At 57.9% G+C, this 47,556-nt stretch carries 52 protein-coding genes and 3 pseudogenes; 28 read left to right on the forward strand and 27 right to left on the reverse strand.

The window, feature by feature from the left end; translation table 11 throughout:
* Positions 1–824: AMP-binding protein (locus tag ACIP1X_RS15700; RefSeq protein ID WP_400753371.1), on the forward strand; the 824-nt coding region annotated here is incomplete at its 5' end.
* A 196-nt stretch (positions 825–1,020) separates the two neighbouring features.
* Here ACIP1X_RS15700 and ACIP1X_RS15705 read toward each other — a convergent pair.
* The gene (locus ACIP1X_RS15705; protein ID WP_008082340.1) at positions 1,021–1,398 is read right to left on the reverse strand and encodes a hypothetical protein; all 378 of its coding nucleotides are present in this window, start codon (positions 1,396–1,398) and stop codon (positions 1,021–1,023) included.
* Positions 1,399–1,596: 198 nt separating this feature from the next.
* On the opposite strand from ACIP1X_RS15705, the gene ACIP1X_RS15710 reads away from it, so the two are divergent.
* The 3 genes from ACIP1X_RS15710 to def all read left to right on the forward strand — a co-directional run bounded on the left by ACIP1X_RS15710 (position 1,597) and on the right by def (position 3,446).
* Positions 1,597–1,788: a CsbD family protein gene (locus tag ACIP1X_RS15710; protein WP_053122994.1), complete on the forward strand. Its 192-nt coding sequence runs from the start codon at positions 1,597–1,599 to the stop codon at positions 1,786–1,788.
* 165 nt (positions 1,789–1,953) lie between these two features.
* Positions 1,954–2,910, forward strand: a complete 957-nt coding sequence (locus ACIP1X_RS15715) for a YihY/virulence factor BrkB family protein (RefSeq protein ID WP_053122992.1) — start codon at positions 1,954–1,956, stop codon at positions 2,908–2,910.
* Positions 2,907–3,446 carry a peptide deformylase gene (gene def / locus ACIP1X_RS15720; RefSeq protein ID WP_053122989.1) on the forward strand — a complete coding sequence of 180 codons (540 nt, stop codon included), beginning with the start codon at positions 2,907–2,909 and terminating at the stop codon, positions 3,444–3,446. The genes ACIP1X_RS15715 and def overlap by 4 nt, the downstream gene beginning before the upstream one ends.
* 92 nt (positions 3,447–3,538) lie before the next feature.
* Here the strand turns inward: def and ACIP1X_RS15725 are convergent, their stop codons facing one another.
* A complete protein-coding gene (locus tag ACIP1X_RS15725) occupies positions 3,539–3,961 on the reverse strand; it encodes a GNAT family N-acetyltransferase (RefSeq protein ID WP_400753374.1) in 423 nt (140 codons plus the stop codon).
* Positions 3,962–4,285: 324 nt separating this feature from the next.
* Here ACIP1X_RS15725 and ACIP1X_RS15730 point away from each other — a divergent pair, with 324 nt between their 5' ends.
* The 6 genes and pseudogenes from ACIP1X_RS15730 to ACIP1X_RS15755 all read left to right on the forward strand — a co-directional run.
* Positions 4,286–5,227, forward strand: a complete 942-nt coding sequence (locus ACIP1X_RS15730) for a fatty acid desaturase (RefSeq protein ID WP_400753376.1) — start codon at positions 4,286–4,288, stop codon at positions 5,225–5,227.
* 142 nt (positions 5,228–5,369) lie between these two features.
* On the forward strand, positions 5,370–6,161 hold the full coding sequence (locus ACIP1X_RS15735) for a phosphate/phosphite/phosphonate ABC transporter substrate-binding protein (RefSeq protein ID WP_400753379.1): 792 nt from the start codon (positions 5,370–5,372) through the stop codon (positions 6,159–6,161).
* 187 nt (positions 6,162–6,348) lie between these two features.
* Positions 6,349–6,876, forward strand: coding sequence for a sigma-70 family RNA polymerase sigma factor (locus ACIP1X_RS15740; RefSeq protein ID WP_400753382.1), 528 nt, complete (start codon positions 6,349–6,351; stop codon positions 6,874–6,876).
* Positions 6,873–7,886 carry an ABC transporter substrate-binding protein gene (locus ACIP1X_RS15745; RefSeq protein ID WP_400753384.1) on the forward strand — a complete coding sequence of 338 codons (1,014 nt, stop codon included), beginning with the start codon at positions 6,873–6,875 and terminating at the stop codon, positions 7,884–7,886. Before ACIP1X_RS15740 ends, ACIP1X_RS15745 begins: the two co-directional genes overlap by 4 nt.
* A 545-nt stretch (positions 7,887–8,431) precedes the next feature.
* A pseudogene (locus tag ACIP1X_RS15750) lies at positions 8,432–9,208 on the forward strand (PAS domain-containing protein); the annotation flags it as partial.
* Between the two features lie 114 nt (positions 9,209–9,322).
* Positions 9,323–9,751 (forward strand): annotated as a pseudogene (locus ACIP1X_RS15755) (methyl-accepting chemotaxis protein); the annotation flags it as partial.
* Positions 9,752–9,886: 135 nt separating this feature from the next.
* Here ACIP1X_RS15755 and ACIP1X_RS15760 read toward each other — a convergent pair.
* The 3 genes from ACIP1X_RS15760 to ACIP1X_RS15770 form a co-directional block, all read right to left on the reverse strand.
* The gene (locus tag ACIP1X_RS15760) at positions 9,887–10,018 is read right to left on the reverse strand and encodes a hypothetical protein (RefSeq protein ID WP_400753386.1); all 132 of its coding nucleotides are present in this window, start codon (positions 10,016–10,018) and stop codon (positions 9,887–9,889) included.
* Positions 10,005–11,429: an MFS transporter gene (locus ACIP1X_RS15765; RefSeq protein WP_400753388.1), complete on the reverse strand. Its 1,425-nt coding sequence runs from the start codon at positions 11,427–11,429 to the stop codon at positions 10,005–10,007. Before ACIP1X_RS15765 ends, ACIP1X_RS15760 begins: the two co-directional genes overlap by 14 nt.
* A 125-nt stretch (positions 11,430–11,554) precedes the next feature.
* Positions 11,555–11,995, reverse strand: a complete 441-nt coding sequence (locus ACIP1X_RS15770) for a PACE efflux transporter (RefSeq protein WP_053122973.1) — start codon at positions 11,993–11,995, stop codon at positions 11,555–11,557.
* A gap of 121 nt (positions 11,996–12,116) precedes the next feature.
* On the opposite strand from ACIP1X_RS15770, the gene ACIP1X_RS15775 reads away from it, so the two are divergent.
* Complete coding sequence (locus tag ACIP1X_RS15775) at positions 12,117–12,989, forward strand: LysR family transcriptional regulator (RefSeq protein ID WP_053122971.1); 873 nt, start codon at positions 12,117–12,119, stop codon at positions 12,987–12,989.
* A gap of 278 nt (positions 12,990–13,267) precedes the next feature.
* On the opposite strand, the gene ACIP1X_RS15780 is transcribed toward ACIP1X_RS15775, so the two are convergent.
* Positions 13,268–14,299: a LacI family DNA-binding transcriptional regulator gene (locus tag ACIP1X_RS15780; protein ID WP_053122969.1), complete on the reverse strand. Its 1,032-nt coding sequence runs from the start codon at positions 14,297–14,299 to the stop codon at positions 13,268–13,270.
* A 215-nt stretch (positions 14,300–14,514) separates the two neighbouring features.
* Between ACIP1X_RS15780 and ACIP1X_RS15785 the strand changes: the two genes are divergently transcribed.
* Complete coding sequence (locus ACIP1X_RS15785) at positions 14,515–15,048, forward strand: gluconokinase (protein WP_212543865.1); 534 nt, start codon at positions 14,515–14,517, stop codon at positions 15,046–15,048.
* A gap of 82 nt (positions 15,049–15,130) precedes the next feature.
* Positions 15,131–16,486, forward strand: coding sequence for a GntP family permease (locus tag ACIP1X_RS15790; RefSeq protein WP_159812783.1), 1,356 nt, complete (start codon positions 15,131–15,133; stop codon positions 16,484–16,486).
* Positions 16,487–16,649: 163 nt separating this feature from the next.
* Here the strand turns inward: ACIP1X_RS15790 and ACIP1X_RS15795 are convergent.
* A pseudogene (locus ACIP1X_RS15795) lies at positions 16,650–16,766 on the reverse strand (hypothetical protein); the annotation flags it as partial.
* A 207-nt stretch (positions 16,767–16,973) separates the two neighbouring features.
* Positions 16,974–18,191 (reverse strand): alanine transaminase, encoded by a 1,218-nt coding sequence (gene alaC / locus ACIP1X_RS15800; protein WP_159812781.1) that lies wholly within the window; start codon positions 18,189–18,191, stop codon positions 16,974–16,976.
* A 138-nt stretch (positions 18,192–18,329) separates the two neighbouring features.
* On the opposite strand from alaC, the gene ACIP1X_RS15805 reads away from it, so the two are divergent.
* The 3 genes from ACIP1X_RS15805 to ACIP1X_RS15815 all read left to right on the forward strand — a co-directional run bounded on the left by ACIP1X_RS15805 (position 18,330) and on the right by ACIP1X_RS15815 (position 20,163).
* On the forward strand, positions 18,330–18,992 hold the full coding sequence (locus tag ACIP1X_RS15805) for a LysE family translocator (protein WP_400753393.1): 663 nt from the start codon (positions 18,330–18,332) through the stop codon (positions 18,990–18,992).
* Positions 18,993–19,059: 67 nt separating this feature from the next.
* The gene (locus ACIP1X_RS15810) at positions 19,060–19,554 is read left to right on the forward strand and encodes a GyrI-like domain-containing protein (RefSeq protein WP_053122959.1); all 495 of its coding nucleotides are present in this window, start codon (positions 19,060–19,062) and stop codon (positions 19,552–19,554) included.
* Between the two features lie 120 nt (positions 19,555–19,674).
* On the forward strand, positions 19,675–20,163 hold the full coding sequence (locus tag ACIP1X_RS15815) for a GNAT family N-acetyltransferase (protein ID WP_053122958.1): 489 nt from the start codon (positions 19,675–19,677) through the stop codon (positions 20,161–20,163).
* 193 nt (positions 20,164–20,356) lie between these two features.
* Here ACIP1X_RS15815 and ACIP1X_RS15820 read toward each other — a convergent pair whose 3' ends face one another.
* Positions 20,357–20,842, reverse strand: a complete 486-nt coding sequence (locus tag ACIP1X_RS15820; RefSeq protein ID WP_400753395.1) for a GNAT family N-acetyltransferase — start codon at positions 20,840–20,842, stop codon at positions 20,357–20,359.
* A gap of 141 nt (positions 20,843–20,983) precedes the next feature.
* On the opposite strand from ACIP1X_RS15820, the gene ACIP1X_RS15825 reads away from it, so the two are divergent.
* Genes ACIP1X_RS15825 through ACIP1X_RS15835 form a run of 3 tightly spaced genes read left to right on the forward strand, consistent with a single transcriptional unit; the run spans position 20,984 to position 23,016 of the window.
* Positions 20,984–21,409, forward strand: coding sequence for a YybH family protein (locus ACIP1X_RS15825; RefSeq protein WP_400753398.1), 426 nt, complete (start codon positions 20,984–20,986; stop codon positions 21,407–21,409).
* A 40-nt stretch (positions 21,410–21,449) separates the two neighbouring features.
* Entirely contained in the window at positions 21,450–21,794 is a 345-nt protein-coding gene (locus tag ACIP1X_RS15830) for a YciI family protein (protein WP_400753401.1), read from the forward strand.
* Complete coding sequence (locus tag ACIP1X_RS15835; protein WP_400753404.1) at positions 21,787–23,016, forward strand: RNA polymerase sigma factor; 1,230 nt, start codon at positions 21,787–21,789, stop codon at positions 23,014–23,016. Before ACIP1X_RS15830 ends, ACIP1X_RS15835 begins: the two co-directional genes overlap by 8 nt.
* Positions 23,017–23,136: 120 nt before the next feature.
* On the opposite strand, the gene ACIP1X_RS15840 is transcribed toward ACIP1X_RS15835, so the two are convergent.
* Positions 23,137–23,862, reverse strand: coding sequence for an SDR family oxidoreductase (locus tag ACIP1X_RS15840; protein ID WP_400753407.1), 726 nt, complete (start codon positions 23,860–23,862; stop codon positions 23,137–23,139).
* A gap of 111 nt (positions 23,863–23,973) precedes the next feature.
* On the opposite strand from ACIP1X_RS15840, the gene ACIP1X_RS15845 reads away from it, so the two are divergent.
* Positions 23,974–24,810, forward strand: coding sequence for a LysR family transcriptional regulator (locus tag ACIP1X_RS15845; RefSeq protein WP_400753410.1), 837 nt, complete (start codon positions 23,974–23,976; stop codon positions 24,808–24,810).
* A gap of 227 nt (positions 24,811–25,037) precedes the next feature.
* Here the strand turns inward: ACIP1X_RS15845 and ACIP1X_RS15850 are convergent, their stop codons facing one another.
* On the reverse strand, positions 25,038–25,892 hold the full coding sequence (locus tag ACIP1X_RS15850) for a LysR family transcriptional regulator (RefSeq protein ID WP_159812766.1): 855 nt from the start codon (positions 25,890–25,892) through the stop codon (positions 25,038–25,040).
* An 89-nt stretch (positions 25,893–25,981) separates the two neighbouring features.
* On the opposite strand from ACIP1X_RS15850, the gene ACIP1X_RS15855 reads away from it, so the two are divergent.
* Entirely contained in the window at positions 25,982–26,419 is a 438-nt protein-coding gene (locus ACIP1X_RS15855) for a multidrug/biocide efflux PACE transporter (RefSeq protein ID WP_212543856.1), read from the forward strand.
* A 131-nt stretch (positions 26,420–26,550) separates the two neighbouring features.
* Here ACIP1X_RS15855 and ACIP1X_RS15860 read toward each other — a convergent pair whose 3' ends face one another.
* Positions 26,551–27,309 carry an SDR family NAD(P)-dependent oxidoreductase gene (locus ACIP1X_RS15860; protein WP_400753414.1) on the reverse strand — a complete coding sequence of 253 codons (759 nt, stop codon included), beginning with the start codon at positions 27,307–27,309 and terminating at the stop codon, positions 26,551–26,553.
* 120 nt (positions 27,310–27,429) lie between these two features.
* Between ACIP1X_RS15860 and ACIP1X_RS15865 the strand changes: the two genes are divergently transcribed.
* Positions 27,430–28,326 (forward strand): LysR family transcriptional regulator, encoded by an 897-nt coding sequence (locus ACIP1X_RS15865; RefSeq protein ID WP_400753416.1) that lies wholly within the window; start codon positions 27,430–27,432, stop codon positions 28,324–28,326.
* Between the two features lie 144 nt (positions 28,327–28,470).
* Here the strand turns inward: ACIP1X_RS15865 and ACIP1X_RS15870 are convergent, their stop codons facing one another.
* Positions 28,471–30,084, reverse strand: a complete 1,614-nt coding sequence (locus ACIP1X_RS15870; protein WP_400753419.1) for an inorganic phosphate transporter — start codon at positions 30,082–30,084, stop codon at positions 28,471–28,473.
* A 342-nt stretch (positions 30,085–30,426) separates the two neighbouring features.
* The gene (locus ACIP1X_RS15875; protein ID WP_212543852.1) at positions 30,427–31,449 is read right to left on the reverse strand and encodes a transporter; all 1,023 of its coding nucleotides are present in this window, start codon (positions 31,447–31,449) and stop codon (positions 30,427–30,429) included.
* 207 nt (positions 31,450–31,656) lie between these two features.
* Between ACIP1X_RS15875 and ACIP1X_RS15880 the strand changes: the two genes are divergently transcribed.
* On the forward strand, positions 31,657–32,097 hold the full coding sequence (locus tag ACIP1X_RS15880; RefSeq protein ID WP_400753421.1) for a hypothetical protein: 441 nt from the start codon (positions 31,657–31,659) through the stop codon (positions 32,095–32,097).
* 204 nt (positions 32,098–32,301) lie between these two features.
* Here the strand turns inward: ACIP1X_RS15880 and ACIP1X_RS15885 are convergent, their stop codons facing one another.
* Together ACIP1X_RS15885 and ACIP1X_RS15890 are read right to left on the reverse strand one after the other, a co-directional pair.
* The gene (locus ACIP1X_RS15885) at positions 32,302–32,607 is read right to left on the reverse strand and encodes a PepSY domain-containing protein (RefSeq protein ID WP_282357912.1); all 306 of its coding nucleotides are present in this window, start codon (positions 32,605–32,607) and stop codon (positions 32,302–32,304) included.
* 156 nt (positions 32,608–32,763) lie between these two features.
* The gene (locus ACIP1X_RS15890; RefSeq protein WP_400753423.1) at positions 32,764–33,891 is read right to left on the reverse strand and encodes a glycerophosphodiester phosphodiesterase; all 1,128 of its coding nucleotides are present in this window, start codon (positions 33,889–33,891) and stop codon (positions 32,764–32,766) included.
* 220 nt (positions 33,892–34,111) lie between these two features.
* Here ACIP1X_RS15890 and ACIP1X_RS15895 point away from each other — a divergent pair, with 220 nt between their 5' ends.
* Entirely contained in the window at positions 34,112–34,438 is a 327-nt protein-coding gene (locus ACIP1X_RS15895; protein WP_400753425.1) for a DUF2025 family protein, read from the forward strand.
* Positions 34,439–34,565: 127 nt separating this feature from the next.
* Here the strand turns inward: ACIP1X_RS15895 and ACIP1X_RS15900 are convergent, their stop codons facing one another.
* Both ACIP1X_RS15900 and ACIP1X_RS15905 read right to left on the reverse strand, forming a co-directional pair.
* A complete protein-coding gene (locus tag ACIP1X_RS15900) occupies positions 34,566–34,871 on the reverse strand; it encodes an antibiotic biosynthesis monooxygenase (RefSeq protein ID WP_159812747.1) in 306 nt (101 codons plus the stop codon).
* On the reverse strand, positions 34,868–35,569 hold the full coding sequence (locus ACIP1X_RS15905; RefSeq protein ID WP_400753428.1) for a CTP synthase: 702 nt from the start codon (positions 35,567–35,569) through the stop codon (positions 34,868–34,870). The genes ACIP1X_RS15900 and ACIP1X_RS15905 overlap by 4 nt, the downstream gene beginning before the upstream one ends.
* 233 nt (positions 35,570–35,802) lie before the next feature.
* Between ACIP1X_RS15905 and ACIP1X_RS15910 the strand changes: the two genes are divergently transcribed.
* Positions 35,803–36,681, forward strand: a complete 879-nt coding sequence (locus tag ACIP1X_RS15910; RefSeq protein ID WP_400753450.1) for a LysR family transcriptional regulator — start codon at positions 35,803–35,805, stop codon at positions 36,679–36,681.
* Here ACIP1X_RS15910 and ACIP1X_RS15915 read toward each other — a convergent pair whose 3' ends face one another.
* The 3 genes from ACIP1X_RS15915 to ACIP1X_RS15925 all read right to left on the reverse strand — a co-directional run bounded on the left by ACIP1X_RS15915 (position 36,682) and on the right by ACIP1X_RS15925 (position 39,199).
* Positions 36,682–37,215 carry a DUF1003 domain-containing protein gene (locus tag ACIP1X_RS15915; RefSeq protein WP_053122919.1) on the reverse strand — a complete coding sequence of 178 codons (534 nt, stop codon included), beginning with the start codon at positions 37,213–37,215 and terminating at the stop codon, positions 36,682–36,684. It lies immediately after the preceding gene.
* Positions 37,216–37,377: 162 nt separating this feature from the next.
* Positions 37,378–38,433 carry a diguanylate cyclase gene (locus tag ACIP1X_RS15920; protein ID WP_400753430.1) on the reverse strand — a complete coding sequence of 352 codons (1,056 nt, stop codon included), beginning with the start codon at positions 38,431–38,433 and terminating at the stop codon, positions 37,378–37,380.
* A gap of 157 nt (positions 38,434–38,590) precedes the next feature.
* Positions 38,591–39,199, reverse strand: coding sequence for a TetR/AcrR family transcriptional regulator (locus tag ACIP1X_RS15925; RefSeq protein WP_159812741.1), 609 nt, complete (start codon positions 39,197–39,199; stop codon positions 38,591–38,593).
* 215 nt (positions 39,200–39,414) lie between these two features.
* On the opposite strand from ACIP1X_RS15925, the gene ACIP1X_RS15930 reads away from it, so the two are divergent.
* The gene (locus ACIP1X_RS15930; protein WP_400753433.1) at positions 39,415–40,458 is read left to right on the forward strand and encodes an MBL fold metallo-hydrolase; all 1,044 of its coding nucleotides are present in this window, start codon (positions 39,415–39,417) and stop codon (positions 40,456–40,458) included.
* A gap of 12 nt (positions 40,459–40,470) precedes the next feature.
* On the opposite strand, the gene ACIP1X_RS15935 is transcribed toward ACIP1X_RS15930, so the two are convergent.
* Positions 40,471–40,791 (reverse strand): helix-turn-helix domain-containing protein, encoded by a 321-nt coding sequence (locus tag ACIP1X_RS15935; protein ID WP_400753436.1) that lies wholly within the window; start codon positions 40,789–40,791, stop codon positions 40,471–40,473.
* Positions 40,792–41,115: 324 nt separating this feature from the next.
* Between ACIP1X_RS15935 and ACIP1X_RS15940 the strand changes: the two genes are divergently transcribed.
* Positions 41,116–42,633 (forward strand): amidase family protein, encoded by a 1,518-nt coding sequence (locus tag ACIP1X_RS15940; RefSeq protein WP_400753439.1) that lies wholly within the window; start codon positions 41,116–41,118, stop codon positions 42,631–42,633.
* Here the strand turns inward: ACIP1X_RS15940 and ACIP1X_RS15945 are convergent, their stop codons facing one another.
* A complete protein-coding gene (locus ACIP1X_RS15945; protein WP_053122904.1) occupies positions 42,634–42,951 on the reverse strand; it encodes an XRE family transcriptional regulator in 318 nt (105 codons plus the stop codon). It lies immediately after the preceding gene.
* Positions 42,952–43,325: 374 nt separating this feature from the next.
* Here ACIP1X_RS15945 and ACIP1X_RS15950 point away from each other — a divergent pair, with 374 nt between their 5' ends.
* Complete coding sequence (locus tag ACIP1X_RS15950; protein WP_400649945.1) at positions 43,326–44,006, forward strand: DUF6933 domain-containing protein; 681 nt, start codon at positions 43,326–43,328, stop codon at positions 44,004–44,006.
* A gap of 166 nt (positions 44,007–44,172) precedes the next feature.
* Here the strand turns inward: ACIP1X_RS15950 and ACIP1X_RS15955 are convergent, their stop codons facing one another.
* The 4 genes from ACIP1X_RS15955 to ACIP1X_RS15970 form a co-directional block, all read right to left on the reverse strand.
* Complete coding sequence (locus tag ACIP1X_RS15955) at positions 44,173–45,159, reverse strand: hypothetical protein (RefSeq protein ID WP_400753440.1); 987 nt, start codon at positions 45,157–45,159, stop codon at positions 44,173–44,175.
* A gap of 251 nt (positions 45,160–45,410) precedes the next feature.
* Positions 45,411–46,124: an HNH endonuclease gene (locus ACIP1X_RS15960; RefSeq protein WP_400753443.1), complete on the reverse strand. Its 714-nt coding sequence runs from the start codon at positions 46,122–46,124 to the stop codon at positions 45,411–45,413.
* A 113-nt stretch (positions 46,125–46,237) separates the two neighbouring features.
* Complete coding sequence (locus ACIP1X_RS15965) at positions 46,238–46,771, reverse strand: Bro-N domain-containing protein (RefSeq protein WP_400753445.1); 534 nt, start codon at positions 46,769–46,771, stop codon at positions 46,238–46,240.
* Between the two features lie 348 nt (positions 46,772–47,119).
* Positions 47,120–47,556 (reverse strand): ribonucleotide-diphosphate reductase subunit beta (locus ACIP1X_RS15970; RefSeq protein WP_400753448.1); only part of this gene is annotated, 437 nt, incomplete at its 5' end.

Consider the following 47,556-nt stretch of genomic DNA (forward strand, 5'->3'; position numbering starts at 1 on the left):
TGGTCAAGGAACTGTCGAAGTGGAAGTTCAGCGGTTTCGTCGGCCTCAACACGCTGTTCGTGGCGCTGTGCAACAACGAAGGTTTTCGCAAGCTGGACTTCTCGGCGCTGAAAGTGACTTTGTCGGGCGGCATGGCCCTGCAACTGGCCGCGGCTGAGCGCTGGAAAGCGGTGACCGGTTGCTCGATCTGCGAAGGTTACGGCATGACCGAAACCAGCCCGGTCGCCACGGTGAACCCGATCCAGCATATTCAGATCGGCACCATCGGCATCCCAGTGCCATCGACCCTGTGCAAAGTCATCGACGATGCCGGTGTCGAACAGCCAATGGGCGAAATCGGCGAACTGTGCGTCAAGGGCCCGCAAGTGATGAAGGGCTACTGGCAGCGTCAGGAAGCCACCGACGAAATGCTCGACAGCGACGGTTGGCTGAAAACCGGCGACATCGCGCTGATCCAGCCGGACGGCTACATGCGTATTGTCGATCGCAAGAAAGACATGATTCTGGTTTCCGGTTTCAACGTTTATCCGAATGAACTGGAAGACGTACTGGCGACCCTGCCGGGCGTGTTGCAGTGCGCGGCCATTGGCATCCCGGACGAGAAGTCGGGCGAAGCGATCAAGATTTTCATCGTCGCCAAACCGGGAGTGACGCTGACCAAGGAAACGGTGATGGAACACATGCGCGCCAACGTCACCGGTTACAAGGTGCCGCGTTCGGTCGAGTTCCGCGATGCACTGCCGACCACCAACGTCGGCAAGATCCTGCGCCGCGAACTGCGCGATGAAGAGCTGAAGAAGATCAAGGCCAAGTCCGCCGCCTAAAACACCAAGCCCCGCAGATGCGGGGCTTTTTGTTGGTGCGGAGCATGGCTTTGCTCGTTCCCACGCTCCGCGTGGGAATGCCGCCCCGGACGCTCTGCGTCCAGAACTGCTGGGACGCAGAGCGTCCCTAGATGCATTCCCACGCAGAGCGTGGGAACGATCATGTAGGAGCTGCCGCAGGCTGCGATCTTTTGATTTACTGACGGAACGGCGCGAAATTCACATTAGTCCCCGCCGGACGCATGTCCTGCAGATACGAATCCTTGTCTGCACTCAATTCCAGGCTCAGCGCCGCTTTGCGCTTGCCTTCGTTGCGAATCACCAGCCCTTCGAGCTTTTCACGCAGAAACACCGTCGGCACTTTCAAGTGCAGCAGTTCGTCGGTGGCCGGCGTGTGCATCAGCAGGTGAATCCACTCGTACTGACCAATCGCCAGGCGCGACACTGGCAGGTCGAACCACCAGATGTTGCGGTTGCGGTTCAGTTCGGCGAAGTGGCAATTGTTGGTGCCGAGCACGGCGCCGCCCAGTTCCTTGTTTCTACGGGCGATGGCGAGCGTTTTATCGAGTTTCATAACATTCCTGCAGGATCGGTTCCTGGCGCGTGGCGCCCTTATGTTGCGCATTCTCGGGGCATTGCACGCAAACATAAAGCCCAACCTGTTCGTCGCGACGAAATGATCCGGCGAAAAATAAATGAAACTTGGCGCAAACCCGGCCAGTCAATCATTACGTACTGACTTTTCCCCCTAATTGCACCAAGGAGAAACACCATGAGTAGCACAGGCGATAAAGTAAAAGGCATGGCCAACGAAGCGGTCGGCAACGTCAAGCAAGGCGTCGGTAAAGCCACCGACAACACCAAGCTGCAGGCCGAAGGTAAAGTCCAAGAGAAAAAAGGCGAAGCCCAGCAAGCGGTCGGCAAAGCCAAGGACGCTGTCAAAAAAGGCGTCGACAAGGCGTAATTCAGCCTTGAACGAAAGACACGAGCGGCCATCCAAGGATGGCCGTTTTTGTGTCGAAATCCTGCTGACACCCACCAAGGTTCGCCAAACAAGCTACCTTGATGTAAAAAACGGCCCCTGAGTCGCCACGACTTCAAACCTGTATTGCGGCGAAAGGAGACGCGAATGATATTTCCAGACATGAAAGGTCTGCCCCTGCACCGAGTGATGGTGCGCACGGTCACTGAATTCGTCGATGACGAAATGTCGACCTACGCCTCGGCACTGGCCTACCAGATGCTGTTCTCGCTGTTCCCGTTCATCCTGTTTCTGATCGCCCTGATCGGTTTCCTGCACCTGCCGGACTTCTTCTCCTGGCTGCGCCTGCAATCGGAACTGGTGCTGCCACCGCAGGCGCTGGAATCAGTCAACCCGGTGATCGACCAGTTGCAGCAGTCCAAGGGCGGCTTGCTCTCGGTCGGTATCGTCATCGCCCTTTACACCGCGTCTGCCGGCGTGCGCCTGATGATGAGCGCGATGAACGCGGCGTATGACGTGGTCGAAGGCCGACCGATCTGGAAGCGCTTTCCGCTGTCGGTGGTCTACACCGTCGGTATCGCCGGCATGCTGCTGATGGCCGCCGCGCTGATGGTGCTCGGCCCGCAAGTCATGGGCTGGATTGCCGCGCAAGTCGGGCTGGAAGAGGTCATCGTGACCATCTGGACGATCGCGCGCTGGCCGGTGATCGTGATTTTGATGATGGTCGCCGTGGCCCTCATCTACTACGTGATGCCGGACGTCAAACAGGAATTTCGCTTCATCACCCCGGGCTCGGTATTGGCCGTGGTGGTATGGATCATCGCCTCGTTGGGTTTCGCGTTCTACGTGAAAACCTTCGCCAACTACAACGCGATGTATGGCAGCATCGGGGCGATCATCGTGCTCTTGCTGTACTTCTACATTTCCGCTGCGGTGCTGCTGCTCGGCGCGGAGATGAATGCGGTGATCGAGCACATGTCCAGCGAGGGCAAAGACGAGGGCGAGAAAGTCCCCGGCGAACTCGATGAACAACCCAAACAACACGTCTCGGGCCTGGGCCGCGATCACTCGCTCAAGCCGGACACTGACGAAGCCACATCATGATCCGTGAAATCCTCAAAATGGGCGACGAGCGCCTGCTGCGCATCGCCCCGCCGGTGCCGCCGGAAATGTTCAACAGCCCTGAGTTGTGGCAACTGATCGACGACATGTTCCAGACCATGGAAAGCGTCGGCGGCGTCGGTCTGGCCGCGCCGCAGATCGGCGTCGATCTGCAATTGGTGATCTTTGGTTTCGAGCACAGCGAACGTTATCCGGACGCTGAAGCCGTGCCGCAGACGATCCTGATCAACCCGCTGATCACGCCGTTGAATCCGTTGATGGAGGAGGGGTTTGAAGGGTGTTTGTCGGTGCCGGGTTTGCGTGGCGCGGTGGATCGTTATCAGCAGATTCGCTACGAGGGTTTTGATCCGAAGGGCGAGCCGATCATGCGTGTGGCTTCAGGTTTTCATGCGCGGGTGGTGCAGCATGAGTGCGATCATCTGATTGGCCGGTTGTACCCGTCGCGGATTACTGATTTCAGCAAGTTTGGTTTTACCGAAGTGATGTTTCCGGATCTCGATCCCACAGCTGACGACTGATCCCTTGTAGGAGCAAGGCTTGCCCGCGAAGAGGCCTGCACATTCAACATCATGGTTGACTGACACACCGCCTTCGCGGGCAAGCCTTGCTCCTACAGGAATGTGTGCCGTTCCAGGCCCATCGCAATCATCGGCTTGCTCCGCGCATACCGGCTCAATCGCTCCGCCATCGCCTGCGGCAATTCAGGATCAAACCGGAACCCGCGTCGCTCGTAAAACCCGCGCAAATCCGGATGACAGAACAGCCACACCGGCTCCGTCACATACTGAACCGCCGCCGCTATCAACTGCGCCGCAATCCCCTGATCCCGACATCCCGGTTCAACAAACAATCCGGTCAACCAATACCCACCCGCCACCGGTCGCAAGCACAACGCTGCAACAATTTCCCCACGTCGCGCCACCCACAATTGCGCGTCACGCACGGCTTTCATCGAGGATTGGTGGCTGCGGTAAAACTTGTTCATCAACGGCCAGAGAGACGCGTCGAGCAGGCTGTATTGGGTATCGGGCATGGGTTCTGACTGTCGGTAGATTTCGCGGCGATTATAAAAGAACGCGCGCGTCTGGATAGGTGTATACCTGAGCTCACATCCCCTGTGAGTGGAGTACGCATCATGTCCAAAGGTATGGATTCAAAGAAAGCCGCGAAGAAGAAACCGGCCAAGACCGCGATTGAAAAACGCGCGGAGAAGAAGGCCAAGAAAACCGATATTTTCGGTCATTGATCACGCCTTTCGGAAGCCCGGTTCTCGGGCTTCCCTGTTGATCCAAAATAATCTGCAAGATTCTCGGTGGTCGTTGCACAGAAAGGGAAGGAACCCGCTGCGAGCAACGCCATGTCTCATTATTTCGACGCCGCCCACCGTCAACACATCGAAACCCTGCGCCAACGTTTTACCGCGCGCAGCGACTGGCCGACCTGGCTGTTGTTGATCGGCGTGTATGGCGGCTGGTTTGCAATCATGTTCAACAGCCACTGGCTGGGACGGGGTTTCAGTACCGTGCTGCTGATTCCGCTTCTGGTGCTGTGGCTGTCGGTGCAACACGAATTGCTCCACGGCCATCCGACGCGCTGGACTCGCTTCAATAAAATTCTCGGCTATGCGCCGTTTGCCGTGTGGTATCCGTACACGTTGTATCGCGACAGCCATCTACTGCATCACCGCGATGAAGATCTGACGGTGCCCGATGTCGATCCGGAAAGCCGTTACCTGACGCGGGGGCGCTGGCAGGGCAGTTCGCTGTTTGAACGCAGCTTGCACTGGCTGAATAAAACCGTGCTCGGGCGTTTCGCCATCGGTGCGCCGTTGGGCTTGCTGGCGTTGGCGAGTGAAGAATTGCAGCGGCTGAAAAACCGTGAGCGCCAAGCCTGGCTGATGTGGCTGACGCATGGCGCGTTCACGCTGCTGATGTTGTGGTTTATCGCGCGCTACAGCGTGTTGCCGGTGTGGCACTACTTGTTGTTGATCAGTGTGCCGGCGCTGTCGATTGCGATGATTCGCTCCTACTACGAACACCGACCGCACGCGCAACCGGAGCAGCGCACGGTGCTGAATGAAGCCGGATGGCCGTGGCGCTGGCTGTTTCTCAATCTGAATTTTCATCTGGTGCATCATGATTTGCCGGGGCTGGCATGGTACGACTTGCCCAAGGTCTATCGCGCGCATCGTGAGCAATGGGTGGCGAGGAGTGGCGGGTTTCTGGTGCAAGGGTATGGGCAGTTGTGGCGGGAGCATGGCGTCAGCCCGATCGACAGCCCCGAGCATCCTTATCACTAATTTCAAGCACTCCATATATCCCCTGTAGGAGCGAGCCTGCTCGCGAAGGCGGTGTGTCATTCAAAGCGGTTTTTACTGTTACACCGCATTCGCGAGCAGGCTCACTCCTACAGTTGGAAATTTGTTGTCAGGAAATATGTGTATGACTCAACACCACGCCGAACTCCTCATGTACACAGCCCCCGAGCCCATCCGTGTGGCCAACGAGCGCTGGCTCGCGCGCATCCTTGAACACCTCGGTCACACCCGTCTGAGCGCTGAAGACCTGTCACTGCGCGAACTCTGGCTATCCCCCAATCTGCTGCTCACACAAACCTGCGGCTACCCATTGATGACGGCATTAAAAGGCCAGGTTCGTGTGATCGGCCGCCCACGCTACGAACTCCCGGACGCCAGTGCCGGCAACCATTGCAGCCTGATCCTCAGCCGCGCCGATGACCCACGCAAAACCTTGCCAGCCTTTCGCGACAGTCGCGGCGTGATCAACAGCGACGATTCCAACAGCGGCATGAACCTGTTGCGCCAACGCCTCGCCCCGTTGCATCGCGATGGGCAATTCTTCTCCACGGTCGGCATCAGCGGCGGTCACCGTGAAAGCCTGCGCTGGTTGCGTGAGAAGCGCGCAGATCTGGCCGCCATCGACAGCGTCACCTACGCCTACCTCGCGCAGCATGCGCCTGAGGAAGTCAGGGGACTACGTGTTGTTGCGCGCAGTGCGTTCAGTCCGACGTTGCCTTTTATCACCGTCGCCAGTGCTACGGACGAACAGATCGAGCGGCTGCGACAAGTGATGAATCAGTCGTTGCACGAACTTCCGGATGTTGTGCAAACGTTGGGATTGCCTGAGGTGTTGGCGGCGGGAGAGGGTGATTATCAGGTGGTGCTCGACTATCTGCGTGAGGCGCATGAGTTGGGGTATGGCCGCTTGCGTTGAAAGATCGCAGCCTTCGGCAGCTCCTACATAATCCTGTAGGAGCTGCCGAAGGCTGCGATCTTTTGATCTTGTATTCCATAATCGAATATAAAAATGAAATTTAAATATTATTAATGCATAAGGCGCCTTGCTACGATCGCGCCACCGGAACACCGGACATTCAGCGACCCCTAACCCAGGAGCCCCTATGTCCGGCACCGACCTTTCCCATCGCCAACACCTGGCCGGCCTGTTCCGCGCCCATTACCACTGGCTTTGCACCTATCTGCGTCGGCATCTGCACGACGCGGCGGGCGTTGAAGACATCGCCGCCGAAACCTTCGCGCAACTGCTCGAATCATCATCACTGACCGCGATCCGCGAGCCCCGCGCCTTGCTCACCACCGTCGCCCGACGTCTGCTTTATCAGCACTGGCGCCGTGCGGATCTACAGCGTCGACATCAGCTACAGGGCGATGAGGAGGGCACCGCTTCGCCCGAACATCTCGCGCAACTGTCGCAAACCCTGAAACGCCTCGATCACAGCCTGCAACGCCTGCCCGGCAAAGTCCGTTCGACCTTTCTGCTCGCCCGCGTCGATGGCCTGACCTACCCGCAAATTGCTGCCGAACTGGGCATCTCCCAGCGCTCGGTCAGCGTGTACATGACCCGTTCCCAAGCCCTGTGCGATCGCCACAGCGCCAACCAATTCCTACAAGACAAGAGGTCTGCATGAGATCGATCAAAACCCTGCTCGGCGGTTCGCTGCTGGCGCTGAGCTTGAGCGTCTGGGCAGTTTCTGCAACGGAGAAAACCGCGCCGATTCACTTCGGTGACATCACTTGGGAGAGCGGCAGTTTTATCACCGAAGTGCTGCGCCTGATCGTCGAAAAAGGCTACGGCTACCCGACCGATACGCTGCCGGGCAGCACCGTCAGCCTCGAAGCGGCGTTGGCAAAAAACGATATTCAAGTGATCGGCGAAGAGTGGGCCGGGCGCAGTCCGGCGTGGGTGAAGGCTGCTGCCGAGGGCAAAGTATTTGGGCTCGGCGATACAGTGAAAGGCGCCACCGAAGGCTGGTGGGTGCCGGAGTACGTGATCAAGGGCGACCCTGAACGCGGCATCAAACCCTTGGCGCCGGAATTGAAATCGGTGGCGGATCTGCCGCGCTACAAAGACGTGTTCCGTGACCCCGAAGACCCGAGCCGCGGGCGTTTCCTCAACAGCCCGACGGGTTGGACATCGGAGATCGTCAACACTCAGAAGCTCAAGGCCTATGCGCTCAACGACAGCTTCGTCAACTTCCGCACCGGCTCCGGCGCGGCGCTGGATGCCGAGGTGGCATCGTCGATCAAACGTGGCAAACCGGTGCTGTTCTACTACTGGTCACCGACGCCGCTGCTAGGGCGTTTCAAACTGGTGAAACTCGAGGAACCACCGTTTGATGCCGAAGCCTGGAAGACCTTGGCCGATGCCAATAATCCGAATCCCAAAGGCACGCGGTCGATGCCGGCGAGTCTGGCGATTGGCGTGTCGGCGCCGTTCAAGGCGCAGTATCCGGAGCTGGTGACGTTTTTTGAGAAGGTCGACTTGCCGATAGATCTGTTGAACCAGACGCTGGCGGGGATGAGTGAAAAACGTTTGCAACCGAGGGTGGTGGCGCAGACGTTTTTGCGCGATCAGCCGCAGGTGTGGAAATCGTGGGTGCCCGCAGAAGTGGCGAGCAAAGTGAGTGCAGGTTTGTAAGTTTTTTCTGATGTTTTTGTAGTGCTACTTCTGGCGCCTTCGCGAGCAAGCCCGCTCCCACACTTGAAATGCATTCTCATGTGGGAGCGGGCTTGCTCGCGAAAGCGTCCGCCCCGCCAACACCTCCCTCCGCGCTGAACCGATTCTTGTGCAAAAAGTCCTCACTACTGGCCGACTAGTGGCCTTGCGCAAGGTTTTGCGCTAGCTATGCTGCTCTGTAACTAACTATGTCGACCGTGCACGGTTAGTCTGCAAATTCATGCTGCCAGAGTGCGCAACCCAAGGCACCGACACTGAACCAACAAGGAGCATTTTTTAAATGGAAGTTCTTCAACGCGTTAGGGCTGGCCCGCGAGCGGGCTATCAAGAGAAGGATGTCTTGATTAGAGCGTCGCTGCATGGACTCTCCGATTGACCATCATTTATCACCTGACAACTTCCTCCCGTGGAGGAATGCGTGTGCCTGTTCTTTGGAACGTAGTGGTGGATCGTGAAAGACCTGAACTTTCATCAAATCAAAAGTCCGCGCGGAAGGTGATACAACCATGTTTAACCTACATCACAAGGCTGACCTGCTGGAAATCGAACGATTCAGCTGTGCCTTGACCGAGGCCAATGCCAAGTTGGCCGCGATCAGCCGTTCGATGGCGATGATCGAATTCACCCCCGACGGCATCGTTCTGGATGCCAACGAAAACTTCTGTAAAACCATGGGCTATGGCGCCGAGGAAGTGCGCGGCAAACATCACCGGATCTTCTGTGAAGAAGCGTTTTATCGCAGCGAGGAATACGCCAAGTTGTGGCGCGACCTGGCCCGTGGTGAACCGATCAGCGGGACGTTTCTGCGTTTGAACAAAAGTGGCAAGGAAGTCTGGCTCGAAGCCAGTTACATGCCGGTGTATGGCCCGGACAAGCAAGTTAAAAGTGTCATCAAAGTGGCGTCCGACATTACCGCGCGGATCAACAAGGAGCATGAAGAAGAAGCCATGCTCGCGGCGATCGGTCGCTCGATGGCCGTGATCGAGTTCACCCCGGAAGGCAATGTCATCACCGCCAACGACAATTTTCTCAAGACCATGCAGTACTCGCACAACGAAGTCGTTGGCCATCACCACAGCATGTTCTGCCACCGCAGCGAATCCGAGTCGTCGCAATACAAAGCCTTCTGGGCTTCGCTCAATCGCGGCGAATATCACTCGCACCGTTTCGAGCGCAAGAACAAATCCGGGCACATGGTTTACCTCGAAGCCTCATACAACCCGCTGTTTGATGCCAAGGGCCGCTTGTACAAAGTGGTCAAGTTCGCCAGCGACATCACCCAACAAATGACCACGCTGCAGAACGCTGCGGAATCGGCCCACAGCACCTCGGTACAAAACGACGCCTGCGCGCAAAAAGGCTCACAAGTCGTGCAGCAAACGGTGCAGATCATTCAGGACATTTCCCGCGACCTCAACGAAGCGGCAGTCAGCATCGATGCGGTGAGCAAACAGTCAGACATCATCGGCACCATCGTCCAGACCATTCGCGGGATTGCCGATCAGACCAACCTGCTGGCGCTCAATGCCGCGATCGAAGCGGCGCGGGCGGGTGAGCACGGGCGCGGGTTTGCCGTGGTGGCGGATGAGGTGCGAAGTCTGGCGGCAAGAACGAGTCAGGCTACTTTAGAGATCGTCGACGTTGTGCGCCGCAACCACGACCTGTCGCTGAGCGCGGTGTCGAGCATGCAGTCGAGTCTCAGCCGTACCGGACTTGGTGTGGAGCTGGCGAACGAGGCGGGGGCAGTGATTCAGGAAATTCAGCAAGGCTCACGTCACGTCGTCGATGCCATCAGCCAGTTCAACGAAACCCTGCAACTGAACTGACATTTTCTAAACAACACAAAACCTGTGGGAGCGGGCTTGCTCGCGAAAGCGGTGTGTCAGTCGGTGGAAATTTCACTGATACACCGCTTTCGCGAGCAAGCCCGCTCCCACATTTGTTTTGTGCAAGTCTTCGGATTAGAGGGCAGCGAGGAATTTGTCCGCCGCTTTATCGCTGTCCTTCACGTCGTTGTTTTTCTCCGATTCCGCCAACTTCATCTTGTCCTGCAAGCGCTTGGAGATCTCCTTGCCGCTATCAGCGATGGGCAATGTTCTCCAACGCCAGATTACGCGTGCGCGGGCCGAAGTAGCTGATGGTCAGCATCACGATCAACATGCTGCTGGCAATGAACGCCAACACGCCCGGCGTGCCAAAACTGTCGAGAAAAAAGCCGATCAGCAGGCTGCTGAACACCGTCGACAAACGACTGAACGAATAGCAGAACCCCACCGCGCGGGCGCGAATATTGGTCGGGAACAACTCGCTCTGGTACGAGTGATAACTGAAGCTCAGCCAGGCGTTGCAGAAGGTGATCATCACCCCGCAAAAGATCAGCCCGAAGGCACTGGTCTGCAAGGCGAACAAGGTACCGAAGGTCATCGCACCGAGGGCCGAGCCGACGATCTGCCATTTGTTCTCGAAACGGTTGGCGAACTTGACGAACAGCAGCGGCCCGAGCGGGTAGGCGAGGGTGATGATGAACGCGTACATCAAACTGTGGGTGACGCTCACGCCCTGGCCGGACAGCAGCGCCGGCAACCAATTGCCGAAACCGAAAAAACCGATTGCTTGAAAGACGTGAAAGACGATCAGCATCAAGGCGCGGCGGCGATACGGTGGTTGCCAGATGTCGGCGAAACGACCCTTGCCTTCAACATCGACCGGCACGGTTTCCGGCATGTCCAATGGCTGGCCATGATCCTTCTCGCAGCGTGCCTCGATGTTATCGAGAATCCGGTTGGCTTCGTCGAATCGACCGTGCTGCGCCAACCAGCGGGGCGACTCCGGCAGACGCTTGCGCAGCCACCAGATAAACAGCGCAAACACCGCGCTGGCCAACACCACCCAACGCCAGCCGGACACACCGAACGGCGCTTGCGGCACCAGCCACCACGACATCAACGCCACCGCCGGCACCGAGAGAAATTGCACGAAAAACGCAAAAGCGAACGCTGAGCTGCGCATGCGTTTGGGCACCAGTTCCGAGAGGTAAGCGTCGATGGTCACCAATTCGATGCCCAAGCCGATGCCGACCAGAAAGCGCATGCAGATGATGCCCAGCGCCGAACTCTGAATACCCATCAACACCGTCGCCACGGTGTACCAAACCAGTGCGAAGGTGAAGATTGCGCGGCGACCGAAGCGATCCGCCAGCGGGCTGAGCAGACTGGCGCCGAGGAACAGGCCGAGAAACGTCGCCGAAGCGAACGCCGCTTGATCGGAGAAACCGAACACGCCCTGATTGCCGGTGGCGAAGATGCCGTCGCGGATGAGTCCGGGGCTGATGTAGGCGGTCTGGAATAAATCGTAGAGTTCGAAGAAACCACCGATCGACAGCAGCGCCACCAATCGCCAGATCGTCGCGACAGCGGGGAGACGGTCGATACGGGCGGAAACTTCGGCAGCGCGGATCGGATCGATGCCGTCGCTTTGCGCGGCGGCGGGGGCGTGTGCAGTCATGGGCAGATCCATTTTTTATTGATGGAAAAGCTTAGCCTGCTATCGGAAACCACGGATTGTGAAGATCAGCGATTTGCCCCGGGAAACCGCTGATTTCTTGCAATATCTGCTTACGAATTAACGATTTATGCCGCAGCCGCCGAATCCGGCAGCGCCGAGGCCGGCAAACCGAAAATCCGGTCGAACAGCCAGTTGAACGCGAACGTGTAGCACGGGATGAAAATGATCAGCGCCAGATCCAGCAGAAATGCCTGCACCAGGCTGATGTTCATCCACCAGGCAATCAACGGAATCAGGAACACGATCAAGGTCAACTGAAAACCGATGGCGTGGGCGATGCGGCGTTTCACCGTGCGCGTGCGCGACACCTGACGGCTTTCCCAGCGCTCGAACAATGAGGTGTAAATGAAGTTCCAGGTCACGGCGATGGTGGTGATGATCACCGCCAGCGGCCCGGTGCTGCCCGGGGATGTGCCGGACAACAGCGCCAGACCGAGGGCGGAGAAGGTCATGCCGATCACTTCGTAGAGCGACACGTAGACCAGTTTGCGTTTGACGCCTTGCATGGGAATTGCCTCTTTCTTGCCGTTTGTTGGCCAGCGGGACTGGCGAAGGCGACGAAAGATAGCTTCAATAGAGCTGACAGAAAAAGTCAGTAGCTTTCAGTTTTGGTGATAGGTAGATGAAGTGAATTTCAACAGCGACAGCATCGAGTTGTTTCTTGCGGTGATTGAGCGCGGCTCGTTTTCGGCGGCGGCTCGGGCATTGGGTCGGGTGCCATCGGCGGTGAGCATGAGTATTGGCAACCTTGAGGCCGAACTCGGTTATCTGCTGTTTGACCGCAGTCATCGCGAGCCACAACCCACGGCGATGGCGCTGTCACTGGTGCCGCACGCGCGACTGATCGCCGAACAACTCAAACAACTGCAAGTGCACGCGGTGGAGTTGTCGTTGGGGTTGGAGAGCAAGTTGTCGATTGGCGTGGTTGCGGACATTGATCGGCGGCGTTTGCTGGCGGCGATCAAGGTGATCGCCGAGCGTCATCCGTTGCTCGACATCGAAGTGCTGACCGCGCCGCAGGATGACGTGCTGGCGATGCTGCACAGTGGTCGTGTCAGTGTGTGCCTGGCGTTCGCCGGGTTGAGCATGAACGTGCTGGAGCGTTTTCAGTTTGTCGGCAGCGAACGGATGATCGCCACGCTGGCGGCGGACAGCCCGTTGTTGCGGGGGCAGGATCTGTTTCTGGAAGATCTGGTGCATGTGCGGCAGATCATCGTCGCCAGTCGCGACTTGCCGATCAGCGAGACGCGGCCGTTGGTGGCAGAGTCGTACTGGCGCACCGACAGTCTTGAGACGGCGATGGAAATGGTTGAGGCGGGATTGGGCTGGGGCAATTTTCCGTTGTCGGTGGTGCAATCGCGACTGGATAACGGCCGGCTGAAACGCCTGAATTTCCGCAATATCGAAAACGGTCTGGTGATGCCGGTGCACGCGGTGTGGCTCAAAAGCCAGCCGCTACAGAAAGGCGCACTGGCCCTCGTTGATCTGCTCAGTCACTAGAAACGGTGGAGATCCAATGTGGGAGCGAGCCTGCTCGCGAAAGCGCCGTGTCAGACGGCACAGGTTTATCTGAATAACCGCTTTCGCGAGCAGGCTCGCTCCCACAGGGTTTGTGTTTCAACGCCGTATTTGTGAGCTTCACCTAAAACTGTAGGAGCTGCCGAAGGCTGCGATCTTTTGATGTTGATTTTAAAAGATCAGATCAAAAGATCGCAGCCTGCGGCAGCTCCTACGGGAATCGTTTTTCACCCCGGGATTTGTGCCAGGGATTTCAGGCGTCAGGTACTTTCGCGAATCTTCAGTTCGAAGCCCATGTCTTCCACCGGGCGCGCGACCGAGTTGCCGGCCATCAACGTCAACATCTGCTCCGCCGCACGCCGGCCGATCGCCTCACGCGGGGTGTTGATGCTGCTCAAACGCGGCACCATGTGTTCGGACATCGGCAAGTCGTTAAAACCGAGAATCGCCACCTGCTCGGGAATCTTGATGCCGTTGCGCAGCGCTTCTAATAAAGCACCCTGCGCCAAATCGTCGTTACCAAAGAAGATCGCATCAACATCCGGATGCGCCGCGAGCAACTGCAAAAACAATTCCCCACCCAAGCCCACCGACGAAGCACGCGGCGTCAGCACTTCCAGATCCGGGTCGTAACGCCCGGCCTTCTGCAGTGCTTTGCGGAAACCCTCACCGCGCAACAACGTACGTTGATCGAGTTGCGCGCCAATGTAAGCAAGACGCTTGCGCCCACGAGAGAGCAAATGCTCAGCCGCCGTTTCCCCGGCACTCAGCTGTGAAAACCCGACGCAATTCACCCCGGCAGCGCTGTCGAGTTCCATCATGTACACGCAGGGAATGTTGCTCGCCTCAATCATCCGCCGCGAACTTTCCGTGCGATCAAACCCGGTCAACAGAAACCCGCGCGGCTGGTACGCCATGTAGTTGCGCAGGAGGTTTTCTTCTTCATCGCGGGAATAGTGGAAGTTGCCGATCAGTACTTCGAAGCCCTTGGGCGTGAGCACCCGATGAATGGCTTCCAGCGTGTCGATAAACAAAAGGTTGGACAACGATGGCACCAAAACCACCACCGAATGGCTCTGCGCCGAGGCCAGAGCGCGGGCGGCAGGGTTGACCACGTAGTTGAGTTCGAGGGCGGCTTTGCGGACTTTTTCTACCAGTTCGGTGGCCACGGTGCTGACCCCACGCAAGGCGCGGGAGGCGGTAATCGGACTGACACCGGCCAGGCGGGCAACTTCATTCAGGGTGGGACGGCCGGTGGTGCGGGTATTTTTATCGTTTTTAGGGGTGGTCATCGACGGCTTGCCAAACAAAAATCAAGGCACTAAGGTAGCGCTGTCCTGATGCAGCTGTAAATGCGTAAGCGAGGTCCTGCCTGATCTTCGCTTTTTGGCGTTGGGCGCAAACCTGCTGCAACCCAAAAAAACGACAAGAAGGCGTCGGCAACTTCTGCCTGTGCACTAGAGTCATAGCTAGCAAAGGTAGCGCTGTCTGCGCGCTGAGGTGTTATATGAGTCATCCCATCACCGCCCTGGTCATCATGGGCGTTGCCGGTTGCGGCAAGACGTGCGTCAGCGAGGCCCTGTGCCAATTGAGCGGCGCCACTGCCATTGAAGGCGATACTTTCCATCCGGCCGCGAACATCGAAAAGATGAGCGCGGGGATCCCCCTGAACGACGACGACCGCGCCGGCTGGCTCGACAGCCTGTGCGTCGAACTGCGTCGCGTCGATGCATCGGGCAAACGCCCGGTGCTGACCTGCTCGGCCCTCAAACACAGTTATCGCGAAGTGTTGCGCAGTGCCTTGCCGGGCCTGGGCTTCGTGTTTCTTGAATTGACCCCTGAAGTCGCCGCTGAACGTGTGTCCCACCGTCCGGGCCACTTCATGCCGGCTACGTTGATCGAAAGCCAGTTCGCCACCCTCGAATCGCCGAAGGGCGAGCCGTTGACTCTGGCGCTGAACGCTTCGATCCACAGCGTTGAAGAACTGGCGTCGCAGGCTCACGTCTGGTGGCAAGCCCACGGTCTGAAACAGGCGGTATGAGTGTGTTGAAAGAGATAGCGCTGTCCTCACGATTTCTGTTTAACCCGCTTTAATAACAACAACAATCCAGGAGACACCCCCAATGTTTGGCATGTCCCACGACGCGTTTCTGCTGCTTGATGCAGTGGTCACCGTGATCGGACTGATTGTCCTGATCACCAAGTTCAAGCTGCACCCGTTTATTTCCCTGACCATCGCTGCCGCGTTCCTCGGTCTGACCTCCGGCATGCCGATCGGCACCATCATCAAAGCGTTCCAGGACGGCTTCGGTGGCGTGCTCGGTTTCGTCGGCATCATCCTCGCGCTGGGCACCATGCTCGGCAAAATGATGGCTGAATCGGGCGGGGCGGATCAGATTGCCCAGACCCTGATTCGTGCGTTCGGCAAGGACAAAGTCCAGTGGGCGATGATGTTCGCCGCGTTTCTGGTCGGCATCCCGCTGTTCTTCGAAATCGGTTTTGTTCTGCTGATTCCACTGGTGTTCATCGTGGCGCGCCGCACTGGCGTGTCGATCATCAAGATCGGTATCCCGCTGCTCGCCGGTCTGTCCGCCGTGCACGGTCTGGTGCCACCGCACCCGGGCCCGTTGCTGGCCATCGGCGTGTTCGGCGCGGACATCGGCAAGACCATTCTTTATGGTCTGATCGTGGCGCTGCCAACCGCGATCATTGCCGGTCCGATCTTCGGTACCTTCATCGCCAAGCACATTCCGGGTCACCCGAATCAGGAACTGGTCGATCAACTGGCCCGTGAAAACGATGACTCGGCGAGCCTGCCGAGCTTCGGTATCACCCTGGTTACCGTGCTGCTGCCGGTGTTCCTGATGTTGCTGAAAACCTTCGCAGACGTCGCGCTGCCGGACGGTCACTTCTTCCGCACCTGGATGGACATGATCGGTCACCCGATCTCCGCACTGCTGCTGGCGTTGCTGTTGTCGCTGTACACCTTCGGTCACAAACAAGGCATCGGCTCGCAACAGATGCTCAAGTGGCTGGACGCGAGCCTGGCGCCAACCGCCGCGATCATTCTGATCATCGGTGCCGGCGGTGGCTTCAAGCAGATGCTGGTGACCAGCGGCGTGGGCGACGTGATCGGCCACATGGCGGTCAGCGCACAGATCTCGCCGATCCTGCTGGCATGGCTGGTGGCGGCGGTGATCCGTATCGCGACCGGTTCGGCAACTGTGGCGACCATCACCGGCGCGGGCATTGTGGTGCCGGTGGTGGGGATGATTCCGGGCGTTAACCGTGAGCTGCTGGTACTCGCGACCGGCGCCGGTTCGTTGATCCTGTCGCACGTGAACGACGCCGGTTTCTGGCTGGTGAAGCAGTACTTCAACATGACCGTGGCCGAGACGTTCAAGACCTGGACAGCGATGGAAACCATCCTGTCGGTGGTTGCGTTGGGCTTCATTCTGCTGCTGTCGCTGTTCGTTTAAGCGCTTCTTGCAGACACAAAAAAACCGCAGCGATGCGGTTTTTTTGTGGGTGATCGTTCCCACGCTCTGCGTGGGAATGCCTCAATGGACGCTCTGCGTCCGCTTTGGGACGCGGAGCGTCCCGGGCTGCATTCCCACGCGGAGCGTGGGAACGATCAGTGCGTCAGGCGGAGGTTTTCGGGGCCAGGCCATCGGCCCGGAACATCCCGCGAATGCCGCGCACCGCCTGACGAATGCGATCCTGGTTTTCGATCAGCGCAAAGCGCACGTGATAATCGCCAGGTTGCGTTGGGCTTTATTCTGCTGCTGTCGCTGTTCGTTTAAGCGCTTCTTGCAGACACAAAAAAACCGCAGCGATGCGGTTTTTTTGTGGGTGATCGTTCCCACGCTCTGCGTGGGAATGCCTCAATGGACGCTCTGCGTCCGCTTTGGGACGCGGAGCGCCCCGGGCTGCATTCCCACGCGGAGCGTGGGAACGATCAGTGCGTCAGGCAGAGGTTTTCGGGGCCAGGCCATCGGCCCGGAACATGCCGCGAATGCCGCGCACAGCCTGGCGAATGCGATCCTGGTTTTCGATCAGCGCAAAGCGCACGTGATCGTCGCCATACTCACCAAACCCCACCCCCGGCGAGACGCAAACCTTCGCTTCAGCTAGCAGCTTCTTGGCGAATTCCAGTGAACCCAGATGCGCATACGCCTCAGGAATCTTCGCCCAGACGTACATCGACGCCTTCGGATTTTCGACCATCCAGCCCAGTTCATGCAGCCCTTTCACCAACACATTACGACGCTGACGATACTGCTCGGCGATGTCGCGCACGCACTGCTGATCACCTTCCAGCGCCGCGATCGCCGCGACTTGCAGCGGGGTGAACGTACCGTAGTCGTGGTAGCTCTTGATCCGCGCCAAGGCGTTAACCAGTTCCGGATTGCCGACCATGAAACCGATGCGCCAGCCCGCCATGTTGTAGCTCTTGGACAGGGTGAAAAACTCCACCGCGATGTCCTTGGCGCCCGGCACTTGCATGATCGACGGGGCTTTCCAGCCGTCGTAGACGATGTCGGCGTAGGCCAGATCGTGAATCACCAGCACGTCGTATTGCTTGGCGAGGGCGATCACCCGTTCGAAGAAATCCAGTTCCACGCATTGTGCGGTAGGGTTCGACGGGAAGCCGAGGATCATCATTTTCGGTTTCGGAATCGAGCCGCGAATCGCCCGTTCCAGCTCATCGAAGAAATCCACACCCGGCACCAGCGGCACCGAACGCACCTGGGCACCGGCAATCACCGCACCGTAGATGTGAATCGGGTAGCTCGGGTTCGGCACCAGTACGGTGTCGCCCTGATCCAGGGTCGCCAGCATCAAATGCGCGAGGCCTTCCTTGGAACCGATGGTGACAATGGCTTCGCTTTCCGGGTCGATGTCGACCTCGTAGCGTTGCTTGTACCAGTTGGAAATCGCCCGGCGCAGACGCGGAATGCCCTTGGACGTCGAGTAACCGTGGGTGTCTTCGCGTTGGGCAACTTGTACAAGTTTTTCGACAATGTGCGGCGGTGTGGCCCCGTCCGGGTTGCCCATGCTCAAGTCGATGATGTCTTCACCACGACGACGCGCGGCCATCTTCAGCTCGGCGGTGATGTTGAAAACGTAAGGGGGGAGTCGATCTATGCGCGCAAAGCGGCGCGGCGAACCTTGTTCGGCCATTGTTGCCTCGGATAACGTAAGCGCCCGGAACCGTCCGAGCGACGCTGGTCACTGCGGTGACCTGTGGCGGAAGATAAGGTCAGTGATGGCATACTGTCCAGCCCGTTTGTTAACAAATTTTTCCAAGGAAAATGGTTGATGGAATTCACCAGCGGCTTCTTGCTGAGCCTTTCGCTGTGCCTGGATATCGGCGTGGCCAACATCGCAATGATCACATTGGCGATGCAGCGCGGTTACTTTCAAGGCTTCGCGCTGGGCCTTGGCACCTGCGTCGGCGACTTGATTTATGCGGTGCTGGCGCTGGCCGGGATGACAGTTCTGCTGCAATACGAAAGCGTGCGCTGGGTGCTGTGGATCGGCGGTTCGGCGCTGCTGATCTACTTTGCGGCGAAGATGATTTACTCGGCGATCCATCACGAAGCGCTGCTGGCCGAGACGGCGGAGGTGGGGCAGAACTCCCATCGCAAGGAATTCTTTCGTGGGATTTTTCTCGCCATGTCTTCGCCGAGCGCGATTCTTTGGTTCGCTGCGGTGGGCGGCACGCTGATCGCCCGCTCCGGTGGCGGTGGCCCGGTGAGTTCGGCGCTGTTCCTCGGTGGTTTCCTCTGCGCCGGGCTGCTCTGGTCGGCCGGTTTGTGCTTTGCTGCCAGCCACGGTGGCAAGTTGTTGGGTGATAAGCTTTTGCGCTATTCCTACTTGGCATCTGCAGCGATCTTCTGCTATTTCGCAGTCTACGTGATCGTATCCGGCTACAACGAATTCGTCGGTTCCGGTGCCGTCGAGCAGTTGCATTCGCTGTAACCGTGCGAAACGGGTTTGGCTTTCTATACTCCCAGCCGAACCCCTTTTTTGTGCCAGGAGTCGAGTCATGGATGAGCAAACACGCGTCGAAGTGGCTGAACCTCGCTTCGAACATGGACACTTCCTGCTGATTGCAGGATTTGGCGATCGATTTACCCAAGACACCGCCAAGGACATCCCGGCGCTGTGGGAGAAATTCCTGCCTCATCTGGGGCGAATTCCCGGGCAAAAAGGCGAAGTGACCTACGGCGTCTGCTGCAATTTCGACGGCAAGGGCGGCTTCGATTACATCGCCGGCGTGGAAATCACCAAGCTCGACGAACTGCCGCAGGACGTCTATCGCTGGGTCGAAGTGCTGCCCCGCCAGTACGCGGTGTTCGAACACAAAGGGCCGCTCGATCAGTTGCCGCAAACCCTGCAATACATCTACAAAACCTGGTTGCCGACCTCTCACTACGTCGAGCTGAACGCCCCGGAACTGGAGCGTTACAGCGCCGATTTCAACCCGCGCCTGCACACCGGCAAACTGGAAATCTGTGTGCCGGTCGATACCAAGGCCTGAGCCGACAGTGATGAGGCGGATCACTGATCCGCCTCATGCGTTTGCGCCGTGTGCGGATCGATATGCCCCCGCGATTCCTTTATGCTTTCAGCACTTTCTTCTGCTGATTTCCGAGCCGCCATGAACACCGTCATCCGCAACGTCACCGCCGCCGACCTGGATCGCTGCTACGCCATCGAAACCGTTGCTTACGAAGGCGACGAAGCCGCCACCCGCGAGAAAATCGCCACGCGTATCGCCACCTGGCCGGAAGGCTTTGTCGTGGCGGAAGTGGATGGCGTGGTGGCGGGTTTCGTCAATTCGGGCGCTGCGTTTGATGTGCAGATGTCGGACGAGGCGTTCAAGGAGCTGATCGGCCACGATCCAAAAGGCCCGAACGTGGTGATCATGTCGGTGGTGGTGCACCCGGATTATCAGGGGCAGGGGCTGGCGAAGCGCTTGATGGCTGAGTTTATCGAGCGCATGCGCGGGATGGATAAGGCGACGATTCATTTAATGTGCAAGGAGAAGCATATTCCGCTGTACGCCGGGTTTGGCTTTGCCTACATCAAACCGTCGGAGTCGGATCACGGCGGCATGGCGTGGCACGAGATGATCCTTACCCTCTAAAGCCAACCCGATCTCCACTGTAGGAGCTGCCGAAGGCTGCGATCTTTTGATCTTGCTGTTAAGAAGATCAAGATCAAAAGATCGCAGCCTTCGGCAGCTCCTACAATGGTTTGAGTTGTGTCAGTAAGGGGGTCGGTTATCCGTTTTGATGCATCAAGATCGTAGGTTTCGGCATCATGCATCCCTCGGTGTCTCAGAAAACCAGCCCCATGCGCCGTTCGTAACCGATCCGGCCCTTGTACGCTTCGCCGCTGTCGACATAGCCGTGCTTGGCGTACAGCGCAATCGCCGCGTCGTTATCCGCGTCCACCGACAACTCCAGCCCTTTGATTTCCGGCCACGCCTGACGCGCGACCTCGGGCAGCGCTTGCAGACACGCTTTGCCATAACCCTTGCCCTGCGCGCGGCGATCAACCTGCAACGCATGCAAGGTGGCGCTGTGTTCATCAGCCCAGGCCGGCAACACGGGCGGGCGCTTGAGCAGCAGAAACGCCACCGGCACGTCTTCCGCCAGCAGGGCAAAACCCTTTACGCCGGGGCCGGGTTTCGACAACAAGGTGTGCAACGCACCGTGAATATCGCCGGAGAACTTGATCTGCTCGGCATGAATTTCAATCGCCTCGACTTGCTGACGCTGCAAAGCATTCAGGCTGTCGTACGGCACGAGTTGGGCTGACACGGGAATTTCCTTTTTCCTACAAAGATAAGCCTCGGATTCTAGCGATTTTGCCCTCAGTGGAATTTTTTTGTTTCGCCTGTCGATCTGCCGATCCACCAAGCGACTAAGGGTGTCTTCACCACAAAAACCACGGAGAACACCATGAGCGCACAATCCGAAATCCAGACCCTGATCAACACCTACCGCGACGCCGTGATGAAAAAGGACGTAGAGAAAGTCATGGCGCTGTACGCCGACGACATCGTCTCGTTCGACGCGATCAAAGCCCTGCAATTCAAGGGCAAACCGGCGTACCGCGAACACTGGGTCGCGTGCATGGAAATGTGCCCCGGCCCGCACATTTTCGAATTCCATGAAATCGCCATCGAAAGCGCCGACAACATCGCCTTCGCGCACTGGGTGGCCAATTGCGGCGGCACCAATGAAAAAGGCGAAACCCAGAGCTGCTGGATGCGCGTCACCGCCTGCTATCGGCAGATCGGCGGGGCGTGGAAAATCGCCCATGAACACTGGTCGGCGCCATTCGATCCGATGAGCGGCGCGACCCTGTTCGATGTGCAACCTTGATCTTCAGCCATAGTTGATCCGTCCGCTTCAGGAGAACGCCATGAAGTATTTATGCTTGGTCTACAGCGATGAACGCTTGCTGCATTCATCGCCCGACAGCCCGGAAGACGCCGAGTGCTGGGCTTACGCCGAGTCGATTCAGGGCAGTGGGCGGATGGTTGCCGCCGAGGCGCTGGAGTCGGTGCAGACCGCCACCACGGTGCGTATGCGCAATGGCAAGTTGTCGATCACCGATGGCCCTTTCGCTGAAACCAAGGAGCAATTGGCCGGTTTCTATCTGATCGACGCCAAGGATCTCAACGAAGCGATCCAGCTCGCCGGCAACATTCCGGCGGCGCGGGTCGGCAGCGTTGAAGTGCGCCCGGTGCGGCAGTTGAATGTCTGAGGTTCGGTCGCGGGTCGAGCAGGTCTATCGCGAAGACTCGCGGCGGATTCTGGCGACGCTGATTCGCCTGCTGGGTGATTTCGACCTCGCCGAAGAAGCCTTGCACGAGGCGTTCTTCGTCGCCGTCGAACGCTGGCAGCGCGACGGCGTGCCGGAAAATCCGCGCACCTGGCTTGTCTCGACCGGGCGCTTCAAGGCGATTGACGTATTGCGCCGCCGCGCCCGGTTCAAGGCCTCGCAGCCGATGTTGCTGGCGCAACTGGAAGAACTCGAACAGGCCGACTGGAGTGGCGAAGACGTGGAAGACGATCGCCTGCGGCTGATCTTCACCTGTTGTCACCCGGCGCTGGCGGCGGATGCGCAAGTGCCGCTGACCTTGCGCGAAGTCTGCGACCTGACCACCGAAGAAATCGCCCGCGCGTTTCTCTCGGCGCCGGCGGCGATTGCCCAACGCATCGTGCGGGCGAAAGCCAAGATCCGTGACGCGAAAATCCCTTATCAGGTGCCGAGCCTGAGCGAATTGCCCGAGCGCCTCGATAGCGTGTTGCGGGTGATTTATCTGGTGTTCAACGAAGGCTATTCGGCGTCGGTCGGCGCTGAACTGACCCGCGAAGATCTGACGCGTGAGGCGATCAGGTTGGGGCGGTTGTTGATGGAATTGCTGCCGGAGCCGGAAGTGATGGGGCTGCTGGCGATGATGCTGTTGCACGAATCACGACGCTCGGCGCGCACCTCGCCGAGTGGTGAACTGGTGCTGCTGGATGATCAGGATCGTTCGTTGTGGGATGCCGGGTTGATCGCTGAAGGTTGCGCGCTGGTCGAGCGCGCGCTGACCACACGGCGATTTGGGCCGTATTGTTTGCAGGCAGCGATTGCGGCGGTGCATGCCGAAGCGCCGATGGCGGCCGAGACGGATTGGGAGCAGATCGTTGGTTTGTATGACGTGCTGTTGCGGGCGGTGCCTTCGCCGGTGATTGAGTTGAATCGAGCGGTGGCGGTGGCGAAGCGGGATGGGGCGTTGGCGGGGTTGCAGTTGATTGAAGGTATTTTGGCGCGGGGCGAGTTGCAGGATTATCACTTGGCGCATTCGGCGCGGGCGGAGTTTTGTCGGCAGTTGGGGCGGGTGGAAGAGGCGCGGGAGGCGTATTTGCGGGCGCTTGAATTGACGCGGCAGGAGCCGGAACGGCGGTTTATTGAGGGGCGGCTTGGTGAACTGGGTTGAGCTGAAATCTTCACTGGTACTGCCGGCCTCTTCGCGAGCAAGCCCGCTCCCACAGTTGATCGCGTTCCAAATGTGGGAGCGGGCTTGCTCGCGAAGGGGCCATTAAGACCAACCAATAAATCAGGCCTGCTGCCGGGTTGCAGCCATCACTATCTCGCGAATACACACCCCCTGCGGCTGCCCATACGCATATTCAATCGCCGTCGCCACATCTTCAGCACTCAACACCGTGCCGCCCATGTCCTGCTTCCACGCCTGATACCCGGTCTTGATCGCCTCATCCGTGGTGTGGCTCAGCAACTCAGTTTCAACCGCCCCCGGCGCAATCGTCGTCACACGCATATTGTGCGGCGCCAGCTCCTCGCGCAGATTCTCCGACAACCCATGCACCGCAAACTTGGTGCCGACATACGCGACATGGTTCGGGAACGTCTTGCGCCCGGCCACCGAACTGACGTTGATGATCGTCCCGTGCTTACGCGCGATCATCCCGGCCACCACCGCGTGCACACCGTTGAGCAAGCCCTTCACATTGACGTCGAGCATCTGATCCCACTGCGCCGGATCCTGCTCGCTCATCGCACCGAGCAACATGACGCCAGCGTTGTTGATCAGCGCATCCGCCGGGCCGAATTGCGCTTCGGCTTCCGCCACCGCCGCGAGCAATGCGTTGCGATCGGTGATGTCGACTTTACGACTCAGGCTGTGCGGCAGCGCCAACGCTTCAAGGCGTTCAACGCGACGCGCGAGCAACAGCAGCGGATGGCCGGCCGCGCTTAAACGACGGGCGGTGGCTTCGCCGATGCCCGAACTGGCGCCGGTGATGATGATCAATGGCTTGCTCATGGGTGAACTCCTGAAATAAGTATTTCAAATGACTGAACGATGGGCACAGTATATTTAGCGCCGTTGTGGCTGAAAAATGCCTTATTCCTCTGTCTGCTATCGGTATCTCCTATGGATGTCCGTCATCTCAAGGCCTTCCTCGCCGTGTTCGAGGAACGCAACATCACCGCCGCCGCGCAGCGCCTGTTCATCAGTCAGCCGACGCTATCGGTGACGATCAAACAGCTTGAAGAAGAACTCGGCGCGACGTTATTCGTGCGCCAGCCGCGCGGTGTCGAGGTCAGTGATGAAGCGCGGTTGCTGTATCCGCAAGCGCGGCGGATGGTCGCCGACGCCGAGGCGCTGAGCCGAATGTTTCGCGGCCGCGAAAACCGTGCGCCGCTGACCCTCGGCATCGAGGGCGACATCGCTGCCAGCCACATCGAAGCCTTTGTACGCATGGCGCATCTGGCATTGCCGAATCTGTTGCTGACGATGGAGGAGGGCTGTCAGGGTGATGGACGCTTGGCGGTCGAAGAGATGTGTTGCGAGGACGAATTGTTCCTGCCGCTGTGGGAAGAATCCTATGTGATGGCGCTGCCGGTGAATCATCCGATGGCGACGGTGCAAGCGAATTGGGCACCGATCGAGGATTGGATTACCTGTCCGCAGCATCCGTCGCATCAGCGCTTGATGGCGTTGTACGGGCGTTCGCCGGAAGCGGTGGCGGGGCATGCCGGCTCGTTGCAACAGGCGTTGCACATGGTCGCGGCGGGAGTTGGCGTGGCGATGTTGCCGCAGTCATTGGTGACCGGGCATGCGCGGGTGGTGGTGCGCGCGTTGCACCTGCCGGCGCCGACGCGAAGGGTAGGGTTATGTTATGCGGCGCAGGCGCTGGAGCTGCCGGCGATGCGAGGGTTGCATGAGTATTTTTTGTTGAATCGACCGGTGGTGATTGAGGCTGCTTGAGGATCAAAAGATCGCAGCCTTCGGTAGCTCCTACAGAGGTACGCATTCCCATGTAGGAGCTGCCGAAGGCTGCGATCTTTTGATCTACTCAAACATTTTGTTAAGCAACCAGTGTCTGTGATGACGCCTTCGCGAGCAAGCCCGCTCCCACAGTGTCCGAGTCGCATACAAAATCAATGAACACCTCGATACCTGTGGGAGCGGGCTTGCTCGCGAATGGGGCACCGCTATTCCAGCATCTTGTTCAACAACCAGCTCCCCGCCGGCCCCGGCGGATACAGCCGCGACCACAGTGCATCGACAAACACCGGTTTAGGCCAGCCACGCACTTTCAATTCCACCAACAAATCATTGCCAAACCGCTGCGCCAGCCAACGCGGCAACGGCGCCCAGCCGAAACCCTTTTCGGCCATTTCCAGCAACATCAAATAACTCGGCGCCGACCACACCCGGCCTTTGCCACGACTGTCATAGGGATTAACGATGGTCGCCAGGCGCAGCTCGCGATGCAGCTCCAAGGTGTGCTGATCAATGTGCTCAAGCGTCGCCAGCGGATGATCGCGATTGACGAACAGAGCTATTTCCGTGCGTTCGGCCACGGTCGAGGTCACCAGATCTGGCGGATAATTCTCCTGCATCTCCGCGAAGGCCAGATGTGCGCGACCGCGTTGCACCAGTTCAATCAAGTCATCGCATTCAGCGATCAAACATTCCAGCTCAAGATCCGGATAACGCTGCTCGAACCCGACCAATGCCGCTTCAAAACGGTACGACTGATACGTGTCGGAAATCGCCACGGTCAGCTTCGGCTCGACGCCTTGGGACAACTGCCGCGCGGTCATTTCCAGACGACTGGTCGCCGCCAGAATCGCCTCCGCTCGTTGCAACATCACATGCCCGGCGGGGGTGAGCGTCGGTTTTCGGCTGCTGCGATCGAACAGCACCAGATCCAGATCGATCTCAAGGCTGGCGACCGCCGCGCTGATGGTCGACTGACTGCGCCCGAGTTTGCGCGCCGCCGCCGAAAACGAACCTTGGGTCGCCGCTTGCACAAACGCCAACAGCACTTCTTGCGAGGCCATGAACTATCGCCTTGATCGATGGTTATTGGTTGTGAAGTATCGGTGTGAGGTTAGATCATGGCAACCATCTTCACTCAAGGAGTCAGGCAATGACTGCCCCTAAATCCATCACTGAACGTATTTTCCAGGCCGTTGGTTTCGAACTGCTGGCCATTCTGATCTGCACGCCGCTGCTGGCGTGGTTGATGAAAAAACCGATGCTTGAAATGGGCGCGGTGACGGTGTTGATCGCGATGCTGGCGCTGGGCTGGAACGTGGTGTTCAACCGCTACTTCGACCGGGTACTGGCGCGGATGAATGTTGCGCATAACGCCTGGGTGCGTGTGGTGCATGCGCTGCTGTTCGAGGGTGGTTTGATTGTGATGGGCGTGCCGCTGATTGCGTGGTGGTTGTCGGTGAGTCTGTGGCAGGCGTTTTTGCTGGATATCGGCGTGCTGCTGTTCTTCCTGCCGTACACCTATGTGTATCACTGGGCGTACGACGTGCTGCGCGAACGCTTCATGACCCGTGGTGTTTGTGAGGGTTAACCAAAACCTGTGGCGAGGGGATTTATCCCCGTTGGCCTGCGCAGCAGGCCTATCTTTTCTGGATCAAAAGAGGGGGCGCTGCGCACCCCAACGGGGATAAATCCCCTCGCCACAATGGATGGGTGTCAGGTTTAGAGGAACATCCCGCCGGATGCCTCAACCCGCTGGCCATTGATCCATTGCGCACCCGGCGACAGCAACAACGCCAGCGCCCCGCCAATATCATCCGGCTGACCGGCGCGTCCTAGCGCAGTGTTTTCCGCGACCATCGCATTCACCGCCGCATTATCGCGAACCGTCCCGCCACCAAAGTCAGTTTCAATCGCGCCTGGCGCCAACGTGTTCACAGCAATCTGCCGCGCGCCCAGCTCTTTCGCCTGATAACGGGTCAGCACTTCAATCGCGCCTTTCATCGCCGCATAAGCGCTGGCGCCCGGGATGGTGAAACGCGCGAGGCCGCTGGAGATATTGATGATGCGTCCGCCGTCGTTGATCAGCGGCAGCAGTTGCTGCGTCAGGAAGAACGGCCCTTTGAAATGCACGTTCATCAGCATGTCGAATTGCTCAACCGTGGTCTCGGCGAAGCTCACGTGCAGACCGACCCCGGCGTTGTTGATCAGGAAATCAAAACGCTCGCGTTCAAATTGTTCGCGCAGCGCTTGCTCAACCTTCGCGCCGAACGCGGCAAAGCTGTCACTGCGACCGACGTCCAGTTGCAGCATGACGGCTTTGGCGCCGAGTTTTTCCACTTCGACGACCAGCGCCTGCGCTTCATCCGCGCGGCTGTGGTAAGTGCCGATGATGTCGACACCTTGGGCGGCGAGGTGCAGGGCGGCGTTTCTGCCGAGGCCACGACTGGCGCCGGTGATCAATGCGATTTTGCGGTTCATGGGCTTTCCTCGATTGTGATGAGTGGTGATGGGCTCAGTTTATTTGTCCACTGATAGGTGATAAACAGACTGAAATCGGAATCACTGATCGGCTCAGCCGAACAATCGTCAGGTGCTTACATGAACAAACTGGAACTGCTGCGCACCTTCGTCCGGGTCAGCGAATTGTCGAGTTTCACCCTCGCCGGCGAGAGCCTCGGCCTGCCGCGCTCTACCGTGTCCGAACACGTGCAGGCGTTGGAAGCGTTGCTCGGCACGCGCCTGTTGCAGCGCACCACGCGCAAAGTGCAGGCGACGCAAGATGGACTGGTGCTGTACGAACGCAGCAAGGATCTGCTTTCGCACATGGACGAGATTGAAGGGTTGTTCCGCCAGGATGAGGCCTCGCTGACCGGGCGCATTCGGGTCGACATGCCAAACATTCTGTCGCGACGTCTGGTCATGCCGCTGTTGCCTGAGTTCATGGATCGTCACCCAAATCTGGAACTGGAAATCAGCAGCACCGACCGCCGCGTCGATCTGCTCAGCGAGGGTTTTGATTGTGTGGTGCGCATTGGCGCGCAGCCGGATCAATCGGTGGTCGCGCGGCATTTGGGCGATTTTTCGATGATCAACTGCGCGAGCCCGGCTTACCTTGAACGCTATGGTGTGCCGCAGACGCTGGAGGATCTGGCGCAGCATCGGCTGGTGCATTACGTCGGCGTATTGGGTTCGCGTTCGGAAGGGTTTGTGTACGAGGAGGGAGGTGAGGTTAAGCGTTTGCCGATGGCGGGCAGTGTGATGGTTAACAGCACGGATGCTTATGAGTCGGCGTGTCTGGGCGGGTTCGGTTTGACCCAAGTGCCGCGCTCGGGCATGAAGCCGCATTTGGATAACGGCGAACTGGTGACGGTGTTGCCGCAGTTTACGGCGCCGTCGATGGCGATTTCGTTGTTGTATGCCCGGCAGCGACATTTGCCGTTGCGCGTGCGCGTGTTTATGGATTGGCTCGGCGATGTGATCCGCTCAACCCTCTAACCCACACCTTGCACTCAAACCTCACTGGATCTCTATCTGAAACGGCTACCTGTAGGAGCTGCCGCAGGCTGCGATCTTTTGATCTTTAAAAACAGGATCAAAAGATCGCAGCCTGCGGCAGCTCCTACAGGGAATTGTTGTGGGTCAGAAGATCTGGGTAAACAGCCAGTAGAGGCTGCCGGACAGCAGGATCGCCGCCGGCAACGTCAGCACCCACGCCATCAACAAATTGCGGATGGTCTTCATCTGCAACCCGCCACCGTTGGCAACCATCGTCCCCGCCACACCCGACGACAACACATGCGTCGTCGACACCGGCAAACCGAACATATCCGCCGCACCAATGGTCAGCATCGCCACGGTTTCCGCCGACGCACCCTGCGCATACGTCAGGTGCGTTTTGCCGATTTTCTCACCCACCGTCACCACAATCCGCTTCCAGCCAACCATGGTGCCGAGCCCCAGCGCGATGGCCACGGCGATCTTCACCCACAGCGGAATAAACCGCGTGGCGTTGTCGATCTGTTGCTTGAACAGTTGCAGTTTGCTGCTGGTGTCGGCGTCGAAATTGCCGACCTTGTTCTTGTCCATCAGGCGAATGCTTTCGCTGGCCAGGTACATGTCGTTACGCACGTTGCCCATGGCTTCGGCCGGGACTTTCGCCAGCGAACCGTAGCCCCGGACTTCTTCGCCGATGTGCCCGGTGAGGGCAGCGAGGGCGGGGATCAGTTGCGGCGTGGCTTCCTTGCTGCGCACGTAATCGGAAAGGATCGGGCGCGGATCGGCCGGCGCCGGCTGCGGTGCACTTTTCACCAGCGCTTGTTGGGTGACTTGCGCCACAGCGGCGAATTGCAGCGATTGTTCTTCGGGCATGGTGCGGTTCAGGGCGTACGCCATCGGCAGCGTGCCGACCAGAATCAACATGATCAGGCCCATGCCTTTCTGGCCGTCGTTGGAGCCGTGAGCGAAGGACACGCCGGTGCACGTGGCGATCAGCAAACCGCGAATCCACCAGGGCGGCGGCGCGTTGCCTTCCGGTGCCTTGTACAGCGAACGATTCTTCACGAACGCGCGCAGCGCCAGCAGCAACAGCGCCGCGCAACCGAAACCCACCAGCGGTGAGAGCAGCAGCGCGTAACCGATCTTGGTCGCCTGCGCCCAGTCGACACCGCTGGTGCTGTCGCGGCCGTGCATCAAGGCATTGGCCACGCCGACGCCGATGATCGAACCGATCAGCGTGTGCGACGAAGACGCCGGTAAACCCAGCCACCAAGTGCCGAGGTTCCAAAGGATCGCGGCGATCAACAGCGCGAAAATCATCGCGAAACCGGCCGACGAACCGACCTGCAAAATCAACTCAACCGGCAGCAACGCGATGATGCCGAACGCCACCGCGCCGCTCGAAAGCAGCACACCGAGAAAGTTGAAAAAACCCGACCAGACCACCGCCACATTCGGCGGCAGCGAGTGGGTATAGATCACCGTGGCGACGGCGTTGGCGGTGTCATGGAAACCGTTGACGAACTCGAAGCCCAGCGCAATCAGCAGCGCCACGCCGAGCAGCAGAAACGGCGTCCACGTGGTGACGACCGTGCCGAGTTCGTGCATGTCGTGCATCAGGCTATAGGCGGTGAACAGCATGCCCATCGCCAGCACGGCGAAAAAAATCACGTAGGTGAACGGGCTGGTTTTCTTGTCGAGGGCGGGCCTGCCGCTGGGGGCGGATGTGTGGCTGGCGGTCAGGGAGGGAGTAGCCATGAGCGGACAATCCTCAGCGAGGGAAGGAATGTCGCCCATGATCATTGCAGAATGTTACAGAGAGACTGCGGCAGATCAGTGTTTGGATGAATAGCCTGACCATTGATCTGTTGAGTCCATACCTGAACTCTGGGGAATTCAGGTGAGCTTTTGTGGCGAGGGGATTTATCCCCGTTGGGTTGCGAAGCAGCCCCAAAACCATTCACCTCGGTGTATCAGCTCAACCGCGATCACCGGATTTACGACTGCTGCGCAGCCGAACGGGGATAAATCCCCTCGCCACAGAATCTTTGTCATCTCGATAGATCTCTGCAGCGACAATAGATCTGTGGTGCGCAAGGGTCAGTAATCACCTCTTTTACGAAACGCCCACCTTCCGGCAATCACGGTAAACGTCGCCACCAGCGCCACCAATATCCAGAACCCTTCCGGATCCTGCGACAGTGGCACCCCGCCCACATTCATCCCGAAAAAACCGGCAATGATGTTGATCGGCAACGCCAGCACCGTTACCACGGTCAGGGTAAACAGCGTGCGGTTGCTCTGTTCGTTGAGGTTGGCGGCGATCTCTTCCTGGAGCAATTTGATCCGCTCACCCAACGCCGTGAGGTCGTTGATGATCAGCGCAAACTCTTCAGTGGATTTGCGCAGTTCCTTGACGTCCTCCTTCTGCAACCACGGCGGCGGCCGATTGAGCAGGCGCAGCAACGAACCCGGCTCCAGCGCCAACAGCCGTTGCAGCCGCACCAGCACCCGTCGATTGGCACCCAGTTCCGCGCGGTTGGTCGACAGCTTTGAGGAGAGCAATTCATCCTCGACCTGATCCACACTCATGCTGGTTTTGCGCACGATTTGCGTCAGCACCTCGCCCTGATCCCGCAGCAAATGCACGAGTAGTTCCGACGGTGAACGAAAGCGCTCGCCAGCCTTCACCGACGAACGCAATTTATCCACCGAGTGCAGCGGTTGCAGGCGCGCGCTGACGATCAATTTGCTGCGCACGCAGACCCACAATGTCGACACGTCCGACGACACCATGCTGCTGAGGTTGAACACCACATCGTTGACCACCGCCAGCAACGCCGAATCGACATGCTCGATGCGCGTCGAGCGCGAGCCTTCATGCAACGCCTCGAAAAATTCTTCAGGCAATTGCAGGTGACTCTTCATCCAGCGCTCGCACGCCGCGTGCGCCAGATTGAGGTGCAGCCAAAGAAATTCGCCGCTATCGCTGTCGTCCTGCAAACAGCGTAATGCCGTCGCCGAATCCACTTCGCGGCCACGTTCGCCGGGCAGAAAACGAAAACCGTAGAGCAGGCCAAACAGATCGGGATCGCGATGACTGATGTCGAGGCTGTGGTTCATGGAGGCTCGCTGCGAGGAGGGCGTCTGGCGTGGGGTTTACAGATTCACCTGCTCGGCATCTTCGCAATCGTGCGTGACGGTTTTGTGACCGCTCGATGACGGGGTGACATGTACCGATTTCGATACCGTGTGGGTACACAGTCGATCTCAATTCATCGCGGCTCTGGTCGATGACCGCTTATCTATCACCGGTATTGGAGTATTTCCATGGTCAGCATCAGCTCTGTTTCGATCAATCAGACTGTCACTACGTCCACCAGTAAAACCACGATCAACGACGTTGGCGACGACACCAGCACCACCGCGACGGCCACTGCGAGTGCATCCGGCGATGCGCCGAAAGCGGCGGGCGGCGCGGCACCGGCGGGGGATAGCAGTTCCAGCAGCAGCGAAGAATCGGATTCGGTGAAGGAGCTGCGCAAGCAGATTGCCGAGCTGCAAAAGCAATTGCAGCAACAGCAGCAGGCACTGCAAGCGGCGCAGGCGAAGCAGGAAAGCGCGGATGCCAAAGCGGCGGACGTGGCGGCAGCGCAGGCGCAGATCACCACGACGTCGGCTTCTTTGCAGACGGCTACGGCGTCGTTGTTGCAGGCATTGCAGGATTCGGGGTCGAGTACGTCGGGGGCGTTGGTCAGTACTTCGGCCTAAACATAATTTCAGGTCTTACTCGATCAACTGTGGGAGCGGGCTTGCTCGCGAAAGCGATATGTCAGTCGACATCAATGTGGCTGAACCAACGCTTTCGTGAGCAAGCCCACTCCCACAGTGGATCGGGGGCGCATACGTATTTTGTGGCGGACATGAAAAAGCCGCACGATCTTTCAATCGTGCGGCTTTCGCTAGTGCGCTATATCAGTGGTCTTGCTTGTTGCTCAGCACTTTACCGGTAGTGGCGTCGAAGTCGACATCCCACTCAGTGCCATCGGCCAGTTTCAGTTCAACTTCATACTCATAACCATTGAAGTGGTTATCGAGATCGGTGTCGGTGATGGTCGCACCCGGGTGCAGTTTCAACGCTTCGGCGTTCATCGATTCCAGCGACTTGATCTTGCCTTCCTTCACCAACTGAGGGATCTGGTCGACGCGAACATCAGCTTGGGCCAGGCCAGCAGTCAGGGTCAGAGCAGCGGCAGTAAACAGGGCAGTCAAAGTTTTCATCGGTTCAATCCTTTAGTGGTGTGTCTAATTGGGTGAGCTGTTTAAGTGAGTTCAGGTTAACCAGCGCAACTTAATTCACCCTTAAAAACTAGCACCGCCAACAAACTGCTCTTACAGGAGCGAGCCTGCTCGCGATGCAGCCAACTCGATCGCCGCTCAATAACCGTTGTTCTTCAACACCTGATCAACACTGCCGGCCGCCGGACGCTTATAGAACTTCAACAGTTCGCTGGCGCGGTTGGTGAAGATGCCGTCGACACCCGCAGCCATCACCTTCTCGAAATCCACCGGCTCATCGACGGTGTAAACGTGAACAAGCATGCCTTGATCGTGGGTGTATTTATTCATCCACGGTTGCACCAGATCCGAATAGCTTTGATCGCCGCTGTTGGTCAACTTCGCGGAAGGGCCGGTGCCGATTGCACCTTGCGCCTTGGCATAGTCGACCCACTGCTTGAACTCGGCTTCGGACTTCGGCTCCTGTTTGCCGTAGAAAACGTTTTTGTCCTTCTCGCCCGACTCGGCAAAGGTCACTTTCGATTTCGGTTCGATGCTGCCTTCGCCGACCCACAACAGGAGAATTTTCGGCACCTGCGGCATTTCTTTTTCCAGCAGTTCGAGGCTGTTTTTCTCGAACGTCTGCAGGATTACCTTGCCTTTACCCTGACCCACGCCCAACGGGCTCTTCGCCAGTTTCGAACCGGCCGGGCTCAGCCAGCCGCGATCCTGCAGTTTTTCCTTGAGGTCATGCTCGATGCCCGGGAACAGCTGCGGCTCTTTGGTTTCGATGTACAGGCCTGGCTTGTGGTGCGGGTTGGCCTGGGCGATGTTGATGATTTCGTCCAGGGTCAGAATGTTCAGCCCGGCATAAGAAGGACGCGCGCGCTCCGGGTACTTGGCGTTGAACCAGCTGCCGGCGTCGAGGGTTTTCAGTTCGGCCATGGTGAAGGCGTTGGCCGGGCTGTCCTTGCGATCCGGGAACTTGCTCGCGACGTCGGTGGTGCGCTGCAGATTGTCATCGTGCAGGGCGAACAGCACGCCATCCTTGCTGCGCTGCAAATCCATTTCCAGATAATCAGCGCCGAGGTCGCGGGCCAGTGTGTAGGAGGCGGCGGTGGATTCCGGTGCATCGAAGGACGCGCCACGGTGAGCGATCACCGCCGGGTGCGGGATGCCATGCGCCCCGGCCACGGCGTCGGGATTGCTCTGGCTGGCGGCGTGCGCCTGACCGAGTCCGAGCAACAGGCTCAGCATGAGGGCGCTTTTGGTGAAAGTGGCGGGCATGTTCGAGATCCTTTCGCGGGTCTGTTTCAAAGACGTACCTTTTAACAACTGAATCGATTGCGTGCTATCGCCAGACCGACATAAATGTATTAAAACCGAATTTTCCTACAATTCTGCTCGCCAACTGCAGTACGCTTGCCCTCGGCAGACGCCCCGGCAGAGGGCGCGCCACTCGATCACCTTGCGTGTAAACCATCGATCACTTTTCGTGAGGTTTACCATGCGCATCACCTCCCAACTCATCTGCCAGGCTGCCGACGACCTCAAGGGTTTTGTCGGCCTCAATCGTAAAACCGGTCAATACATCGTGCGTTTCAGCGAAGATTCGTTCGGCATGGACGTGGCCGATGACGGCATTATTCCGACCAGCGAATTCGTCTGGGCACCGGCGACCGAGCAGACCATGACGCTTAAACGTGAGTTGATTCAGTTGCTGCTGGATCAGCATATTGATCAGCGGATCAACATTACCGAGCCGTTGCGGGTGTATATGCAGAAGGTTGAAGTGCCGGAGATTGTGGCGGTGCGCAGCTTGGTGCGTGGTTGAGATTTTGCTGTGACTGAGCGGGCCTCTTCGCGAGCAAGCTCGGCTCCTACAAGGATTGGTGGCGCTCGCAAATCTTTTGTAGGAGCCGGGCTTGCTCGCGAAGGCGGCCTAGACTGCGCCACCACCCTCACTGCCCAAACCGATACTCCCGCTCAACCCGGCACACCCGCGTATGAAACTTCGAATACCAAATCGATCGCCCACGCTCCTGAATCACCCGATGCTCAGGATTCTGCCGCCACGCAAGAATCGCCGCCTCACTCTCCCAATACGACACAGTAATGCCGACACCATCCGCCCCACGAACCGACTCCACACCGAGATACCCCGGTTGCATATTCACCAGCTCCTCCATGCGCTCGGCGGCTGCGGCGTAACCGTTATCACCCTCAGTGCGCGTCGAGGTGAAGATCACCGCAAAACACGAGGTCATCGCCGTGCCTCCGCGCAAGCTTCGACAAACGCCCGCACCAGCGGCGGGATTTTCCCTTTGAGCGCCGCGCGTTCCGGCTGGAACAACGTCGCGACGAAGAACCGATGATCCTTGAGCTCGATCGCGCGTAAATCCCCCACCGAATCATGACCTGTGGCGTGTAGGCCATTGCTCAGAAGATCACCCTCGAACTGCGGATTCACACCGTAGCGGCAGCGATAGCCTTCCTCAATTTCCGACGTTTCGTACGCCTTGGCGATCAGCGAGCCGGGAATCAAATGAATGCTGCCCACCGCTTCGACCAGTGAACAAGTCAACGGCGTGAGCAAAGCACGTTCGGAATCGGGCGAGGTTTCGCCATGCTCGGCGTCGGCCCAGCCCAGCACGTTGCGGGAAAATTCCAGCACGGCATGTTGAAAACCACCGCAGGTGCCGAGGAAAGGTCGCTGCTGCTCGCGGGCAAAACGGATGGCCCGTAGAGCGCCGGCTTCGTTTTTGTAAGGGCTGGCAGGGACGCACCAGATGCCGTCGAAACGATGCAGCGCGCTATCGGCGTGAATCTGGTCGGTGGCCAGCCATTCGAAATGCACGGGGCGGGCGAGGTGTTCAGCGATCAGCCCAAGGGCGACGGGGATGGCCTGATGGGCAGTCACCTGCGGGTCGTAATCGCCGATGAGGGCGATGGAAACAGCGTCCATGTAAATTCCTTTTCTTGAATGAACAATGTGATTGCTTTTGTGGCGAGGGGATTTATCCCCGTTGGGCAGCGAAGCGGCCCCAAGATTTCAAGAGCGACGACTGCTTCGCAGCCGAACGGGAATAAATCCCCTCACCACAGAGTTTTGCGTTTGCTTTGAAGAAGGTGTGATTGCCCGCTAACGCCACTCACTATAGATTGGCGCTCACGCACTCAATATTGGCGTTTCCCCAAGTGATCAATGCAGCGGCGCACTATCAGCTCGACTACCCCGATCTGGCCCTGATCCTCGCTCTAACGCGCGCCGGCTCTCTGGCCCGCGCGTCTCAGCTGTTAAAAGTAGACGTCTCCACCGTGTTCCGCGCCGTGCGCCGTCTCGAGTCGGCACTCGGTCAGCAACTGTTCGAAAAAAGCCGCGCCGGTTACCTGCCGACCACCCTCGCACAGAACCTCGCCGAGCAGGCCGAACGCGCCGAGCAAGCCCTCGAAGCCGCGCGCATTGGCGTGGAGCAGGGCGGCGAAGTGATCAGCGGCACGGTGCGTCTGACCTGCACCGACTCGGTACTGCAAGGCCTGCTTCTGCCGGCGCTGGCGCAGTTCATGCCCAACTACCCGGCGCTGACCATCGAACTGAGCACCTCCAACGACTTCGCCAACCTCCGCCGCCGTGATGCCGACATTGCCCTGCGTCTGACACGCACACCGCCGGAGCACTTGGTCGGACGGCAACTGGCGAAGATTTCCTACAGGGTCTGTGCCAGTCCGCGCTATCTGCAGAACGTCGATCCTACAGATCTGACCGCGCTGACCTGGATCGCCCCGGATGACTTTCTGCCCGATCACCCGACCATCGCCTGGCGCCGTCAGCACTTGCCCGGCGTTGTGCCGGGTTATCGCTGCAACAGCATGTTGTCGGTGACTGAACTGGTACGCGCCGGGCTCGGTGTGGCGGCATTGCCGGATTTTCTGATGGGCGATGACCTGCAAGCCTTGAGCGAACCGTTGCACGGTTACGACACCGCGCTGTGGCTGCTGACCCGTCCGGATTGCCGGGCGTTGCGCTCGGTGGTCACGCTGTTCGATGAACTTGGGCGGGCGCTGCGTCTGCCGTGATCAGCGCTGCGCAGACTGGCGCATGTGATCGTGCATCTCGCTGGTGAGACTTTCGATGCGTTCGGTCAGGCTCTTGGTCATCTCGGTGAGGCGGGTGTTTTGCTCCAGCAATTCCAGCAACTGCGCGGTGTTCTGTGCGGCCTGAGCCTGACGCTCAGTATTAGCTCGCGCGAGGTCTTCACGGTGCTGGGCGTCGGCGTCGGATTGCGCCTTGTCGCGCGCGGCCTGGCGGGTTTGCGCGAGCAGAATCAGCGGCGCGGCGTAGGCCGATTGCAGGCTGAACGCGAGGTTGAGCAGGATGAACGGGTAAACATCGAACGTGGTCACGCCGAAAACGTTGAGGCAGACCCACAGCAACACGATCAGGGTTTGCGCGCCGAGAAATGTCGGCGTGCCGAAGAACCGCGCAAAGGCCTCGGCGCGCAAGGCGAAGGTGTCGTTGCCGAACGTGGTGGCGAGGTGGGCGTGAGGGCGGTGGAAGCGCAGGTGATCGGTGGGGTCGGTGGTGGGTTTTTCCGATGGGTCAGGGGTCATGATGGGCTCGGCGGGGTTGGGTGGCTGTGCATATAGTCTTGCGTTGTGGCTGCCGGCCTCTTCGCGAGCAGGCTCGCTCCCACATTTGAACTGCATTCCTACTGATGAAACTCGGTCAAATTGTGGGAGCGGGCTTGCTCGCGAAGGCGGCGCCACCGTCCCTCAAACTCTGGCGTCATGCGCCAATGCGACACTGATCGTATTGCGCCCCGTATGTTTCGCCGTATACAACGCCTTGTCCGCATCCTCCAGCCAATCCACCGCGTCCTTATACCCGGCCTGATAGCGCGCCAGGCCAATACTCAAACTCACCCGCAAATCCGGCACATCCGGATGGCGATACTGCTCCAGCGCCTCGCGCAACTGCTCCATCAGCACCTCGGCTTTGGCCAATGGCAGCGTCGGCAGAATCACGCAAAACTCATCTCCACCATAGCGCCCGGCCAACTCATATTCATCGAGCACACGCTTGAGCTCCAGACTCAATTGACGCAGCGCCGCATCGCCAACGATGTGCCCAAAACTGTCGTTGATCACTTTGAAATGATCGATATCGATCAACGCCAATGTGGCTTGCGTGTTGTGCTGACGACACTGCTGAAACTTCAGATGCAGCAGGTCTTTCCAGGCGCCGTGATTGAGCAGGCCGGTCAGGCTGTCGGTACGGCTGAGCGCACTCAACGCACGTTTATGCTGGGACAATTTGATCGCCAGTCGATAACAAACCATGCCCAGCGCCAGCGGATACAGCGTAAGCATCGGCAGACAGGCCCAGACTTGCGCCTGTGTCATCGTCAGACTGAATTTGAAACCGAAGATCGACCAGCCCAGCAACACGCCGACGAGTTGAGCGAGGGCGCCAAACACGAACAGTCGCTGGCCACCGGCCGCCACGTTGTTCATGGTCATCATCGACAGAATGGTCACGGTCGCCAGCGGATTGAACTGAAAACTCGCCGCCCAGAACCCGCCGCACAGCGAGTCATAAAGCATGTTGCGGCGCTCGGCCTGATAGGGGAACGCAGAGCGCGTGGAGATCTGATACGCCAGATGCGGCCAGGCAAAGCCGTTAAACAGCAACAGTGCCCAGATCCAGCCCGGCATGTTCAGCGGATACAGCGCGGCGCCGACACAGAAAAAACCGACGCCCAGACCGATGATCCGGGGCAGGTAAATACGTCTGGCGAATGACAAGCCTTTGCCGCGATTGTTTTCCATGGTGTCCTGCGCGAAATTCGTCCTGAAATACTTTGCAGTATATTTCCTCAGGTCGACCGTCTGTCGGTCGATTGTCGGACATTGTCATTTATTCCAACAGGAATGATCAGTGTCCTTCCGAGCCATTAATCGATGGCTCACGCAGGAGAGTGGCGCGTTAGAGCTGATAACAGCCGAGAAACATGTCCAGAGCCGATTCAACGACGGTGTTCTGCATCTCGGCATCCAGCGGCGGTTGGCCCATGGAAATCTGTGGCCAGAAGCCAAACGACTTCAGTAGGCCTTGCACCTGATGCGCGGCGAATTCCGGATCGACAGGCTTCAATCGACCGTCGGCCACCGCTGCACGAATCCACACCGTCAGGCCTTCTTCACGTTCGCCCATGCGCGCCACCATGTTCTGCGCACGCTCCGGGGAATGAATGGTGGCGGCAATCGCCACCCGCGCCAGGCCGAGGAAATTGTCGTCGGCCATCATCTGCAATTTGGCCAACAGCATCTGCCGCAGCTGCTCGCGCAAAGGCTTGTCGGCGCAATACGGTTCGCGCATTTCTGCGCTGATCCGCGCCCACAACTGATTCAGAATCTCGGCGAACAACTCTTCCTTGCTGGGGAAATGGTTGTACACCGTTCGCTTCGACACACCCGCCGTCGCGGCGATCTTATCCATGCTGGTGACCTCGAACCCGTTGGCACGAAATTCGGCAATCGCCGCCTGAATAATGGCTTCGCGTTTACGGTCGGTGAGGCGCTGTGGAGCTGTCATAAGTACGCTTCGGCAGGAAGTGGATGAAATTACACTCGGTAGTTTACTTGTCATCGTGTTTGATACAACCTAGAAACTACACCGCTCAGTGTAATGTTGCGTTAATCCTCGCAACCTAAAAAACAGACAGTTCGGCCTGTGCGTGCAGCCATGGCCATTTATCGTCCCACCGTGAAACGCCGTGAATTCCCCGGTTTTTCAGGAGTCATTCAGTCATGGCCAACCCAAATCCCGCTTCAACACCCGAAGCCTCACGTCAGGCTCAAGGGCTGTTCCGCAACCACGCGCCAGTGCAGCGCGAAGGCCTGCGCAAAATGTTGCGGATCATGTGGAACATGATCTTCCACAAACCCCGCGACACCCGGCCCGCCGCGCCGATCCCGGTGCAAGCGCTGACCCGCGAAGACCTGCTGGCCGCGCCGAACCACAGCGTCTATCGCCTCGGCCATTCGACCTTGCTGCTGAACCTGCGCGATAAATTCTGGATCACCGACCCGGTCTTCGCCGAGCGCGCTTCGCCCGTGCAATGGGCCGGCCCGAAACGTTTTCACCAGCCACCCATCAGCATCGACCAATTGCCGCCGATCGAAGCGGTGATCCTGTCGCACAACCACTACGACCACCTCGACCACCAAGCCGTACTCAAACTCGCTGAAAAAACCAACTACTTCCTGACCCCGCTCGGCGTCGGCGACACCCTGATCAAATGGGGCATCGACGCCAGCAAAGTGCGCCAGTACGACTGGTGGCAGGGCACCGAAATCGCCGGTATCCGCTTCATCGCCACCCCGTCGCAACACTTCTCCGGTCGAGGCCTGTTCGACGGCAACAGCACACTGTGGGCGTCGTGGGTGATGATCGACGGAGACACGCGCATCTTCTTCAGCGGCGACAGCGGCTACTTCGACGGCTTCAAACGCATCGGCGAAGAATACGGCCCGTTCGACCTGACCCTGATGGAAACCGGCGCCTACAACGTCGAATGGCCACACGTGCACATGCAACCGGAACAAACCCTGCAAGCGCACATCGACCTCAAGGGCCGCTGGCTATTTCCAATCCACAACGGCACGTTCGACCTGGCCATGCATGCGTGGCACGAACCGTTCGACCGAATCCTCGCGCTGGCGTGGGAGCGCAGTGTGACGATCACGACGCCGCAGATGGGCGAGGCGTTTAATCTGGCGCAGCCGCAGCGGGGGAGTGCGTGGTGGTTGACGGTTGAAGGTGAGACTGAAGCAGCGGTGCAGGGCGCCTGACGCCTTATCGCGTCAAGCGAATACCACCTCAATACGCCCCTCTTTTCTTGAACGAGGGGCTGATTTCACCACTATTTGTACGTCTCGTCCGAGCCGAGAAAGACACTCCATCATTTTGGCCTCACTGATACCGCGAAATTTCCCGCGAAGCATTTCGGAGAGTTTGGGCTGAGACAAACCCAGAATTTCCGAAGCTTGAATTTGGGTCAGATGGCGTGCCCTTATGATTTCGCCGATCTTGGCCGCGAGTTGTGATTTGACCTGCATTTCACTGGCATTGGGCAAGCCGAGGTCTTGGTAGACGTTGCCGCTGCCTTCTTCAATTTCTATCATTTGATGATCCTTTGGCGTGATCGTGGGCGCTCTCGTTTGTGCTGCATTTACAACAGGAGCGAGTGCTTATGATCGTGCCGAATATACCTATATAGGGATAATGTTCAACGTTTGCTTTCACCTGCTGAGAGTGAGCGTAAATGCTGGCTGAATCTGGAAGAAGCGGCGTCAGAAAAAGCCTCCATCCCGTGTAGCGGCTACAAGTCAGGCTGACTTTTCCTACTGCTGATTGTCCTTGTTGCTGACAGCGCTTTCTGACGGTGTCGGTAGGCTGTATCGCGAGTGAATGAGTCACTCGCGTTTTTTCATACAAGGATGATCCACATGAAACACCCCTTCAAACGCCGCATAAACACGCTGGCGCAAGCAATTCTGATTTCGCTGACAGCCACAACCATTGCCAACGCCGCCACGGCGAACGCCCCGCTCGAATACGCCAGCGTTACTGAGCTCGGCAACATGATGGCGAGCAATGAACTGACTGCCGTCGCACTGGTTGAGCACCTCACGCAGCGAATCGCTGACCTGGACAAACAAGGCCCGGCCCTTCGCGCCGTTATCGAGCTCAACCCGCAAGCGCTCGATATCGCCAAGGCACTGGATGAAGAGCGCGCAGCAGGTCAGACGCGGGGCGCGCTGCACGGCATTCCCGTGCTGCTCAAAGACAACTTCGACACCGCCGACAGTCTGCAAACCAGCGCGGGTTCTTTAGCGATGGTCGGTCAGCCGGCTGCCGCTGATGCTTTCGTGGTTAAGCAATTACGGAATGCTGGCGCGATTGTGTTGGGTAAAACCAATATGAGTGAGTGGGCTTACGTGCGGGACATGGATCTGCCGCATGGCTGGAGCGGTCGCGGTGGCCAAGGGAAAAACCCACATCTGGCGAGCGAAAGCACCTGCGGCTCCAGCTCCGGTTCCGCCTCTGCTGTGGCAGCAGGTTACGCCCCAATTTCCCTGGGCACTGAAACCAACGGTTCGATCACTTGCCCGGCCTCGGCTAACGGCGTGGTTGGCGTCAAACCGACATTAGGTCTGTTAAGCCGATCCGGGATCGTGCCGATCACTCGACTGCAAGACACTCCGGGCACCCTCAGCCGTACTGTGCGCGATGCGGCGCTGACCTTCAACCTCCTACAAAGGGTTGATGCAGAAGATTCCGCCACCTCGGGTGCACCGACAGGAATTGATTACACCGCACTGTTAAGCAACGATGCCCTGCAAGGCAAACGCATCGGCTATCCCGTTGCCTACGTAGGCACCAACGGTACGCCTCTGACGCCTGGCGTCGAATTTCTGATGGCCATGGCAGCGATGCAGGAACAAGGCGCCACGATCGTACCCGTGACGGTTCGTTTGCCAGACATCGATGGCTACATCCCCAGCCTGATGGGCGGAATGAAACACGAGTTGCCCGAATACTTCGCCAGCCGTCCCGACCTGCCAGTCCAGTCGCTGCAAGCGCTGATCGACTTCAACAAAGCCAATCCCGGCGACGAAGGTCACGGACAAGCCATGCTCGAAGCGATCAACGATATGGACATGACCCATGATCAGGCACGTGCCTCGCTCGCAACCATCAGCGAAAAATTCAAGGGCGCCATCGACGAACAACTGCAAGAACACAATCTCGATGCAATGGTTGCCGAAGCCGACGGCTACTCGCAGTTCGCCGCCGCCGTCGCCGGCTATCCAGCGATCACTGTGCCATCGGGCATGGACGATGACGGACTGCCGACCTCGGTGTTCTTTTTCGGCAAAGCCTGGAGCGAGCCGCAACTGTTCGCCATGGCCTACAGCTATGAACAAGCCTCGGCCGAACTGCGTCATCCTGCCTTCAAGTAATCATCCGACCTGAGCAAAATCCCCACGCTCGACAGCGTTCTGCTGCATAGCCTGGGGATTCAATTTACGGCCCGGCGCGAACCCGGGAAAGAACACCAACCCCTGCGCTTCCAAGCGATACGCCAATGCCAGACGCGCCGCATCGGCCACATCCTGCTGCGCCTCAAACCGCTGAATGTCTTCGACAGACACCTGGGCCTCACGCGACAACTGCTCAGCGCTCCAGCCCAGCATGGCTCGGGCCTGCGTGCAATGCGTCGGGGTAAACTGGAAAAGCGCAATATGTTCGAGAATGAGGTTCATCGCAGAAGTGGCCATGGTGTGCTCCGGGCTCAAGAGTGCTGATTGAAAATATACTGTGTTTTTGTACAGTTGTTTTCGGCCGGGATCAAACGCATTTTTTGATTTTCCCTGATTCGCCGCCTCCAACCAGACGGACGGTGCCTGACCGAGTCGTCGCTGCTCGCTGAAACTCGTCCCGGTCTGCGGGCGCAAGAACGATCGAAGGTAGGCAAGCTTACGGGTAACTGCTCCGTCGGCTGTGGGAGTGTTTGACGTGTGTTGGGACGTTGCAGAAAACTCCGACACCGTGTGGGTAGCTTTCCTTCAGTCGTCACTGGGAAGGGAATGAGATCAGTGAAGTGGATACCCGGTTGATCTAAGATGGCCTCGGTATTCAAAAGAGAAAACGCATGTTGATCTTCAATTGCACCGAAGCTGCCAGCAAGTTTTTCAGCCGGGTTCACAAAGGCAAAAAAATCACGCCGGTGGACAACAACCCCCCGTCGAAGGCCATTGAAGATGACGAGGCCAGCAATTCCGTAGAGCAATGGCTAGTTCATGCGATCACGGTGCAACGTAAGCACGTATTGTTGGTTATCCATGTAAAAACCCGTTACTGCATGGTCTTCGCCGAGGCGAAAAAAGCCGACGCAGAAGGTTTCGTTGCCTGGTTTGCTGATCGTTGGCGTGAAGGATTGATCCGCGATGCGATCAATCACGGCTTTATGGATTGGGTCGATGCCGGTGTCATGCCGGAGCGCATGGATCAAGGCTGTCACGATTACAGGTTTTATCGGCGTAGCCATCGCAGTGCGCAAAAACACATTGATGAAATTGCCTGGTATTTCCAAGGCAGTGCATCTGAGTCGGGCTGTTTACCACCGGGTGAACGGGCAGCCATTGGTTTCGATGCCGCGATGAATGACACGCCCAGAAGCAGCAAAGGTCAGAAAGATATGTACTGGCCGAATGTCGAAATGGTCGCTCACTGGTTGCGTGAATATTGCGCTGTTGATGAGGCGGGTATAGAACGTGCCTTGAAGCGACGTCTGGAGGCGTGGCGAGAGATCAATGCTTGTCATAGGCGCTAGGGTGCAGCCCATGCTTGAGCAACTCGGGCGCGAAGTCATCAGTAATCACGCTCGTATGTTGCAGGGTGGGAATGCTGAGCAGTATGAGCGTCGCTCCAGCAGTTCTGTATCCCGACATAGTCAGCCTGCTGGCGCCGTCAACCTGCAACTACCCCAAGGCTAACCGTCACTCCAGTCCCGGCGCCTCACGAATAATGAAGTGATCCAGGTTCTCGATATTGGCATTGAAGACCTCGAAAGGCTTTTCGGGGTTCTTCTTGCCGGGCACCTGCTTCAACTCCGGCGTCACCCCATAGAAGAAACAGAACAACGCCTTGTCGCTATCCACCGCGTGCTTGATCTCCTCCAGAAACGCCTTGCGCTTGCGGTAGGTGTCGATCAGCTTCTTGTTCAGATAAACGCTGACCGGATACGGCTTCTTCTTACTGTCCTCGGGCTTCTTGAACCAGACCTTGTCCTCGAAATCGATACGAAAACTGGCACTGTGGAAGTCCTCGATCTTCTTGATCCGCCCCCAGTAAATCAGTCCCTTGTTGTCCGTCAGATACTCAATCTTCTTGAAGAACGAACTGTACGGCGCCGAATGCTCGCCGACCTTCAACGGCATCCGCTTAAGCAACTCCTTGTCGGCGAAGTTGGAAACAAAACACTCCACCGGATGCGCAAACACACTGGTCTTGTCCGGCGCCGATTCACGCCTCGCCGACTCTTTACCACCGTCCGCCGCCGCCCGCACCGGATCATCGCGCAACACATCCGCCACCCCCGCTGGCGCGATGGGCTTGCGCACATACTCACGCCGGGTCAGTAACAACTCGGATGGGAAGTGTTCCTCACGACCGTCATCTGCCTCACCATCCGCCGTCTCAATGCCAGACGCTGAAGCCTTCAAACTCACATACGGACAACCCGCCACATGCTGTGTAGTGGGCAGATTCTTGAAGTGCGGCGTGCGCACGTAATTCACGTTCTTGGCGTTGAACGTACCCAACTCTTTGGAGGCCTCGAACGCTGAACGACAGGCATCGTTGGGGCACTGGAAGTGTTCCTTCGCCGAGTCAAACGCCACCGTCTCATCGAAATTGAGATCGCGAACATCATAGATCGACAACTTGTCGTCGAGGCTGAGGCAGTAGGCGAGATCGAATTTCATGGTGGGGCTCGGATCCTTGAGTGGGGGAGGGGTATTAATAGCGGGAGGCGGGGTAGGTTGCACTGATTGTTTTCAGGATGATGCGGAATCTGTGGGAGTCAGCCTGCTGGCGATTGGTGGTATCAACTCATTACCGAATCCAGACACCCGCCCGGCAGCAACACGTTTCAATTGTGGTGAGGGGATTTATCCCCGATGGGCAGCGAAGCTGCCCCAAGATCAGCCAATGCAGTTATTCAGATAAACCGAAATTATTCCTCTTCAAGTCTTCCAACGTTGTCATAAAGCCAAGCTGTGAATTCCGCTCTGTCGTCCGAATGGTGACAACGTTGGTGGCAGTTAGGACACAGCGCCACGACATTCGAAGGCTGGTCTGATCCTTCTTGTGACATATGCTTAACGTGATGAACTTCCAGAAATGGTTTCCCATCCTTTTTAAATGGCGAAACTTTGCCACAACCTTCGCAAATCCCATTGGCCTGCTGCCGAACCCAGCCCCTCAATTCAGGATCACGAAAGTAAACTTTTCTGGTGGACGTCGTTTGGAGAGGTGTTTTTCTACCTTTGGGGACGTAATCAAATTGCTTCCGCTCAAACTTAGCGGCGCGTTGTTCCAGCAATATTTCGTCCGCAGCGGGCTCAGAGTCTTCAAGCGTCAGAACAGTAGAAGCATCAAGTGCCTTCCGGATGCTGCGCGCTACATTCGCACCAACATTCTGTGCAGGTTTGTAACCTTCAATACGCTGTCTACCCATTTCGACCAGCACGGTAGAAATGTTTTGCATCCGGAACTCGACAGAGCCTTTAGTCCGACCGGCTAACGGGCCTTCACGCAGGATTCGATTTTCCTCAGTTTTGACGAATTTCTGGCCGCTCTGCTCGCGTGCAAGCATCTTGAGATAGGAATCGACTGCCGCCTGAATCTCGACCTCACTCCAATCGCTATTACTTTTATCCGTGTCCATACAATCGCCGAGGGTTGAAAACCCTCGGACGATACTGAGTGGCCATCACATCTGTCTACGAAAAATCCTACAGAAAAAAACGACGAATCCTGCGCGATCTTTCATATCCATCCCTAGCCCATCGAGTGCTTCGAGAACTGAAACACCTGCGAAACCCTTCGCCACCAAGATTTTCCTTCCTTCGCCCGCCGAGGTTTTTGGTCGTTCAACAGGTAAGGCATATCCCGAAGCCGAATCCAGCCCTCATCTTGCCAATGCAGCAAACTCAAAGACATCGCCGGCCAATCCAACAAACTCAACATTGGCCGATTTGAATCTCCTGAATCCTGCGCATCGCGCAAGGTTGGCACGACCTCATTGGTCAGCCATTCCCGCAACAACCGATTTCCCGGAACGTAGTGATAGATCAACAGCGCGTACACCCCAGATTCACTGAGCATCAGATGCTGTTCAGGTTCTCGAAAGTACTCAATCCACATGACGCGGCGTTGATCGCTATCTAGTTTGTTGACCACCCGATCATTCAGATGGAAACCCATCAAGCGGCCGACATCGCGGGCGGAGAACCAAGGTTGGTTCTCTAATAGAAGGGCATGCAGAGAAAGGTTGTGGCGAGAGAAGACAGTTACCGAGCATGGATCAGACATATCTATGACCTCTACGTTTTGGATTTTGGGAGGGCCTGACCCCAACGTAGAGTGGACTTAAGAAATCCCAACGAGCAAAGCAGTTGCCACCGACGATTTACGCGTCTGTGTCACTGGCCAAGCTTTCTACGTTGGGCGTTTCTTAGGCACCTGCGATAGAGCTTAGTAGTGCTCATAGCAGGCTTCAATGGGAAGAAACTGTAAGTGCTGTAGGAGATTGAACGCTGTGACGTAGGCGTAAAAATGATTACCAATCGCCCATAAAAAAGCCCCGATCAGATCGGGGCTTTTTACTTTCTCGACTCGCCGACTCAAACCGCAATCGTCAAATCGTGCCAAGTGAGACTATTAGTCCCAGCTCAACGCACCACCAGTCTGATACTCAATAACCCGCGTCTCAAAGAAATTCTTCTCTTTCTTCAAGTCCATAATCTCGCTCATCCAAGGGAACGGGTTAGTCGTCCCTGGATACTCTTCCTTCAAACCAATCTGCGACAAACGACGGTTAGCGATGAACTTCAGATAATCCTCCATCATCGCCGCGTTCATACCCAACACCCCGCGAGGCATGGTGTCACGTGCGTATTCAATCTCCAGCTGCGTACCCTGCAGAATCATCTGGGTCGCTTCTTCCTTCATCTCAGCATCCCACAAATGCGGGTTTTCGATTTTGATCTGGTTGATCACGTCGATGCCGAAGTTCAGGTGCATGGATTCGTCGCGCAGGATGTATTGGAACTGCTCGGCGACGCCGGTCATTTTGTTGCGGCGGCCCATGGATCGGA

This window comes from Pseudomonas sp. NPDC088885, from assembly GCF_044750025.1.
GTDB classification, from domain to species: Bacteria; Pseudomonadota; Gammaproteobacteria; order Pseudomonadales; family Pseudomonadaceae; genus Aquipseudomonas; species Aquipseudomonas rustica.

What these genes read in the sequence shown, in the direction of transcription:
- ACIP1X_RS15710 (WP_053122994.1), top strand. Translation starts at nt 1,597, where the DNA reads ATGAGTAGCACAGGCGATAAAGTAAAAGGCATGGCCAACGAAGCGGTC.
- ACIP1X_RS15765 (WP_400753388.1), bottom strand. Translation starts at nt 11,429, where the DNA reads ATGACTGCACACGCCCCCGCCGCCGCGCAAAGCGACGGCATCGATCCG.
- ACIP1X_RS15890 (WP_400753423.1), bottom strand. Translation starts at nt 33,891, where the DNA reads ATGCCCGCCACTTTCACCAAAAGCGCCCTCATGCTGAGCCTGTTGCTC.
- def (WP_053122989.1), top strand. Translation starts at nt 2,907, where the DNA reads ATGATCCGTGAAATCCTCAAAATGGGCGACGAGCGCCTGCTGCGCATC.
- ACIP1X_RS15730 (WP_400753376.1), top strand. Translation starts at nt 4,286, where the DNA reads ATGTCTCATTATTTCGACGCCGCCCACCGTCAACACATCGAAACCCTG.
- ACIP1X_RS15925 (WP_159812741.1), bottom strand. Translation starts at nt 39,199, where the DNA reads ATGACAGCTCCACAGCGCCTCACCGACCGTAAACGCGAAGCCATTATT.
- ACIP1X_RS15960 (WP_400753443.1), bottom strand. Translation starts at nt 46,124, where the DNA reads ATGGACACGGATAAAAGTAATAGCGATTGGAGTGAGGTCGAGATTCAG.
- ACIP1X_RS15885 (WP_282357912.1), bottom strand. Translation starts at nt 32,607, where the DNA reads ATGAAAACTTTGACTGCCCTGTTTACTGCCGCTGCTCTGACCCTGACT.
- ACIP1X_RS15900 (WP_159812747.1), bottom strand. Translation starts at nt 34,871, where the DNA reads ATGACCTCGTGTTTTGCGGTGATCTTCACCTCGACGCGCACTGAGGGT.
- ACIP1X_RS15895 (WP_400753425.1), top strand. Translation starts at nt 34,112, where the DNA reads ATGCGCATCACCTCCCAACTCATCTGCCAGGCTGCCGACGACCTCAAG.
- ACIP1X_RS15840 (WP_400753407.1), bottom strand. Translation starts at nt 23,862, where the DNA reads ATGAGCAAGCCATTGATCATCATCACCGGCGCCAGTTCGGGCATCGGC.
- ACIP1X_RS15860 (WP_400753414.1), bottom strand. Translation starts at nt 27,309, where the DNA reads ATGAACCGCAAAATCGCATTGATCACCGGCGCCAGTCGTGGCCTCGGC.
- ACIP1X_RS15705 (WP_008082340.1), bottom strand. Translation starts at nt 1,398, where the DNA reads ATGAAACTCGATAAAACGCTCGCCATCGCCCGTAGAAACAAGGAACTG.
- ACIP1X_RS15830 (WP_400753401.1), top strand. Translation starts at nt 21,450, where the DNA reads ATGAAGTATTTATGCTTGGTCTACAGCGATGAACGCTTGCTGCATTCA.
- ACIP1X_RS15935 (WP_400753436.1), bottom strand. Translation starts at nt 40,791, where the DNA reads ATGATAGAAATTGAAGAAGGCAGCGGCAACGTCTACCAAGACCTCGGC.
- ACIP1X_RS15770 (WP_053122973.1), bottom strand. Translation starts at nt 11,995, where the DNA reads ATGCAAGGCGTCAAACGCAAACTGGTCTACGTGTCGCTCTACGAAGTG.
- ACIP1X_RS15745 (WP_400753384.1), top strand. Translation starts at nt 6,873, where the DNA reads ATGAGATCGATCAAAACCCTGCTCGGCGGTTCGCTGCTGGCGCTGAGC.
- ACIP1X_RS15915 (WP_053122919.1), bottom strand. Translation starts at nt 37,215, where the DNA reads ATGACCCCTGACCCATCGGAAAAACCCACCACCGACCCCACCGATCAC.
- ACIP1X_RS15825 (WP_400753398.1), top strand. Translation starts at nt 20,984, where the DNA reads ATGAGCGCACAATCCGAAATCCAGACCCTGATCAACACCTACCGCGAC.
- alaC (WP_159812781.1), bottom strand. Translation starts at nt 18,191, where the DNA reads ATGGCCGAACAAGGTTCGCCGCGCCGCTTTGCGCGCATAGATCGACTC.
- ACIP1X_RS15740 (WP_400753382.1), top strand. Translation starts at nt 6,349, where the DNA reads ATGTCCGGCACCGACCTTTCCCATCGCCAACACCTGGCCGGCCTGTTC.
- ACIP1X_RS15965 (WP_400753445.1), bottom strand. Translation starts at nt 46,771, where the DNA reads ATGTCTGATCCATGCTCGGTAACTGTCTTCTCTCGCCACAACCTTTCT.
- ACIP1X_RS15845 (WP_400753410.1), top strand. Translation starts at nt 23,974, where the DNA reads ATGGATGTCCGTCATCTCAAGGCCTTCCTCGCCGTGTTCGAGGAACGC.
- ACIP1X_RS15930 (WP_400753433.1), top strand. Translation starts at nt 39,415, where the DNA reads ATGGCCAACCCAAATCCCGCTTCAACACCCGAAGCCTCACGTCAGGCT.
- ACIP1X_RS15735 (WP_400753379.1), top strand. Translation starts at nt 5,370, where the DNA reads ATGACTCAACACCACGCCGAACTCCTCATGTACACAGCCCCCGAGCCC.
- ACIP1X_RS15875 (WP_212543852.1), bottom strand. Translation starts at nt 31,449, where the DNA reads ATGAACCACAGCCTCGACATCAGTCATCGCGATCCCGATCTGTTTGGC.
- ACIP1X_RS15805 (WP_400753393.1), top strand. Translation starts at nt 18,330, where the DNA reads ATGGAATTCACCAGCGGCTTCTTGCTGAGCCTTTCGCTGTGCCTGGAT.
- ACIP1X_RS15815 (WP_053122958.1), top strand. Translation starts at nt 19,675, where the DNA reads ATGAACACCGTCATCCGCAACGTCACCGCCGCCGACCTGGATCGCTGC.
- ACIP1X_RS15785 (WP_212543865.1), top strand. Translation starts at nt 14,515, where the DNA reads ATGAGTCATCCCATCACCGCCCTGGTCATCATGGGCGTTGCCGGTTGC.
- ACIP1X_RS15865 (WP_400753416.1), top strand. Translation starts at nt 27,430, where the DNA reads ATGAACAAACTGGAACTGCTGCGCACCTTCGTCCGGGTCAGCGAATTG.
- ACIP1X_RS15780 (WP_053122969.1), bottom strand. Translation starts at nt 14,299, where the DNA reads ATGACCACCCCTAAAAACGATAAAAATACCCGCACCACCGGCCGTCCC.
- ACIP1X_RS15835 (WP_400753404.1), top strand. Translation starts at nt 21,787, where the DNA reads ATGTCTGAGGTTCGGTCGCGGGTCGAGCAGGTCTATCGCGAAGACTCG.
- ACIP1X_RS15855 (WP_212543856.1), top strand. Translation starts at nt 25,982, where the DNA reads ATGACTGCCCCTAAATCCATCACTGAACGTATTTTCCAGGCCGTTGGT.
- ACIP1X_RS15810 (WP_053122959.1), top strand. Translation starts at nt 19,060, where the DNA reads ATGGATGAGCAAACACGCGTCGAAGTGGCTGAACCTCGCTTCGAACAT.
- ACIP1X_RS15715 (WP_053122992.1), top strand. Translation starts at nt 1,954, where the DNA reads ATGATATTTCCAGACATGAAAGGTCTGCCCCTGCACCGAGTGATGGTG.
- ACIP1X_RS15725 (WP_400753374.1), bottom strand. Translation starts at nt 3,961, where the DNA reads ATGCCCGATACCCAATACAGCCTGCTCGACGCGTCTCTCTGGCCGTTG.
- ACIP1X_RS15920 (WP_400753430.1), bottom strand. Translation starts at nt 38,433, where the DNA reads ATGGAAAACAATCGCGGCAAAGGCTTGTCATTCGCCAGACGTATTTAC.
- ACIP1X_RS15940 (WP_400753439.1), top strand. Translation starts at nt 41,116, where the DNA reads ATGAAACACCCCTTCAAACGCCGCATAAACACGCTGGCGCAAGCAATT.
- ACIP1X_RS15945 (WP_053122904.1), bottom strand. Translation starts at nt 42,951, where the DNA reads ATGGCCACTTCTGCGATGAACCTCATTCTCGAACATATTGCGCTTTTC.
- ACIP1X_RS15790 (WP_159812783.1), top strand. Translation starts at nt 15,131, where the DNA reads ATGTTTGGCATGTCCCACGACGCGTTTCTGCTGCTTGATGCAGTGGTC.
- ACIP1X_RS15880 (WP_400753421.1), top strand. Translation starts at nt 31,657, where the DNA reads ATGGTCAGCATCAGCTCTGTTTCGATCAATCAGACTGTCACTACGTCC.
- ACIP1X_RS15905 (WP_400753428.1), bottom strand. Translation starts at nt 35,569, where the DNA reads ATGGACGCTGTTTCCATCGCCCTCATCGGCGATTACGACCCGCAGGTG.
- ACIP1X_RS15950 (WP_400649945.1), top strand. Translation starts at nt 43,326, where the DNA reads ATGTTGATCTTCAATTGCACCGAAGCTGCCAGCAAGTTTTTCAGCCGG.
- ACIP1X_RS15955 (WP_400753440.1), bottom strand. Translation starts at nt 45,159, where the DNA reads ATGAAATTCGATCTCGCCTACTGCCTCAGCCTCGACGACAAGTTGTCG.
- ACIP1X_RS15870 (WP_400753419.1), bottom strand. Translation starts at nt 30,084, where the DNA reads ATGGCTACTCCCTCCCTGACCGCCAGCCACACATCCGCCCCCAGCGGC.
- ACIP1X_RS15850 (WP_159812766.1), bottom strand. Translation starts at nt 25,892, where the DNA reads ATGGCCTCGCAAGAAGTGCTGTTGGCGTTTGTGCAAGCGGCGACCCAA.